The sequence below is a fragment of the Sphingobium wenxiniae genome (assembly GCF_007830065.1).
Taxonomy (GTDB): Bacteria; Pseudomonadota; Alphaproteobacteria; order Sphingomonadales; family Sphingomonadaceae; genus Sphingobium; species Sphingobium wenxiniae.
Genome location: NZ_VLKK01000010.1, coordinates 53,934 through 109,941 on the forward strand (window position 1 = coordinate 53,934; position 56,008 = coordinate 109,941).

General features: G+C 63.5%; 54 protein-coding genes and 3 pseudogenes (1 of these 57 running past the window's edge). 17 read left to right on the top strand and 40 right to left on the bottom strand.

Annotated elements, in window-relative coordinates:
• On the bottom strand, positions 1 to 2,527 hold a 2,527-nt coding region (locus tag IQ35_RS13715), incomplete at its 3' end, for a Tn3 family transposase (protein WP_092960442.1).
• A 139-nt stretch (positions 2,528 to 2,666) separates the two neighbouring features.
• Between IQ35_RS13715 and IQ35_RS13720 the strand changes: the two genes are divergently transcribed.
• Complete coding sequence (locus tag IQ35_RS13720; RefSeq protein WP_013039114.1) at positions 2,667 to 3,260, top strand: recombinase family protein; 594 nt, start codon at positions 2,667 to 2,669, stop codon at positions 3,258 to 3,260.
• A 35-nt stretch (positions 3,261 to 3,295) separates the two neighbouring features.
• Here IQ35_RS13720 and IQ35_RS13725 read toward each other — a convergent pair.
• The 19 genes and pseudogenes from IQ35_RS13725 to IQ35_RS13815 all read right to left on the bottom strand — a co-directional run.
• A pseudogene (locus IQ35_RS13725) lies at positions 3,296 to 3,610 on the bottom strand (conjugal transfer protein TraG N-terminal domain-containing protein); the annotation flags it as partial.
• A gap of 16 nt (positions 3,611 to 3,626) precedes the next feature.
• Positions 3,627 to 5,078: a conjugal transfer protein TraH gene (locus IQ35_RS13730; protein ID WP_092959889.1), complete on the bottom strand. Its 1,452-nt coding sequence runs from the start codon at positions 5,076 to 5,078 to the stop codon at positions 3,627 to 3,629.
• The gene (traF, locus tag IQ35_RS13735) at positions 5,078 to 5,893 is read right to left on the bottom strand and encodes a conjugal transfer protein TraF (RefSeq protein WP_092959887.1); all 816 of its coding nucleotides are present in this window, start codon (positions 5,891 to 5,893) and stop codon (positions 5,078 to 5,080) included. The genes IQ35_RS13730 and traF overlap by 1 nt, the downstream gene beginning before the upstream one ends.
• Before the next feature lie 25 nt (positions 5,894 to 5,918).
• Positions 5,919 to 8,045: a conjugal transfer protein TraN gene (locus IQ35_RS13740; RefSeq protein WP_092959885.1), complete on the bottom strand. Its 2,127-nt coding sequence runs from the start codon at positions 8,043 to 8,045 to the stop codon at positions 5,919 to 5,921.
• 22 nt (positions 8,046 to 8,067) lie between these two features.
• A complete protein-coding gene (gene trbC, locus IQ35_RS13745) occupies positions 8,068 to 8,838 on the bottom strand; it encodes a type-F conjugative transfer system pilin assembly protein TrbC (protein WP_011608029.1) in 771 nt (256 codons plus the stop codon).
• Positions 8,839 to 8,852: 14 nt separating this feature from the next.
• Positions 8,853 to 9,872, bottom strand: a complete 1,020-nt coding sequence (traU, locus tag IQ35_RS13750; protein WP_092959883.1) for a conjugal transfer pilus assembly protein TraU — start codon at positions 9,870 to 9,872, stop codon at positions 8,853 to 8,855.
• Positions 9,869 to 10,135, bottom strand: a complete 267-nt coding sequence (locus IQ35_RS13755) for a hypothetical protein (RefSeq protein WP_092959881.1) — start codon at positions 10,133 to 10,135, stop codon at positions 9,869 to 9,871. Before IQ35_RS13755 ends, traU begins: the two co-directional genes overlap by 4 nt.
• A complete protein-coding gene (traW, locus tag IQ35_RS13760) occupies positions 10,132 to 10,803 on the bottom strand; it encodes a type-F conjugative transfer system protein TraW (RefSeq protein WP_242003354.1) in 672 nt (223 codons plus the stop codon). The genes IQ35_RS13755 and traW overlap by 4 nt, the downstream gene beginning before the upstream one ends.
• The gene (locus IQ35_RS13765) at positions 10,800 to 11,342 is read right to left on the bottom strand and encodes a S26 family signal peptidase (protein WP_092959879.1); all 543 of its coding nucleotides are present in this window, start codon (positions 11,340 to 11,342) and stop codon (positions 10,800 to 10,802) included. Before IQ35_RS13765 ends, traW begins: the two co-directional genes overlap by 4 nt.
• Positions 11,326 to 11,895 (bottom strand): type-F conjugative transfer system protein TrbI, encoded by a 570-nt coding sequence (locus tag IQ35_RS13770; RefSeq protein ID WP_092959877.1) that lies wholly within the window; start codon positions 11,893 to 11,895, stop codon positions 11,326 to 11,328. Before IQ35_RS13770 ends, IQ35_RS13765 begins: the two co-directional genes overlap by 17 nt.
• Positions 11,882 to 12,232, bottom strand: a complete 351-nt coding sequence (locus IQ35_RS13775; protein WP_092959875.1) for a hypothetical protein — start codon at positions 12,230 to 12,232, stop codon at positions 11,882 to 11,884. Before IQ35_RS13775 ends, IQ35_RS13770 begins: the two co-directional genes overlap by 14 nt.
• A complete protein-coding gene (gene traC / locus IQ35_RS13780; RefSeq protein WP_145074177.1) occupies positions 12,229 to 14,835 on the bottom strand; it encodes a type IV secretion system protein TraC in 2,607 nt (868 codons plus the stop codon). Before traC ends, IQ35_RS13775 begins: the two co-directional genes overlap by 4 nt.
• A 4-nt stretch (positions 14,836 to 14,839) precedes the next feature.
• Entirely contained in the window at positions 14,840 to 16,063 is a 1,224-nt protein-coding gene (locus IQ35_RS13785) for a hypothetical protein (protein ID WP_092960364.1), read from the bottom strand.
• Positions 16,060 to 16,962, bottom strand: coding sequence for a DsbC family protein (locus tag IQ35_RS13790; RefSeq protein WP_092960362.1), 903 nt, complete (start codon positions 16,960 to 16,962; stop codon positions 16,060 to 16,062). The genes IQ35_RS13785 and IQ35_RS13790 overlap by 4 nt, the downstream gene beginning before the upstream one ends.
• A 12-nt stretch (positions 16,963 to 16,974) precedes the next feature.
• Complete coding sequence (locus tag IQ35_RS13795) at positions 16,975 to 18,348, bottom strand: TraB/VirB10 family protein (RefSeq protein ID WP_092960360.1); 1,374 nt, start codon at positions 18,346 to 18,348, stop codon at positions 16,975 to 16,977.
• Positions 18,348 to 19,172, bottom strand: coding sequence for a type-F conjugative transfer system secretin TraK (locus tag IQ35_RS13800; RefSeq protein WP_092960359.1), 825 nt, complete (start codon positions 19,170 to 19,172; stop codon positions 18,348 to 18,350). Before IQ35_RS13800 ends, IQ35_RS13795 begins: the two co-directional genes overlap by 1 nt.
• Positions 19,169 to 19,774, bottom strand: a complete 606-nt coding sequence (locus IQ35_RS13805; RefSeq protein WP_092960357.1) for a type IV conjugative transfer system protein TraE — start codon at positions 19,772 to 19,774, stop codon at positions 19,169 to 19,171. Before IQ35_RS13805 ends, IQ35_RS13800 begins: the two co-directional genes overlap by 4 nt.
• A gap of 1 nt (position 19,775) precedes the next feature.
• Positions 19,776 to 20,060, bottom strand: a complete 285-nt coding sequence (traL, locus tag IQ35_RS13810; protein WP_011608017.1) for a type IV conjugative transfer system protein TraL — start codon at positions 20,058 to 20,060, stop codon at positions 19,776 to 19,778.
• A 62-nt stretch (positions 20,061 to 20,122) separates the two neighbouring features.
• Complete coding sequence (locus IQ35_RS13815; protein WP_011608016.1) at positions 20,123 to 20,437, bottom strand: hypothetical protein; 315 nt, start codon at positions 20,435 to 20,437, stop codon at positions 20,123 to 20,125.
• Positions 20,438 to 20,781: 344 nt separating this feature from the next.
• On the opposite strand from IQ35_RS13815, the gene IQ35_RS13820 reads away from it, so the two are divergent.
• From IQ35_RS13820 to IQ35_RS13830, 3 genes are all read left to right on the top strand, one after another.
• Positions 20,782 to 21,141, top strand: a complete 360-nt coding sequence (locus tag IQ35_RS13820; protein WP_092960355.1) for a hypothetical protein — start codon at positions 20,782 to 20,784, stop codon at positions 21,139 to 21,141.
• A gap of 89 nt (positions 21,142 to 21,230) precedes the next feature.
• Positions 21,231 to 21,752, top strand: a complete 522-nt coding sequence (locus tag IQ35_RS13825) for a hypothetical protein (protein ID WP_011608014.1) — start codon at positions 21,231 to 21,233, stop codon at positions 21,750 to 21,752.
• 29 nt (positions 21,753 to 21,781) lie between these two features.
• A complete protein-coding gene (locus IQ35_RS13830) occupies positions 21,782 to 22,057 on the top strand; it encodes a hypothetical protein (RefSeq protein ID WP_011608013.1) in 276 nt (91 codons plus the stop codon).
• On the opposite strand, the gene IQ35_RS13835 is transcribed toward IQ35_RS13830, so the two are convergent.
• The 13 genes from IQ35_RS13835 to IQ35_RS13895 form a co-directional block, all read right to left on the bottom strand.
• On the bottom strand, positions 22,024 to 22,830 hold the full coding sequence (locus IQ35_RS13835; RefSeq protein ID WP_092959659.1) for a lytic transglycosylase domain-containing protein: 807 nt from the start codon (positions 22,828 to 22,830) through the stop codon (positions 22,024 to 22,026). The two genes, IQ35_RS13830 and IQ35_RS13835, sit on opposite strands and share 34 nt — an antisense overlap.
• Before the next feature lie 157 nt (positions 22,831 to 22,987).
• Positions 22,988 to 24,256: an NAD(P)/FAD-dependent oxidoreductase gene (locus tag IQ35_RS13840; RefSeq protein ID WP_092959657.1), complete on the bottom strand. Its 1,269-nt coding sequence runs from the start codon at positions 24,254 to 24,256 to the stop codon at positions 22,988 to 22,990.
• Positions 24,257 to 24,408: 152 nt separating this feature from the next.
• Complete coding sequence (locus tag IQ35_RS13845; RefSeq protein WP_092959655.1) at positions 24,409 to 25,755, bottom strand: pyruvate dehydrogenase complex E1 component subunit beta; 1,347 nt, start codon at positions 25,753 to 25,755, stop codon at positions 24,409 to 24,411.
• Positions 25,755 to 26,777, bottom strand: a complete 1,023-nt coding sequence (gene pdhA / locus IQ35_RS13850; protein ID WP_238828902.1) for a pyruvate dehydrogenase (acetyl-transferring) E1 component subunit alpha — start codon at positions 26,775 to 26,777, stop codon at positions 25,755 to 25,757. Before pdhA ends, IQ35_RS13845 begins: the two co-directional genes overlap by 1 nt.
• A 66-nt stretch (positions 26,778 to 26,843) precedes the next feature.
• Positions 26,844 to 28,256 carry a dihydrolipoyl dehydrogenase gene (gene lpdA, locus IQ35_RS13855; RefSeq protein ID WP_011608008.1) on the bottom strand — a complete coding sequence of 471 codons (1,413 nt, stop codon included), beginning with the start codon at positions 28,254 to 28,256 and terminating at the stop codon, positions 26,844 to 26,846.
• A 1-nt stretch (position 28,257) separates the two neighbouring features.
• Positions 28,258 to 29,514 carry a pyruvate dehydrogenase complex dihydrolipoamide acetyltransferase gene (locus IQ35_RS13860; protein ID WP_011608007.1) on the bottom strand — a complete coding sequence of 419 codons (1,257 nt, stop codon included), beginning with the start codon at positions 29,512 to 29,514 and terminating at the stop codon, positions 28,258 to 28,260.
• A 61-nt stretch (positions 29,515 to 29,575) separates the two neighbouring features.
• Complete coding sequence (locus IQ35_RS13865; RefSeq protein ID WP_221442108.1) at positions 29,576 to 30,592, bottom strand: aldo/keto reductase; 1,017 nt, start codon at positions 30,590 to 30,592, stop codon at positions 29,576 to 29,578.
• Positions 30,583 to 31,653, bottom strand: a complete 1,071-nt coding sequence (locus IQ35_RS13870; RefSeq protein ID WP_255535898.1) for a Gfo/Idh/MocA family oxidoreductase — start codon at positions 31,651 to 31,653, stop codon at positions 30,583 to 30,585. Before IQ35_RS13870 ends, IQ35_RS13865 begins: the two co-directional genes overlap by 10 nt.
• A complete protein-coding gene (locus IQ35_RS13875; RefSeq protein WP_011608004.1) occupies positions 31,562 to 32,269 on the bottom strand; it encodes an alpha/beta fold hydrolase in 708 nt (235 codons plus the stop codon). Before IQ35_RS13875 ends, IQ35_RS13870 begins: the two co-directional genes overlap by 92 nt.
• A 10-nt stretch (positions 32,270 to 32,279) precedes the next feature.
• Entirely contained in the window at positions 32,280 to 33,125 is an 846-nt protein-coding gene (locus tag IQ35_RS13880) for a class III extradiol dioxygenase subunit beta (protein ID WP_011608003.1), read from the bottom strand.
• A gap of 1 nt (position 33,126) precedes the next feature.
• On the bottom strand, positions 33,127 to 33,525 hold the full coding sequence (gene ligA / locus IQ35_RS13885; RefSeq protein ID WP_011608002.1) for a protocatechuate 4,5-dioxygenase subunit alpha: 399 nt from the start codon (positions 33,523 to 33,525) through the stop codon (positions 33,127 to 33,129).
• A complete protein-coding gene (locus tag IQ35_RS13890; RefSeq protein ID WP_011608001.1) occupies positions 33,522 to 34,544 on the bottom strand; it encodes an amidohydrolase family protein in 1,023 nt (340 codons plus the stop codon). The genes ligA and IQ35_RS13890 overlap by 4 nt, the downstream gene beginning before the upstream one ends.
• Complete coding sequence (locus tag IQ35_RS13895; protein WP_338420273.1) at positions 34,541 to 35,386, bottom strand: DUF1932 domain-containing protein; 846 nt, start codon at positions 35,384 to 35,386, stop codon at positions 34,541 to 34,543. The genes IQ35_RS13890 and IQ35_RS13895 overlap by 4 nt, the downstream gene beginning before the upstream one ends.
• Positions 35,387 to 35,537: 151 nt before the next feature.
• Between IQ35_RS13895 and IQ35_RS13900 the strand changes: the two genes are divergently transcribed.
• Positions 35,538 to 35,927 (top strand): protocatechuate 4,5-dioxygenase subunit alpha, encoded by a 390-nt coding sequence (locus tag IQ35_RS13900; RefSeq protein ID WP_011607999.1) that lies wholly within the window; start codon positions 35,538 to 35,540, stop codon positions 35,925 to 35,927.
• A gap of 4 nt (positions 35,928 to 35,931) precedes the next feature.
• On the top strand, positions 35,932 to 36,759 hold the full coding sequence (locus IQ35_RS13905; protein WP_242003355.1) for a class III extradiol dioxygenase family protein: 828 nt from the start codon (positions 35,932 to 35,934) through the stop codon (positions 36,757 to 36,759).
• 2 nt (positions 36,760 to 36,761) lie between these two features.
• Here IQ35_RS13905 and IQ35_RS13910 read toward each other — a convergent pair whose 3' ends face one another.
• Positions 36,762 to 37,907, bottom strand: coding sequence for a LysR family transcriptional regulator (locus IQ35_RS13910; protein WP_092959672.1), 1,146 nt, complete (start codon positions 37,905 to 37,907; stop codon positions 36,762 to 36,764).
• A 108-nt stretch (positions 37,908 to 38,015) separates the two neighbouring features.
• Here IQ35_RS13910 and ligK point away from each other — a divergent pair, with 108 nt between their 5' ends.
• The 5 genes and pseudogenes from ligK to IQ35_RS13935 all read left to right on the top strand — a co-directional run.
• Entirely contained in the window at positions 38,016 to 38,690 is a 675-nt protein-coding gene (gene ligK / locus IQ35_RS13915; protein WP_092959650.1) for a 4-carboxy-4-hydroxy-2-oxoadipate aldolase/oxaloacetate decarboxylase, read from the top strand.
• Positions 38,691 to 38,744: 54 nt separating this feature from the next.
• Positions 38,745 to 39,797 carry a 4-oxalomesaconate tautomerase gene (locus IQ35_RS13920; protein WP_092959648.1) on the top strand — a complete coding sequence of 351 codons (1,053 nt, stop codon included), beginning with the start codon at positions 38,745 to 38,747 and terminating at the stop codon, positions 39,795 to 39,797.
• Positions 39,794 to 40,672: an amidohydrolase family protein gene (locus IQ35_RS13925; protein WP_011607994.1), complete on the top strand. Its 879-nt coding sequence runs from the start codon at positions 39,794 to 39,796 to the stop codon at positions 40,670 to 40,672. The genes IQ35_RS13920 and IQ35_RS13925 overlap by 4 nt, the downstream gene beginning before the upstream one ends.
• Before the next feature lie 152 nt (positions 40,673 to 40,824).
• Positions 40,825 to 41,442: an FMN-dependent NADH-azoreductase gene (locus tag IQ35_RS13930; protein ID WP_011607993.1), complete on the top strand. Its 618-nt coding sequence runs from the start codon at positions 40,825 to 40,827 to the stop codon at positions 41,440 to 41,442.
• Positions 41,443 to 42,087: 645 nt separating this feature from the next.
• Positions 42,088 to 43,139: pseudogene (locus IQ35_RS13935) on the top strand (IS3 family transposase); the annotation flags it as partial.
• A 23-nt stretch (positions 43,140 to 43,162) separates the two neighbouring features.
• Here the strand turns inward: IQ35_RS13935 and IQ35_RS13940 are convergent.
• Complete coding sequence (locus IQ35_RS13940; protein WP_242003356.1) at positions 43,163 to 44,332, bottom strand: recombinase zinc ribbon domain-containing protein; 1,170 nt, start codon at positions 44,330 to 44,332, stop codon at positions 43,163 to 43,165.
• A 152-nt stretch (positions 44,333 to 44,484) separates the two neighbouring features.
• Here IQ35_RS13940 and istA (IQ35_RS13945) point away from each other — a divergent pair, with 152 nt between their 5' ends.
• From istA (IQ35_RS13945) to IQ35_RS13955, 3 genes and pseudogenes are all read left to right on the top strand, one after another.
• Positions 44,485 to 46,011, top strand: coding sequence for an IS21 family transposase (gene istA / locus IQ35_RS13945; protein WP_145074180.1), 1,527 nt, complete (start codon positions 44,485 to 44,487; stop codon positions 46,009 to 46,011).
• The gene (istB, locus tag IQ35_RS13950) at positions 46,001 to 46,780 is read left to right on the top strand and encodes an IS21-like element helper ATPase IstB (RefSeq protein ID WP_145074183.1); all 780 of its coding nucleotides are present in this window, start codon (positions 46,001 to 46,003) and stop codon (positions 46,778 to 46,780) included. The genes istA (IQ35_RS13945) and istB (IQ35_RS13950) overlap by 11 nt, the downstream gene beginning before the upstream one ends.
• 230 nt (positions 46,781 to 47,010) lie before the next feature.
• Positions 47,011 to 47,322: pseudogene (locus IQ35_RS13955) on the top strand (transposase); the annotation flags it as partial.
• A gap of 283 nt (positions 47,323 to 47,605) precedes the next feature.
• On the opposite strand, the gene IQ35_RS13965 reads toward IQ35_RS13955, so the two are convergent.
• The 4 genes from IQ35_RS13965 to IQ35_RS13980 form a co-directional block, all read right to left on the bottom strand.
• The gene (locus tag IQ35_RS13965; RefSeq protein ID WP_158636666.1) at positions 47,606 to 48,967 is read right to left on the bottom strand and encodes an MFS transporter; all 1,362 of its coding nucleotides are present in this window, start codon (positions 48,965 to 48,967) and stop codon (positions 47,606 to 47,608) included.
• A 166-nt stretch (positions 48,968 to 49,133) separates the two neighbouring features.
• Complete coding sequence (locus tag IQ35_RS13970) at positions 49,134 to 50,057, bottom strand: TAXI family TRAP transporter solute-binding subunit (protein WP_242003357.1); 924 nt, start codon at positions 50,055 to 50,057, stop codon at positions 49,134 to 49,136.
• Positions 50,058 to 50,352: 295 nt separating this feature from the next.
• Positions 50,353 to 50,841, bottom strand: coding sequence for a MarR family winged helix-turn-helix transcriptional regulator (locus tag IQ35_RS13975; RefSeq protein WP_199739958.1), 489 nt, complete (start codon positions 50,839 to 50,841; stop codon positions 50,353 to 50,355).
• Between the two features lie 51 nt (positions 50,842 to 50,892).
• Positions 50,893 to 51,846 carry a PDR/VanB family oxidoreductase gene (locus IQ35_RS13980; protein ID WP_092959640.1) on the bottom strand — a complete coding sequence of 318 codons (954 nt, stop codon included), beginning with the start codon at positions 51,844 to 51,846 and terminating at the stop codon, positions 50,893 to 50,895.
• Positions 51,847 to 51,995: 149 nt separating this feature from the next.
• Between IQ35_RS13980 and IQ35_RS13985 the strand changes: the two genes are divergently transcribed.
• Positions 51,996 to 53,264: a Rieske 2Fe-2S domain-containing protein gene (locus tag IQ35_RS13985; protein ID WP_092959638.1), complete on the top strand. Its 1,269-nt coding sequence runs from the start codon at positions 51,996 to 51,998 to the stop codon at positions 53,262 to 53,264.
• Between the two features lie 122 nt (positions 53,265 to 53,386).
• Here the strand turns inward: IQ35_RS13985 and IQ35_RS13990 are convergent, their stop codons facing one another.
• Entirely contained in the window at positions 53,387 to 53,908 is a 522-nt protein-coding gene (locus tag IQ35_RS13990) for a TetR/AcrR family transcriptional regulator C-terminal domain-containing protein (RefSeq protein ID WP_092959636.1), read from the bottom strand.
• A gap of 92 nt (positions 53,909 to 54,000) precedes the next feature.
• On the opposite strand from IQ35_RS13990, the gene istA (IQ35_RS13995) reads away from it, so the two are divergent.
• Together istA (IQ35_RS13995) and istB (IQ35_RS14000) are read left to right on the top strand one after the other, a co-directional pair.
• Positions 54,001 to 55,494, top strand: coding sequence for an IS21 family transposase (istA, locus tag IQ35_RS13995; RefSeq protein ID WP_011950768.1), 1,494 nt, complete (start codon positions 54,001 to 54,003; stop codon positions 55,492 to 55,494).
• Positions 55,491 to 56,008, top strand: partial view of an IS21-like element ISSsp5 family helper ATPase IstB gene (istB, locus tag IQ35_RS14000; RefSeq protein WP_007686288.1) — the 5' portion only. 250 nt of this gene lie beyond the right edge of the window; the window shows 518 of its 768 coding nt (coding positions 1–518); it begins with the start codon at positions 55,491 to 55,493; its stop codon lies beyond the right edge, outside the window. The genes istA (IQ35_RS13995) and istB (IQ35_RS14000) overlap by 4 nt, the downstream gene beginning before the upstream one ends.

Consider the following 56,008-nt stretch of genomic DNA (forward strand, 5'->3'; position numbering starts at 1 on the left):
TCTGTCGCGGATAGGCGGACAGGCGGCGAAGCATCGCCGAAGCGGTGGCGGTGCCGGTGCGTATCGATGTGGCGAACCGCAGCAGTTCATCCCAATGCGCCGCGACATGACCCAATGCGATCGGTTCGGCCGTCATGCCGGCAAGCAAGGGGCCGGCTTCCTGGCCGGGAAGGAGGTGCAAACGACGCTGCTTGATGTCGCGCAGGCGCGGCGCGAAGCGGTAGCCGAAGAAGGGCATAAGGCCGAACACATGGTCCGATGCACCGCCTGTATCGGTGTAGTGCTCCTCGATTGTCAGGCCGGTCTGCTGATACAGCAAGCCATCCAGCACATAGGGAGCTTCGCCGGCGGTCGCCGCGATTACCCGGGTCGCGAAGGGGTCATATCGATCCGAGACATGGGTGTAGAAGGCAACGCCCGGTTCGTTGCCGCTGCGCGCGTTGATGTCGCCGATTGCGGCGCCACGGCCCCCGGCATGGAATTGCTGTCCGTCGCTCGACGAGGTGGTGCCGTCTCCCCACAGCGCGGCGAGCGGCATGGCGCGATGGGCGTCGATCAGCCTTCCCAGCGCTTCACCATAGGCGGCCTCGCTGATGTGCCAGTCGTGGAGATGGGCGAGCTGGCGCAGGCTTGCGCCTCGGCAGGTTTCCGCCATGCGTGTGAGGCCGAGATTGATGCCATCGGCAAGGATGACGGTGAGCAGCGCATTGCGGTCGTCGGCCTCCCGGCCCGAACGCCGATGGATGAAGCATTCGCTGAACCCGGTCCAGGCATCGACCTCAAGCAGGAGATCGGTGATCTTCACGCGCGGCAGTCGGTCATAGGCAGCGCGACGGGCAATCTCGGTGGCGGGTGGCGTTGCCGCTTTCAGCGGCGAGATGATAAGGCCGCTTTCGTCAAGCCTGACCTGGGGCAGCTCGCCCTGTCGGGCGAGGACCGTCACCTGTTCGATCGCCGTGTCGAGCCTGGCGCGCCTTTCCTCGATATGACGATCGAAGTCCGTTTCGATGGCGAGCGGCAACGGCCCCTTCTCGCGAAGCGCGTCGAAGGTGGCCGGCGGGATGAGGTAGCTATCGAAATCGCGGAACTGGCGGCTTCCCGAGACCCATATGTCTCCCGCTCGCAACCGCTCCCGTAGCTGGGACAAGGCGCATAGTTCATAGGCGGCGCGATCGACGATGCCGTCCCGCAGGACGAACGGCCGCCATGCGGAGGGCACAAAGCGCAGCGGCACGCGATCAGGCAAGCGCCGTTTGCCGGTCCGGTATAGCTCCGCGATGATGGTAAGCGCCGACAGGAGTCCCTGCACCGCACCGGCGCCGCGAAATTCGAAGGTGTTGAGAAAGGCACCGGCAAAGAGCTTCACCGTGCGATGCCGCTCGATCAATTCAGCGGTGCGATCGACGGTTTCCGGTCGCCCGAGTACTTCGGCCCGCGCGACCGCCACGGCGAAGCGCTGCCAATCCAGCGCCTCGATCTGCGCCAGAGAGTCCACACCGTTGGTGCGCGCTTCGATGAGAATGCGGCAAGACCCTGTGAGCGTCCGGAGATGGCCTTGCAACTCGCGCACCGTCTTGAGGGCTTTGTCACGGGTCCGGTTCTCGGCGCGACGCGACATGCTGCCCAACAGCTTGTCGAACATCGTCAGGGTGGCATCGGTCAGGCTTTCCTCAAGACGGATGCCCTGCGCCGCCAGCGTCGCATGGCGGCGCAGGGCATTGAGTTCGCCAAGGTGCTGGGGTGTGATCCGGCTGCCTTCGTCCGCCAGCCTGTCAAAAGTCAAAGCCGGGATCATGTCGGCACGGGCGCGATCGAGATCCAGCGCGCGGATATGAGTGAGCCGTTCGATCAGGCGTAGGATGTTGCGCGCTGCCGGCGACTGTGGTGCATTGCGCAGCCAGGATAGCCATGTCGCGGCTTGCCCTGTTCGTCGGGCCAGCAGATCGTCCAGCCCCTGCAGCGTATCGGGCCGCAGGCCGTTCGTGAGCACTTCATAGGTAAGCTGTTCGGCCTGCTGGCGAGCACGCCGGAGTACCGCTTCGAGAACCGATGAAGAAGGCAGGAGGATCTGCCGGCGCCGAAGTTCGTCAACGATGACCCCCGCCATCTGGCCGGGGTGGACGATGGTCTGTGCGATCGGGATCGAGAATGCGACAACTTCGTGGAAAGCCTTGCGGTCGAAAATCCTGAACCCGTGCGATCGTCGGATTTCAACGAGATGTTCGCGACGGGTCTGGTCCCGATGGGCATAGTCCGCGAAGGCTTCGGGCGCGACGCCGAGTTGCTGCGCCACATAGGCGAGCACAGGAGCGGGCGGGACTTCACCCGCTTCCAGCGCACGGCCAGGCCATCTCATATAGAGTAGGAGCATCGCGTAGCCGAGCCGGGTGGCATCGCCGCGACGGCGGCCGACAATTTCCAGGTCGTCACCGGTCAGCGTATAGTGCCGCGCAATCTCGCGCTCATCGAGCGGCGCGCCATAATGCCCTGCCCAGATTTCCGCGCTCACCAGTCGCCGTCTCGCCAAGCACTATCTCCTTCCGCGTCCTTGTCCGTCAGACGGTCCTCTGGCGGCCAGCAGGAATATGTCCGTTAACTCTGGACCTATAACGGCGATTCGGACAAGATCAGATAATGATGGGAAAACGGACAGGATTGGGCTGCATGTGGCGTTGATCGGCTATGCGCGCGTCTCGACGGCAGACCAGAAGCTCTCACTCCAGCTCGACGCGCTGAACGCGGCCGGGTGCGACCGGATATTCGACGATCACGCATCTGGTGCAAAAGCCGATCGGCCCGGCCTGGCCGAGGCGCTCGCCTATCTGCGCAGCGGCGACACGCTGGTGGTTTGGAAACTCGACCGTCTTGGGCGCTCGATGAGCCATCTGATTGAGAAGGTCGGCGAGCTAGCGACGCGAGGTATCGGGTTCCGCTCGCTCACCGAGAACATCGACACCACCACTTCGGGCGGGATGCTGGTGTTCAACATCTTCGGCTCGCTTGCCCAGTTTGAGCGCGATCTGATCCGGGAGCGCACCCATGCAGGCCTCAAGGCCGCTCGCGAGCGAGGTCGCCCCGGTGGGCGGCGGCCAGTGGTCACACCTGACAAGCTCCGCAAGGCGCGCGAACATATCGCTTCCGGCCTCACAGTTCGCGAGGCCGCCGCGCGCCTCAAGATCGGCAAAACCGCCCTCTACAAAGCCCTCGAAGCCACGGAGAAGAACACAAAGTCCCAGCGTTCCCGGTCCGTTCGCTCTTAGCGTGCAGATAAGTCACTTTCGTGCAGTCACCCCAACGAGGCCATGACGCCGAGCCCGATCGGCACATTGGCCACCGTGGCGGGGGCAAGGCCGGGATTGACGCGGTCGGTGACCTTGACGGTGACCGTCGGCACCATGAGCACGAGGTAGATCAGCGTCGACTGGATGAACCAGCGAAACCAGGCGCGCCAGTCGAGATCCATCGCGGTGACGAGGAGCGCGTAGATCAACCCCATCACCATCACGACGCGGATCAGCGACTTGAACCCGCCCGAACCGGTCCAGGCGGCGATGGCGTTGAAGGTATTGACGAGGTACTCGCCGCCCCCGATCGTGAAGACCTCGAGCATCGTGCGGCTCCCGCCCCTACTGGACCTGTTGATTGAGCGTGCGCGAGAAGCGCAGCGCCGCCGACATCTGCGGGGAAAGCTGGCTGCGCAGGGTCTTCTCGAGCATCTGCGTGCGCTGGATCAGCGCGAAGGTTTGGTCGAAGCGCTGTGAGGTGCGCGCCGCGAGCCCCAGGAAGTTGCGCCGGGTCTCGTAAAGTCCCTCGCGCCATTCGCGCAAACTATCGGCGTCCGCCCCGTTGAAGTCCGAGCGCGCGTTCACTGCCATGTCGATGAAGCGCATGGTCATGGTGGTGACGAGGTCGACCGCGACGATTTCGGAAAGGTCGTTGATCTCCTGGGCGGAGATGCCGAACTCGGCCGCCGCGCTCACGGTGATGATCTTGTAGACGGGAACGCTCGCCATGCCGAGCAGCTGGACTTCGGCAGGCGTCAGTGAAGCGCCGGGATCGCGGACCTTCAGCGCCATCGACTCGATCAGCGCGCGGACCTTGGCCTTCAAAGCCACATTGGGTCCGATCACCAGCGAGGTCTCAGTGGGAGCCATGCACTTGGCCGTGTCGCCGCCGCAGGACCAGACCTTGTGCGGCGCGGCCGAAGTCCCGTCGAGCATGGCGCTGATCAAGGCCGAGTCCGCCGGGCCGATGAACTGGACCCTGGGCTTGCCGCCGCTCCCGGCAGGATCGTAGATCACCGTGCCGACCAGCGTCATCAGGAACTCGCGGAACTGGGTGTCGAAGCCGCCGTACTTCTTGCCGAGCGCTTCCCAGGTGTAATTGTTGGGCATCCCGGCCTGTTCCTTCATGTCGGGATCGGAATTCGCGCTCTTCAGGGCCTCGCGCTGCCCGCCATTGTTGCACTGCTGGCGGGCCCGCGCCCAGTCGGCGACCGCGCCCTGGCTGTTGGCGATCGCCTCGCAGATGACCGACGAGGCGGTGTCCGAGGTCGGCCAGAGTCCGCCGACCAGCGCCTGCGCGGTCTCGCAGGACGAGATGTTCATCTGGTTCATCTGTTGCACCTTCTGGGCAAGCTCATCCATCACCTTGCCGATCTCGGGCGAGATCGTGTCGATCGCGAGCTTGAAGGCGAAACCGAGCGCATTGTTGGCCGTGGCTTTGAGCATCGCCACCAGTTCGGCGGTGTTGATGAACGAGAACGAGCCGGCAAACAGGTCGATGCCGCCGCAGCCGGCGCGTGCATGCGGCAGCTGGATGTTGAAGGGCTGGATGTTCTTTTGCGGGAAGCGCGACCACATGGCGCCGCCCGAATAATAGCCCGCCGACTGGCCCTGATAGGCGCTTGGCCCGGTGACATTGGCCTGCGCGCCCATGTCGGACATGAAGTTCTGCATCTCGCCTTCGACGCCCGCGAGCGCAGGCGTGGGGGCAGCCAGCAAAACCGAGGCTGCGAGCACGCAGGTCAGAGCCTTGCGCGAGGCGCCGGCGAGGCGATGCGTGAGCGCGCCGCGCATCAGAAGTCGCTCCCGGGCTGGACCTGGGTCAGCTGGAACACCCGGTCCATGATCTCGTCCTGGCTGAGGATCCCGTAACCGATCGGCATCGGCTGCTTCGTCACGGAGTCGAACAGGACCAGCGCGGGCACCTGGCGATCGGTGCCGAGTCCGAGCCGTTCGTATTGCCCGGCATCGACGACATAGTTCGGGAAAGTCGCGGTCGGGCCGCCGTCCATCGACACCGCGAGAACGGCAAGCCCGTACCTGTCGCTCACGGCTTTGAGGATCGGGGCGAAGATATCGCAGGCGCCGCAGCTCGAGGCGTAGAAGTAGAACACGCCGTAGCGCCCGGAAAGCTTCGCCATGGCAAGGTCGCGGTCGGTCTTGCGCTGGTCGATCCAGGCGCGCTTGCCGAGCGTCGAGACCGGGCGCTGCAGCGTGTAGTCGAGCCCCGGATCCTGCCACAGAGCGCGCTGCCAGACATCGGCGAACAGCGAGGAGCGGTCGAGCTGCTCGCGCTGGAAGCGGACATAGGCGGTGACGTTCTCGGCGCTCGGATCGAGGATGGCGCGCGCCTTCAGCTCCTCGAGATTGGCGGAGATCGCCGCAAGCTGGCTGCGCGCAGAGGCCGCGGGGCTTGCCGCCGCGCGCGGCGCTTCTTTGGGCCGCTCGCAGTAGAACCAGGTCCCGAGCCTGCGCTCCTTGCAGTAGAAATCATCCTCCTGCCTTTCGACTTCGATCCCGCCGGGGCTCTCGGCACGGGCGGACGGAATGGGGGCGGCAGCGGCGGCGAGCAGGCTGGCGGCAAGGTGGAAAGCCTTGGGGTTGATCATGATCACTTCCTGACCTCTTGGGGGCTCATGGCTTGTGCGCGGCGTAGTAGTCCGCAATTTTCTGCTGGATCTGGACAAGGGCGGCGGCCTCATCGGGCAGCTTCGCGGCTTCCATGAAGTCCGCGTAGACCTCGGAAAAATCCATCACCGACAGGTCAAGCTGCTGGAACTCGAAGATCGTAAACCCCTCGCAGGTCTCGGTCTTGGGCTTGCCCCAGGGCTTGCCGATCTGCGGGCGGCCCTGCTCCTGAAGGATGCGGCTGATCTTGGACTGGAAGCAGCAGTAGACGTCCTTCTTGGTGACGCAGATGCCAAGGAAGCTCGACGAGCAGTAGGTCCCGACCTTGTGGCACAGCCCCGCATCGTCCTTCTCGTCGAGGAGCTTCTCGGCCGAGGAGCAGAGCCAGGGGGTGAGGAGCGGCACGCCCTTGCCCGAGCAGCAGTTCGAAAGCCCAAAGACCTTGTGCGAGCAGCTTTCGCGCGTCCCCCTGAACAGCGTGAGCGCGGCCTCGTCGAACTCGGCATTGGCCTGGCCGAGTGCGTTGAGCGCGACCACGGCATCCTTGAATTCGTCGGAGGCTTCGCGTTCCACCGCCTCGCAGTCGCCGTTCACGCAGTAGACGTCGCCGCCGCAGATGTACTGCGCAGGCTCCTCGCTGGTGCCCGGGATCGGACAGGAATAGACCCGCTCGCTGACCGCGCAGGAGCCATCGGCCGAGGGCGGATCGTCAAGGCAGACCTCGCGCGCAAGCGAGCATCCTGCCTGGGCCTCGAGCGCGCCGCAGTCGTTGCCGCCGCCGACCACGCTTTGGCACAGGTACGTCCGCGTGCGTTCCCAGCACGGGCGGGTGACCGCCACGCCGCCGATGACCCTGGTTTCACCCGGCGCAGTGCAGGTTTCCGAGGACAGGCTGCAACTGGCCGGATCGATGCTGCAGGCGCCGTCGGTCCACGCTTGCGTGAACCATTTCGAAACCGCGCTTTCCGGCGTCATTCCGGCCAGATCCGACGAGCAGAGGTAGACCTCCTCGGGCGCGGCGGGCTCGATGCAGGTCAGGTATCCGCCGCCGCCGAAGGGGTCGCCGATGAAGTCCCAGGTCTTGCACAGCGCTCGCTCGGCAAGACCGGCCGCCGCCGCGCTTGTGCGCGTGCAGGTGGGGTCCGAGGCAATCGTCCCGCACTGCTGCAGGCCGGTCACATATTGCAGCGGCATGCCGGTGACGGGATCGAAGGTCAGGGCATCGCTGATGCCTTGGGCATTGCAGCGATAGGCGTTGCTCACGACCGCGAAAGCATCGGCTGGCGGCGGCTTGGGCAGCGTGGCGATCAAATAGGCGTTGGGATCGCTGACAGCGGCGTCGCAGTCGTAATAGTCGACGGTGAGCCCGTATTCCGGAACCGGGAAGCTCGAGGTCATGCGGCATTGGGCATTACCGGCAAGCGAAGTGCAGCCGGCAAAGCTGGGACTGGTGACGCAAATGTACTGGTAGAGAGTATCATTCCATTCCGCGACCGCGAGGCTGCTGGTGCAGGTCCGTGGCTGTTCGACCACCTGCGAGCCGACATGGCAGGTCCATTCCGCGGTGTTGGGCGCGCCCGAGCCGGGCGGGAGCGGCACGCAGTCGCCGGTCGATCCATCGGCGCTCATGCCTTCCAGATAGGCATCGGGATTGGCTTCGATCGCAGTGGCGCGGGCAAGATCGCTGCGTGTCACGTCGACCGTCGGCCGCGTTGTCGAATTGGCCGTTCGGTAAGCCTCGCTGTTCCAGCCCGCCACCGCGCCGTCGGTCTGCAGCGCTTCCGGATTGGTGTAATACTGGGTCTGGCCGGGATAGCTCTCCTGATAGCCCGGGACCTGGCCTGCGGCGCCGGCCTCCTGGGTCAGCCCCTGGTAGGCACCCCGCAGCACGGCGCCGGTGCTCCTCGCCTCGGCCTTGGCTTCCTCAGCGCTCATGGTGCTTGGCGCGGAAGGTGGCGGGGGTGCGGGTGCAGGCAGGACGGGATCGACGTCGAGCGGCAGGACCGGCAGCTCTTCGACGAGGTCATCGGGCGGCGGGATGTAGACCTGCGCCTGGGCCGGGAGGGCAGCGAGCACGAGAAGCAGGCAGGGGAGAGCAAGACGCGCGAACCGGCCCGCCCTGCCCCTTGCCATCCGTGATCCTGCTCCCGTCATGTCAGCTGCCCTTGCGCAGCTCGGCGAGCGCCACCCGGGCGACGCCCGCACCGGGTCCGCGGCTTGTCGCAAAGCGCTCGAGCGCATATTCGACCGTGACATTGCCGGTCATGCGGTCGTGGTCGGGGACCATGCTGGTGCAGTCGAAACCGTCGCAGAGCTCGTAGGCGCGTCCCGTCACCACGAAGGTCGGCGCGGCGGTGACGGCAAAGGCGCGAAACAGCCGCGGGTCGATCGCGATATGGGCTTCCTGCCTCTCGTCGGTGACGACGCGCTTGAGCCCCTCGGCAAAGGCCTTCGTGCTGTTTTGCGGGAAGCCGCGAAAGACGACCACGCCCCCGGCCTGGGTGGTGTCGCGGATCAGGCGGGAAAGCGAAGCCTGCGGCATCGAGAGGCTGGCGAAGACCGTGAACAGCGGCCCCTCGCCCATCGGCGCCTGACTGTTGGCGGCCGCACCGGCCAGGATCTCGTCGAAGTCGACCGGGCCTTTCGGACCCTGCGGCAGGCTCGCGGGATCGAGCGAGGTCGCCGCCGCGAGCCCGGCGTCGCGCAGGTCTTCGGCCTCGGCCTGGTGCGCCTCGCCGCGATGAGCCACGGCATCGACCAGGGCCTGCGCTTCCCTCACCTGCTCGCTCCCCCGCGCCTTGATCGCCGCCAGATCGAGTTCCTCGACCGTCTGCGCTGCACTCTGGGCGAGCGCGGCCGAAACGGCTGCCAGCGCTACAAGGCTGGCGGCAGCACGCGCGCGGGGGCGGGTAAGATGGCGGCGCATGGCGGCTAACCTCCTCACAACATGCAGCAATTGCGTTTCCTCCAGACGAGGTAGCCAAAGTCCTCGCCCTTGACGGGAAACGACTTGCCGGTGTGGGGAATGATCGTCGTCGCGCCGATGGGGGCGCAGGCGTAGCGGCCCTTCACGGTGGAGACGGGATTGGTCATCTGCAGCCGGTATTGCTGCTTCCTCATCACCGGCATCAGGTACTTGTGGCACAGCGCCTTGGAGCCCATCGTCCCCCAGGCGAGCGCCTGGCGGTGGACCTTGTAGAGCATGCGTTCCGCGACAAGCCGCGAAGCCTGGACCGGGCTGACGTGCGCCGAGACATGGCCGTTCAGCGGATACATCGAGCCGTTGCAGCCCGCGCACCAGAACATCTGGTCGATCGGCAGTTTCGCGGTCGATGCGACGCAGTCCGCCGCGCAGGCGGCCGTCGCGAGCGGGTTGGCGAAGAGCGCGACCTCGGGATTGAGGATCGAGGTCAGCGCCGAATCCTGCCAGAGCGGGTCGAGCTCGGTCACATAGGCGACATCGAAGGTCGTCTGCTCGAAGCAGAGGAAGTCGGTGAGGATCTCCATCCAGTAGAGCAGCGGGTAGATGTAGTAGTGGGCCTGCCACTGCGACGAGTTCTGGGTCTTGCCGCCGACCTGGCTGCGCCCCTGGACATGGCCGTTGCCGATATCGAAGCCGGGGTTGAGCCCGATCCCGCCGAGGTTGGGAAAACACCAGGCCTTGTTGGTGACATCGACGAGCCGGACCGGCTCCCAGAAGCCCACGGAGATGCCGATGCGCGGGATCGGCGAGCCGCAGGCGCATAGCGGGAATGTCGGGTTCTTGGGATCGGGGCGCGAGCCCTTCCAGATCGAAAGCCCGCCGATCGACAGCGGAAACAGGCATGACCAGCACACGTCGGTAATCGGATTGACGAACTTGCCGTGGCAGGTCGCGTTCGCCCTGGCGGGCGCGGCGCCAAGCATGGCGAGCGCCAGCACGGCGAGAGCGCCAAGCACCAGGCGGCGCAGCCGCTTCATGGCTCTTCTCCCGGGTTATGACTCTCGTCGGCGCGGGCCTTGGCGCGAAAATAGACGACTCCAGTTATCGGCGCCGCCGCCAGGAGCAGCAGCGCCGGGAGCGCGCCCAGAGGACCGAACAGGGCGACGCTGGCCGTGTTGAGATGAGCTGCAATGGCGAGACACAGGCAGAGCAGCACCCAGCTCCGGCGCAGCCTCTTGAGGCGCGGCGTCTCGGGCGCAGCCATCGGGGTCAGCAGGAATGCGACCAGCGGATGCCTCATGACGCGCGGCCTTTGGAAGCAAGCGGCACTTCGCTGACTTTGAGCGCCTTGACGCCGCTCGAAACTGCGGCGCCGGTGACCACGGCGGGGGTATGGCGGATGCCGAACCTGGCGGTCAGCTGCCCGCCCTGGTCGAACCAGAACCGGCGCTGGTAGGGCTTCATCGCATCGAAGGGCGAACCGGCGACGAAGATGACCTTGGCGCGTGCCGCGCTGTAGGTCCTCACCGCCCAGTCGATCTGGGCGGCATCGGTGCCGTCGACAAAGACCAGGTCCTGGCCAAGCGCCACATGATCGAGCGGGTTCACCCGGGTGCCGCGCGGTGCGATCAAATTGCCCTTGGCGTCGACAATGTCGTCCTCGAGCACCATAGAAGGGTCGTAGAACCATTCGCGCCGCGCCGTCGCGGGCGTGAGACCATCGACTGGCTTGGGGCGGCGCACGCTGGCGACGGCCTGCTCACGCATCTGGTTCTGCAGCCGCTCGATCCCGCCATTGGCTTCGAGGGTCCGAAGCCGCGTCTCGATCGTCGCCAGCAGGTCGGTCTCGATGATCGGGAAAGTCTCGCCCATCTGTCCGTGGTCTGCGGCGCGGACCGCCGAGACGACAGGCCATCCGGCAAGCGCGGCAAGGCCGAGCGCGAGGACAAGGCGGGTCCGCCGCCTCACAGCAGCGCATCCCCGGTGCCGACGATCCGCTCGGCGCAGACGAAGCCGATTGCGGCATAGCGGCTGTCGAACCCGTCGGGATGCGCCGTTCCGAGATAGTAGCAGCGCGCGGGGATCGGCCCCGTCGGACCGGGCACCAGCGTCTCGCCGCGCTTGGTGAGGGGTTTGAGCGTCGCGACCGTCTCGCCGTTGACCTCGACCCGGTCGCCCTCACGCGTCACCACATCGCCCGGCACGCCCAGCGCGCGCTTGGCAAAGGGTGCCGGGTTTTTCCCGAAATGCGCGGTGATGAGCGCGCTCTTCGGCGGGTTGAACACGACAAAATCGCCGCGCTGGGGCAGCCGTCCCTTGTCGATGAAGAAAGCCCAGTTGGGGAGCGACTCGGTGGTGTTGATGAGCACCGCGTGCTCGTCGCGCCATTGCGAAAGCGCCGAGCTGGCGGCAAGACCGGCGCCGAGCACGCCGATCGCGAGCCAGCGCGCGCGCTGGCCGAGCTTCGCGGGCGCGGCCGGAGCGGAAGGCTCAGTTGCCGGGGGCATGGAGCGGGTTTCCGGTGGGAACATTGGCGGCGGTCGGGGGCATGGCCATCGCCGCGCGCATCGCCCCCATGACATCGCCGGCATTGGCCGCGGCCGCCTGCGGCATCTTGACCCGCGCATAGACCTCGCGGCGCAGCTCGGCGGTGATGTCGGGAACTTCGCCTGCGAGCACCGCCTCGCCCACCAGCACGATCTGTCCCGCTTGCCCGCGCGCGGCAAGGTTGCGCTGAATCTCGGCCATGAAGGCCCTGGTCTCGGCGGTGACCTGCTCGGGCGGGGTTGCCGAACGCGCCTGGGCCTGGACATATTCGCCGACCAGCCCGGCGAGCTGGACCTTGGCCATCGGCGGCAGGTCTCCAGCAGCGAGCACGTTCTTGGTCACCCAGGCGCCCCAAAGCCCTGCGGCAACGAGCCCGCCGACAAGCGCGACCGGCATCCATCCAAGCTTGCGCGTGTTCGCCGGGCGCGGGGCGACTGGCGGGTTCTCGCCCGGCCGCTCGCCCGCTTCCTCGAACAGCGGCCCATCGCCGCTTGGCGCCTTAGACCTGGCCATCGGCAGTCTCCTTGCTGTGGGGGAAGAGATCGCGAAGCGCGTGACGGCGCAGCACACCGGCCACGAGGAAAAGCACGGCGCTGGCGATCCAGAATTGCGCTTCGAATGCCGCGCGGCGCTCAAGGTCCGCCGCGACATAGCGCGCCGCGAAATTATCGAGGTGGAGGACGGCGCCGGCAAAGGTGAATTTGCCCAGCATCACGAAGAACAGCACCCAGAGCGCGGCGACGATGGCCACTGAGGTCGCAAGCCAGCCTGCAAGCCGCAGCGCGGCATAGCAGGCGTCCGCCCAGCGCGAGGTAGGCGCCGGACTGGCCAAAGGGGCCGCAGCGGTCATTCGGCTGCCTCCCCGAATTCATCGGCATGGAAGTCGGGCGCGCCGGGCTCGGGGGGCACGAAGTCGGGAAATGCTACGCGCTCGATGGCATCGGGTAGTGCTAGCCCTTCGCGCACCCGCTCCTCGATCTCGGAGAAGACTCTCGGGCTCGAGGAATAGAGTGTCGCCGAATAGGGATCGAGCACGAGGCGGCCGACGCAGAGCGTTTCGGGGCCCTTGATCAGGACATCGGAATACTCGGTGCCATTGCGTTTCAGCGAGCGCAGCAGCGTCTCGGTATAGCGATCCATCTCGAAGCGCTGGTGCTTGGCGAGATCGTTGATCGTCTCCTCCTTCTGCTGGAGCACGACCGACCAGTCCGAGTTCTCGAGCGCGGCCAGGGACCCTTCGGACTTGTAGAAGTCATTCAGGGACTGCGTTGCGGTGATGAGCGAGCCGCCGTACTTGCGGCAGGTGCGCGCATAGGTCTCGATCGCCTGGCCCATCTGCCCGCCGCCGAGCAATTGCCAGGCCTCGTCGATCATGGTGAGCTTGGGCACCGAACGGTCGAGGTCGCGCATGACCCTGAGGGTCAGGAACATGAGCGCGGTCAGCGCGACCGAGCGCAGCTCTGGCTTCGACGAAAGGTCCGAGAGCTCGAACACGGTGAGCCCCGCCGAAAGATCGATCGAGCAGGCGCCGGCAAAGAACCGGCCATAGGTGCCGCCGGTGAGGAACGGCGCCATGGCGTCGGCGAGATCGCCGGCGAAGGGCGATGGCGCCGAGCGCAGCGCTGCCGCGACATCATCGATTGTGCCGGCGCGCTGCTTCTCGCGCCAGACCGCGCTCACGGCCGAATCAATGAGCCCGCGCTCGGTGTCGGAGAGGCGGTCCTGCTGGCGCGCCATCTGGCCGATGATCGCTTTGAGCATCGCGAGGCATTCGACCTCGTAGTCCTCGCCGTCCTCGTCGCTGGTCAATGCGGCGGCATCGATCATGTCGAAGGGGTTCAAGGAAAACCCCGAGGAGAGTTTGAACTCGACGAAGGCCCCGCCGAAGGCCTTGGCCATGTGCTCGAACGAGCGGCCATCGTCGATGACGATAACCTTGGCGCCAGCCCCCGACATCGCGGCGCAGACGTCCTGAAGGAAGACCGATTTGCCCGAGCCCGACTTGCCGAAGACCGCGACATTGTGGTTGCCCGCCTGGTTCTGGAACGGCGACCAGAAGAAGGGCTGCCCGCGCCGGCCGATGAGGAGCACGTGCGGGATCGGCCCGCCCATGTGTTCGCCCTGCAAGGGTGCAATCGAGGCGGCGGTCGTCGTCAGCATGGTCTTGAAGCGCTTCATGCGCCTGAGATCCGCCGTCAGACCGTTCGGCAGCGACAGCGGCATGGCCGCCAGGAGCCCCATGACCTGCAAGTAGCGCTCGTCGATGAGGTCCCAGCCTGCCGCCTTGTAGACCGATTTGACGAGCCGCTCGTTGACGTCGCCCTTGCCCAAGGGCGAGAGCGCGCCGACCCCGTAATAGACCTGGGCGAGCTTGCGGCCCTGGCGGATCTGGCCCTGGACGTACTGCCACTCGTCGCGCTGTTCGGAAAGCTGGGGGAGAAAGCGGGCCGAGCGGCTGTCGGCAAGGCTGGTGGTGCGCATGACCTTGAGGCCGGTGCGCGAGGCGACGGCCTCGTCGTCCTGGAAGACGAGGCCCATGACGGTCATGACGTTGCAGCCGAAGCGCAGCTTGTCGTTGACCATGTCGCCGATGATCTTCTGGACGTCCCACGGCGCCCATTGCTTGGGCAGGTGCCGCACCGCGAAGAAGCGCCAGTCGAAGGCGTCGGGGACGACCTCGCCGATCACCGGCGCGCCGTCGACATTTTCTCCGGTGGGACGGAAGCGCTCGGTCCTCAGCACGATTCGGTCGGGCGTGACCTGGGTCTCGAGATCGCGCCTGATGCACTGGACGTTGATCGGGTCGAGCTCGGAATAGTGTTCGGGCCGGTCGGCATTGTCGACAGAGGGGCAGAGAAAATCGTCGAGGAAGGCGATGAGCTCGACCGGCCCCATTTCGCGCGCCGGGATCGAAAGCGCCTGGCAGGTGCCCTTGAGGCTCTCGCGCACGCTCGACAGCACGTCGGCACCGATGGACCCGCTGAGCCTGGCGCCGACCGAGAGGATGAGGCGGGTGCTGCGCACGAAGAACGGTGCGTCGCGCGAGATCGACATCCAGGCTCCGCGCCTCAGCCAGCGCGCGCGGTGCGCGGCGGCGCGGCCATAGACGCCCTTGGCGACAACGCGCGGCATGACCCAATCGGCGATGCGGGTTCCGACCGACGGGCTCTGCCAGTGGATCAACTGGATCTCACAGCCAGAGGGCACCGCATCCGACAGGAATTGCGTGAGGATTTCGCCGCTGCGCTCGTCCGCTCCCATCATCGGGGCGAGTTCGAGGATGAACCCCATGGACTCGGTGTTGATGAACAGACCCGACTTCGCGTCGTAGCTGCGGTAGGGCAGCCAGTTTGCCAGCATCGGCGCGCCCAGCAGCGGCCGGTCGGCCTCGGGCCGCGCGCTCTCGCCGAAGAGGAGATCGAGGAAGCTGTCCCAGAAGCCGCGCCGCGCCATGGTTCTACTCCTCGACCTTGCCGGAGAAGGACGCGGGAGGATTGGCGGCCGTGGGTGTCGGGAAAGGAGCTTGTGCCGCGCCCTGTGTCGCGCCCTGTGCCGCAGCAGGTTCCGCGTCTCCCGGTTTGGCGGCGGTGCCGCCTTGGACGGGTGATGGCGCGGATGGTTGGCCAGCCTTGGTGGCGCCCCCAAGCCGTGCTTCGACCTCGGCCCTGATCGCATCGACCGGCGAGCCTGCCGACCTCGCAGCGCCCTTGGCCCGTGCTTCGGCCACCACCCTGGGATCGGGCAGGGCTCCCGATGGCACGGCACCTGGGCCGGGCAGTCCGGCTTGCTCGTCAGGCTTGTGGCTAACGGCAGACTGTGGATCGCCGGGCGGATTGGCCTGCTGCGCAGCGAGGGGCGCAGCGGCATCAGCGTCAGCTTGGGCCTGCGCCGCACCCTGCTCGCCCGAGCTGGCGCCGGACAGCTGCATCCAGCCACCCGCATCGGCGACGGTGTGCACTACCCGCGGCTCGTGAAAATTGCCGGAGCCATCGACATAGGAGGGGAACACCACCTTGAGCACGCGGCGCTCGCGGTGGGCGACACCTGGCCCGGCTGCGGCGATCCTGCCGCTGCCGGTCGGCATCAACCGGGCGCTCTGACCTGAGGTCCGTGACTGGGGCCGGAAATAGGGCCCTGAGGCCGGCACCATCGGGCGCGCATTCTGGATGACGGCAAGCGCCTGGTCGTCGATCACGGTCGAAGGCGCGCAGGTGCCGCCGGGCGCGCTGCAGGCAAAGTTGCCCTTGATGTTGCCGCCCCAGAGGCTCGTGCAGGCCGCCATCTGCGTCGCGGCCAGCCCGAGCGCGGCCACCTTCGCCGCGCGTGCAAGGCCCGGCCGCGCTGCATATCCGTGCGACTGCCGCGCAAGAAGCATCTCGATCTGCCCCGCGAGATTCCAGAGCGCCAGCCCGGCCTCGAGCGTCACGCTGTCCTGCGACAGCGCGATATGCCCCGCCGAGCGCTGCCAGGCACGCTGGCGCAGCAGCATGAGTTCGCGGGGGGTGAGCGCCCTGCCCCTGCCTTTGCCACTGTCGCTTGCGAAGGCTGCGACAAGATTGTGCCAGAGGGCGATTGCCTCCGATTGACCAAGATTCAGGGCCGGAAGCCGCACCTGTCCCCGCGAGCGGCGCTGCACCGCGCGCTGGAACACTGACTGTTGCCGGGGCGTGAGAAGCGTCATGAGCGCACGGCCTTGAGCCAGGTTTCGAGAACCGCGCGCGGGCGGTAGCCTTCGATCACAGCGCCGTCCGAGCGCACGATCACCGGGGTTCCGGCAATCCCGGCCTCGCGGGCGAAGCGCTCGTTGGCATCGAGCGCCGAGGTGTCGCAGGGCTTGCTGTCGGCGATGGCTGCGCCGGCGTAGGCCGCCTTGACCGCGCGGGAGCGGTTGCGCGCGCAGAACACCTGGTTGGCAAGGTCGCGGCTGCCGAGCACCGAGATCGGCCGCTCGATCACCCGCACGTTCATCGCCTCGAGCTCGGCCGAGAGCGCCCGGCAATAGCCGCAGCGAAAATCGCTGAACACCGTAACGGTCTTGCCGGCGGGGTTGCCCCAGACGATGCCGCCAGCCTCGGGCAGTTCGGCGAGCGACATCGTCCGGGGGGACCCCTGCGCGCCTGTCTCACGCGCAGCGGAAGTATTGAGCCCGCGGGCCGAAGCCTGCGTGGTTTCGGCTTCGCGGCGGCTGCCTGCCGCCCCGCCGACGAGGAGGTCAGGGTTGACCTCGAGCAGGCGCACGGCGGTCAGGTCCTGGCGGGTCTGCATGTCGTAGACCCGCCCGATCATCAGGTAGCGCGCGGTCCGGTCGACGTAGAATAGCTGCGAGCCGGCGGTCACTTCGCAGACCCCGTCCACCACCTGGCAATTGACGCGGGAGACCGCGGTGCGGGGCAGGCGCTCCTTGAGCAGGCTCGCCACCGCCACATCGGCTTGCGAAGGGCGGCGCTCGCCGCCCTCGGCACTGGCCCAGACCAGCGAGGCGCCGCTGCCGAGCGCCATGGCCGCAAGCGGCCAGGCCAGACGCTTGACGGCGCGTTTCGTGGGCTTGAGCCGTTTCAGATCAGCAAAGTGGAACGTCATCGCCTTCACTCCTCATCCGTTGATGAACACGCCCTCGAGGAAGACGATCTCGACATCGATCCCGGTCGGCATCTCGATCACGGGCTGGTACTGCTCGGCCCGCTCGATCAGGTATTTGGAGACCATGTCGGCCGAGGTCGCGACGCCTTCGCCCAATCCGCCTTCGAGGATTTCACCCGTGCCGAGCTTCTGGCGCTGGCCATTCACATTGACGTTGGCGCCCTGGAGGACCGAGCTGGTGTTGGCCGAGAACCCGCGCCCGAACCCGCCGGCGAGCCCGGCTAGGAAAGCCTGGCCGACGAGTGCGCCTTCGCGGCTGACCACCCGGCCCCTCACCCCGGTCTTGCCGCCAAAGGCGATGAAGCCCTTGACGTCCGAGACCGCGTAGCGGCCGCCCGGCTGCGGGCAGGTCATGCGCTGGAGCTTCACATAGACCTTCTCCGAGGAGAGGTCGGCGCGCGCCGCGCCGTTGACGAGGCAGCCGGCGATGTTGGTCGTGAGCAGCCGCCCCTTGTCGTAGACCGAGCGCGCCGGCCCCGTGATGCGCAGCACGACGGGGAGCGGATCGGTCTGGCTCTGGACCCCGGCATTGGCATCGACGCCGACGATCACCTTGGCGACTGCAATTGAATTGGGCGGCAGGTAATTGGCGCTGTCGGTATAGACCGTGTTGCCCCTCGGCACCGGGGTTCCAGTGCCGCTCGTCGCGCCTTCACCGAAAGAGACGAGACTGACCTCGCCGCCGCGCGCGATAGGAAGCCCGGCGGCAGAAGCTGCAGCCTGCCCCGCAGGCGTGTTTGGCATTCCCGCGAGGCGTGGGGCGCCCGCCACCTGGTAGCTTGGCGGACTGGTTCGCCCGTAAAGTGCATTGGGCCCGGAATTGATACCCGCACTGGAACCCACCGGCGACTGGCGCGCGGCGGCGAGCGCGGCGCGCAGCTGCTCGTTCTCGCTCTGGTAGGCGGAGAGCACGCGCTCGGTCTCGGGCGGCATGCCGGCGCCCGACTGCTGGGCGAGCTGGGCTTCGAGCTGGTCGGCACGTTCGGCGCGCGCCGCGAGTGCGCGCATGTTGGTGTCCATCGCCGAGATCTGCGCTTCGGACTGGGCGCGCCATTCCTTCTCGGCCATGTTCTTGTTGACCATCTCGTCGACCGAGACGCCCTCGACTTCCTCCTCGAGCGCCTTGCCGCTTTTGCCCGGCTTGTCGTCGAAGATGTAGAACGAGCCGGCGACAAGCGCGGCCGCGCCCGCGCCGCCAAGCAGCAGCATCTGCTTGCGCTTCACCGCCTCGTTGGTCGCCATGGCATCGCCGAGCGGCGAACCGTCCGCGCCCTCGCCGGCATCGAGCGCCTTGGGCTTCTTCTGGAATAACTTGGCCAAGTCCATCACCGCGCCCCTGTCAAAGTGTTGGCACTGGACTGGATGAGGTAGACGGCGGCTTCCTGGCCGGAGGCGAGTTCGCTCACCGGCGCCATGAAGGCGAGCGCGCCGCGTGCGGCGAGCATGTTCTCATCAAGACTTTGCGCCTGCCGCCCGGTGTTGCGCACGCGCAGGACCAGCCCCTTCATCTCCGCGCCGCGATACTCGCCGACCTGCTGGACCTGGAGGCGTCCGACCATGACCGGTTCGAGAACCGTCGAGCGCATGTCGAAGCCGTCGATCGCTTCGCCGCGGTACATCGCCTGGGCAAGCCGCACTGCGGCATCCTCGGGCGAGCTCTGCACCTCCCAGTCGCGGGCGCGATCGCTGGTAATCGCGGCATTGGCGATGAACACCTGCTCGGCCTCGGTGCCGCGTACCTGGCAGACGAACTTGTAGACGAAGCCCTTGCGGGTCGTGCCGAAGAACGAGAGCGACGCCTTCGGGAAGCCGTCGGGCACCGAGATATAGATGTCGCCGCGCACTGGCTCGTTGACGATCTTGAAATCTTCGGCCGGGTTGCCGGTAGTGATTTTCGAGACCGAGGCGAACTGGTCGCCCGCAAGGCTGATCCGGGTGAGGTCCCTGGCCGAGGCGACGCACTGGACCGTGCCGTTGTCGGCCGCCATGACATTCTGATCGGCCAAAGCTGGCGATGCGAGGCCGAGCGCTCCCAGGGCGATCAGCGCGGCGCCGATGGGTCTGCCAAGGGTGGCGAAAGGTCGTCCGGCGAGCATGGCGCCCGCGCCCATCGCGCAGGCCGGCAGGCTCAGGGCGAGAGCTATCGTCATGCGTCTTCCCTCCCTGTGGTGTTCTGGCGATCCGCGTCCTTGCCATTCGCGCCTTTGCCAGTGACCTGGCCAAACCCGGCGAGCTTCAGGCTCACGCCCGAGTAGGACCACACGAAGCGGAAGGTCCGCGCCTCGGCGGTCACTTCCTTCGATCCGACGACGGTATGGAGGATGCCGTTGACCTCGCTGGTCAGCCCTTCCGGATCGACGGTGAGTTTTTCGATGGTGAAGTATTGCGAGACGTTCGAGCCGTTCTGTTCGCTGAACACCTTCATCAGCTCGGCCTTCATGCGGCCGTGGGTCCTGGGGTCGGTGATCTCGAGGATCGAATCCATCCAGTACTGGAGGTTCGACGGCGAGCGGTTGAGCGTGAGCAGCGCCGCATCGCGGGTAACGAGCTCGAGATAGTCCTTGTCGATGTGCGAGGAGGAAAGCGTCAGCGGCCTTGCCAGCACCGGCTGCAGCACCACCTCGCGATCGCGGCTTGCCGCGGTCAGCGTAAGGAGCACCGAAACCCCGAACAGCGTGGCGCAGCCGATCGCCAGCAGGTTGCGCTGTTTCAAGAGTCGCTGCGCCTGGGCATGCGAAATCGAGAGATCCATGTCAGCCCGCCATCACGCGAAGGTGGGAGGGCGGCGTCGCCTTGAGGCCCATGAACGAGCCCGGCAGATACCAGTAGGCCGTGTGGATGATCCACGAGACCGCGCGTCCCGCCTTCAACTTGCGCAATCCCCACCAGGCCAGCACGCTTGTTAAGAGCCCAATCAGAATATGTTGAGACAGGACGCCCCAGGCGAAGGGCACGATCATCGCGATGAACTCATCGAGCGTCCAAAAGCCGATCAGTTCAGGATCATCGAGATGCGCCGGGACCGTGTATCGCTGCATGGCAGACACCACCCTCCAAGGATCCGGTCAGACGCCGAGGCCTGCGCCGGACAAACGAATGGTCAGATGGTCGCAGTGACCGCGGCGGTGACGATGGGAACGCCGGTGCCGGCCCCCACCCCGACCCCGACGGGGATCGCGACCTGGGCCAGGCTGAAGCGGCCCGAGGCGAGACCGACGATGCCGCCCGCGAGGCTGAGAACGGTGATGATCTTGCCGCCCGAGCCTTCGAGAAAGCCGGTGAACGCGGTGAGCGCGGTATTGAACGTGGTGTCGGCGCCGGCCATCGCCACCTCGCTGCCGAAGGCCAGACCCAGCGCCGCCACCGCCGCGCCCTGGGCGATACCTGCGCCCTTCCCCTTGAACCAATTTTTCATCGCAATGCTTCCTTCTTTGAAACCGCCCACGTCATCCCCGGGCAGGTTCAAAGAACAGGGGCGAGCATCTGGTCGCAATTAAGGAAGGGTTTCTTCCGATGCGCGAATCGTCATCATTCCTCTAGATGGATTCGGGACGGCTATTGGTTTTCCATTTGGGAAATCGAGAGGTTCCATTTCGGAATACCGAAGTTCCACTTGCGTGCAGCTGTCACCTGGGCAGGCAACCGCCATTGCCTGGATCGAAACTAGCCCGCGCGAATCGGCCAGTCACCTCGCGATTCGGAAAATTAACGATTCTGGGTCATGATCGCGCAGATCATGGAACACCCGGCGCAAACTCGATGGCTAGCGGAACACGCAATATCCGGATGCTCATAAGCCAGAATTGCTTCGCACTTCTGGCCGACGCCATGTGTGACTTTTCCAAGAAAACCGCTAAATTCCAGAGCTTGCGTGCAACTGTCCAGCACGCCTGCTCGCGCGCCAGTTCGATGGAGATCGCGCGCGAAGACCTGGACGGATTCCTCGCTCAGCATCCAATCGACGGGCAAATCAAGGTTTGGCTTGAAGTGGGTCCCGAGTGGCTTGACGATTATAACGCCGTGCGCCGAAGAATCGCGCAGATCAGCGGCAAGCCAGTGAAGGACAAGGCTGTCATTCCCTTTATTGTGCACCTGACAAAGCCCGGACACTTGATCTGAAAACGCTATGGGAATTGCCTTAATCGGCAATGCAAACACTTGACACTCTATGGTATCCCATAGAGCGATTGTCCCGAAAGGGGCGAGCCATGCCGCACAGCACTGTCACACCCGAGACCGTTTTCTGCCCGAAGCCAGCATCCTTGGGCGACTCGGTATTCTGCTTTGGACAGGCTGCGCCGCGCCTCTCCGAGCAGGAGCAATACAAGCGTCTGATCGATGCCGAAGCGGGCAAGCAGGGCTTGCCTCTTGCTCATCTGGCCGATCGCCTCGAGATCGCTCGCCCGCGTCTTCACAAGGTGATCCGCAAGAAGGTGGCGCTCAAAGATGACCTGCGCGACCGCCTGTTCGAGGCTCTCGATATCGATTGCGTGCGCGCCAAGTTTTGCGTGACCTTTTTGCACGATCACACCGCCTATGACGACCCCGAGGTCTTCCTCATCTGCGAGGCGATGAAAGGGTTCTACTGCGAAATCCTGACGCGCCGGCGCGGCGAAATCCAGGTGACCCTGCGCCCACCCATCATCCATGAAGCGCTGGGCCGGGCCTATGACATGCTCCTCTCCCACCAAGAGCGGGTGATGGAGCACGACCGGACGTTGCAGGCGTGATGTGAGGAGGGCTCGCGCAGCAGAGTGTCATGCGCCCTGAAGCGCTCGCGGCCTGGACCCAGCTCTATGCCGCCGTTGGCCTGCTCGCCGGAATCTGCGCGACCTGTGCGCTCCTGCGCACAATTATCGAGCTTCAATCAGGCGCGATCGGCCTGCCGACCGACACATGGAAGCAGAAAGCGATCTGGTTCCCGCGCCTCTGGCTGCGGTTCCAGCTGAATTACCTCAGCGGGTTTCCGTGCATCATGGGGATAGCCTTGCTCTACGCACACTACATTGGGTTCGATGCGTTCAACCCGTCGTAGCGAATGAGTTCGACGTCGCGGTAGCCCGAGGCGCGGACGGCGATCATCGCGAGTTCGCCTCGGTCGGGTTCGCGCATGTTGGCCTGATCCAGCTCGATCAGGCGGCCCCAGTTGGTGAGGATCGTGCGCACGTAGTGCTGGGTTTCTGGGATCGCGGGGATGCGGCCATAGCGCAGCGCACGGCGTTCCGGGCCAGCATTGTAAGCTGCAAGGGCCAGGTCGATACGCCCGAAACGGTCGAGTTGCTCACGAAGATAGCGAGCACCCGCCACCATGTTCGCAACTGGCTCCCACGGATTCGACAACCCCAGCTGACGTGCAGTACCCGGCATGATCTGCATCATACCCATCGCTCCGGCACGGCTCAAGGCAAGGAAGTCATAACTTGACTCCTGAGCTATGACGGCGTCGAGCAAGCGGGTGGGCAGGCCGTGATTACATGCGATGCGCGCTACCGTCTCGAAGTGCGCTGCGCGGCGCACTTCGGCCTCGGGCGAGAGCCACCATGCACGAGTATATCCATCATGCATACATGGTTCCAAATTGAATGCTGGCGATCTTGAAGCTGTTAGTGGAGGCAAAGAAATATCCTGAACAATAGGTATGCGGCCATTGGGCACCACCTCAAGGCTCTGAAACTCGATTCCGCTCGCGACCGTGGTCGCACCTATGCTTGTCGCTCGCTCAAAGCGCGTCAACTCAGCCTCACGGGCTTGTGCTTGCGTCATAGTCGCTAGCGCTACCAACGCGAGTACTCGAAAAAAAACCAGCATCACTTTTCGCCTCCTAGAGGCGGGCCGGCAGTCGGGAAAGCGCGCAATCAATCAATCAAAGATATCGGGCGGCGTCAACTCATGTTGCCGCGAACGCGACCGGTTAGTTCATGCCGTCTCACGGTTACCTGCTGCGGAAGAAACCCACCGGGCAACATCAAACAGCGGCTCCGCCGTTCCGCAAGTGTGTGTCGCCTTGGATGGGTAAAAGCTCCTTGAGCGCTACGCTCACGTCGCCCAGGCGTTGCTGGTTTGGCGAAACACCTGCTTCCACCAGCTTCCTGCCCTGAACATAGTCCTTGACCATATTGACGCAGTCGAGCGCGATCACTTTCCCGCCCTTAAGATAAACTACCGAAAACGCCCGCGCGTCCGGGGACCCACGCACCACGGTCTGGTCATAGCCGACCGAGAGGCCGGCGGTTTGCAGGCGCAGGTCGTACTGGTTGGACCAGAACCACGGGAAGGCATGATAGGGCTTCTCGTCGCCACAGATGGCCTTGGCAACGCAGGTTGCCTGATCGTTGGCATTCTGCACCGATTCGACGCGCATCACTTTTCCGTCGGCAAAATCACAGGCGAAGGCGGCACAATCACCGATGGCATAGATATCGGGGAGCGAGGTACGGCAGTACTCATCGACGTCCACGCCATTGCAACCTGCTGCTCCGGCTGCGATCAGCGGTGCGACGGCAGGCACGATGCCGATGCCGACGATTACTGCATCGGCGGGAAGCACCGAGCCGTCACCCAGCCTGACTCCGGTAACGCGCCCTTCACCCTCAAGCGCTTCAACGGTTGCGCCGGTCCGCAGGTCAACACCGTGGTCGCGGTGTTCTTTTTCGTAGAAGGCCGACAGCTCCGGCCCGGCAACGCGCGCAAGCACACGGGGGAGAGCCTCGAGCAAAGTGACCTTGCACCCCATTTTGGTGAGCACGGCTGCTGCCTCAAGCCCGATGTAGCCGCCGCCGATCACGCAGATGTTTTTCGCTCCTCCGTCGATCTCGCCCATCAGCGTGTCGCAGTCTTCGCGGGTGCGCACGCCGTGGACACCGGAAAGGCTCCCGCCGGGAACGGGCAGCTTGCGCGGATCGCCGCCGGTCGCCCAGACGAGCTTGCCATAGCCGAAGCTGGAGCCGTCCGAGAGGGTAAGCTGCTTCGACGCCGGATCGATCGCCGTCACTTCGATGCCGAGCATCAGGCAAACGCCTTTCTCCTCCCAGAACTGCGGCGGGCGGATGTAGAGCCGGTCGAAGGTCTTCTCGCGGGCGAAGTATTCCTTGGAGAGCGGTGGGCGTTCGTAGGGCGGTTCGCACTCGCGGCCGACAATCGTCACAGTGCCTTCGAACCCGGCCTGCCGCAGCGCGATGGCGCACTGCGCCCCACCATGCCCGGCTCCGACAATAACGATATCAGCCACTATCAGGAGTCTCCAGCATTTCGCATCGGTCTAAATAATAATTTTATTATATTAGTTATCTATCACGTATACTTAATAGCCCTTGAGTAAGGCCATCTAATTTTTTGTCTTTGCCAGGAAATATTGAAAACATCTTCACAAAAATATTCATTTTGAGCTTAACGGTGACAGACCCGCTTCACTGCCACGACGATCCGCGCCGCGTCGATCACCGCCGCCTTCTCAAGGTTCGCTGCATAGGGCAGTGGCACGTCCTCGTTGCAGACTCGCAACACCGGCGCGTCGAGGTGATCGAAGCCGTCCTCCATGCAGATGGCCGTGATCTCCGAAGCGATCGAACATTGCGGCCAGCCTTCCTCGGCCACGACCAGCCGGTTAGTCTTGGCGAGCGAAGCCAGGATGGTCTCCTTGTCGAGCGGACGCAGCGTGCGCAGGTCGATCACCTCGGCCTCGATCCCCTCGGCGGCCAGCGCATCCGCCGCCTCGAGCGCGAGCCCGACGCCGATCGAGTAGGACACGATCGTAACGTCGCTGCCTTCGCGCATGATCCGCGCCTTGCCGATCGGCAGCACGTGGTCGTCCAGCTCGGGCAGTTCGAAGCTGCGGCCATAGACCAGCTCATTCTCGAGGAAGACCACCGGGTCGTCGCTGCGGATCGCGGCCTTGAGCAGGCCCTTGGCGTCAGACGCGTCGTAGGGCGCGATCACCACCAGCCCGGGGACATTGGCATACCACGGACCGTAGTTCTGGCTGTGCTGCGCGCCGACCCGGCTCGCCGCGCCGTTGGGGCCGCGGAACACCACCGGGCAGCGCATCTGCCCGCCCGACATGTAGTTGGTCTTGGCGGCCGAATTGATGATGTGGTCGATCGCCTGCATGGCGAAGTTGAAGGTCATGAACTCGACCACGGGCCTCAGCCCGCCCATCGCCGCGCCCGCGCCGATCCCGGCAAAGCCGTATTCGGTGATCGGGGTATCGATCACCCGCTTCGGCCCGAATTCCTCAAGCAGGCCCTGGGTGACCTTGTAGGCCCCCTGATAGTCGGCGACTTCCTCGCCCATCACGAACACGCGGCCGTCGCGGCGCATTTCCTCGGCCATGGCATCGCGCAAGGCTTCGCGCACGGTCGACATCTTCATGTTGGTGCCAGCGGGCACTGCCGGATCGGCGGCGCGCGGTGCAGCCACCGGGCGCTCGATCGCGATTGCGGGCGGTGCAGCCTGGACTTCGGTCAGCACCGGAGCCGAACTCGGTGTGACTTCCCCGTCCCCGCCGATTACCGCGATCACGGTTCCGACCTTGACCCCTTCGGTGCCCTCGGCAACCAGGATCTTGCCTACGATCCCTTCATCGACGGCTTCGAATTCCATCGTCGCCTTGTCGGTCTCGATCTCGGCAAGGATGTCGCCCGATTTGACCTCGTCGCCTTCCTTGACCAGCCACTTGGCCAGCGTCCCCTCTTCCATGGTCGGGGACAGCGCGGGCATTCTGAGTTCGATGCCCATCAGTAGGTCTCCACCAGTACGTCGGTGTAGAGTTCGGGCAGCTCCGGTTCCGGCGAATTTTCTGCAAAGTCAGCAGCTTCGGCCACTTTGCTGCGAATCTGCTTGTCGATATCCTTCATCCGTTCCTCGGACACCCCGCGCTTGACCAGCTCGGCCTTGGCGGCCTCGATCGGGTCGTGGTTCTCGCGCATGTCCTGCACTTCTTCGCGGCTGCGGTATTTGGCGGGGTCCGACATCGAATGGCCGCGATAGCGATAGGTGTGCAGTTCCATCAGCACCGGCCCGGCACCGCTGCGGACATGCGCCAGCGCCACTTCGGCGGCGGCGCGAACCTCGAGCACGTCCATGCCGTTGACGTTCATCCCGGGGATGCGGAACGCGGTGCCGCGGCGGTAGAAATCGGTTTCGGCCGAACCGCGCTTGACCGCCGTGCCCATCGCGTAGCCGTTGTTCTCGACCACGAACACGATCGGCAGGCTCCACAGCGCCGCCATGTTGAAGGCTTCGTAGACCTGGCCCTGGTTCGCCGCGCCATCGCCGAAATAGGCCATGCAGACGCCGCCGTCCTCGTTGTACTTGTGCGAGAAGGCGAGACCTGCCCCAAGCGGCACCTGCGCGCCGACGATGCCATGGCCGCCATAGAATTTGTGGTCGACGCTGAACATGTGCATCGACCCGCCCTTGCCGCGCGAGATGCCCGCGGCGCGGCCGGTGAGCTCGGCCATGATAACCTTGGGGTCGATTCCATAGGCCAGCATGTGGCCGTGATCGCGGTAGCCGGTGATGACGCTGTCCTTGCCCGGCGTCAGCGCCGATTGCAGCCCCACCGCGACGGCTTCCTGGCCGATGTAGAGGTGGCAGAACCCGCCGATCAGACCCAGGCCATAGAGCTGCCCGGCGCGCTCCTCGAAGCGGCGGATCAGCAGCATCTGTTCGTAGAATTTCAGCAGTTCTTCATCTGAGGCCTTGTGCCGCAGGTTCGCCGCGTGTGTTTCCTGTAGGCTACGTAAAGCGGATTTGATTTCACTTTGAGGCCTTTGCCGTCCGTCTCTATTTGATCGTCTGTTTTGCACAGGATCTCCAATTCCTTAAATGTGTAGCGCCCGCTCAAAGGCGGCCAGCACGCTTTCATGCATCATCTCGCTCAGCGTCGGATGCGGAAAGACCGTGGCCATCAGTTCGGCCTCGGTGGTCTCGAGCGTCTTGCCCACGACATAGCCCTGAATCAGCTCGGTTACTTCGGTACCGACCATGTGCGCACCCAGCAATTCGCCGGTCTTGGCGTCGAACACCGTCTTGATGAAGCCTTCGGGCTCGCCCAGTGCGATCGCCTTGCCGTTGCCGATGAACGGGAAAGTGCCTGCTTTCACGGTGTAACCGGCCTCTTTGGCCTTGGCCTCGGTCAGCCCGACGCTGGCGACCTGCGGGCGGCAATAGGTGCAGCCCGGGATGTTGCGCTTGTCCATCGCGTGGGGGTGGACAACCTTGTTGCCGAGTGCATGGGCGATCGCCTCGGCGGCAATCACGCCCTCGTGGCTGGCCTTGTGGGCGAGCCAGGGTCCGGGGGTAACATCGCCGATCGCCCAGATGCCGGGCACGTTGGTGCGGCCCAGGCCGTCGATCTGGATGAAGCCTCTTTCCGATTTGATACCGAGTGCTTCAATGCCGATATTCTCAGTATTTGGCATGATCCCGACCGCTACGATCACGTGGCTGAACTCGCTCTCGCTGACCTTGCCGTCCTTGTCCTTGATCCTGGCCTTGACCCCATTGGGGCCGGAGGCGAGGCTTTCCACCCCCGCCCCGGTCAGGATCGTCATGCCCTGCTTCTTGAGTGCCTTTTCAAGGAAGGCCGAGACATCGGCATCCTCGACCGGGACGATCCGGTCCATCATCTCAACGACCGTAACTTCGCTTCCCATATCGTTGTAGAAGCTGGCGAATTCGATCCCGATCGCGCCCGATCCGATGACCAGCAGCTTGCCTGGCATCTCGCTGGGGGTCATGGCATGGCGATAGGTCCAGATCCGCTTGCCGTCGGCCGGGGCGAAAGGCAGATCGCGAGCGCGCGCGCCGGTGGCAATGATGATGTGCTTGGCGGAGAGGGTTTCGGTGCCCTTGTCGCCCCTCACCTCCAGCTTGCCGCCTCCCTTGAGAACCCCCTCTCCCATGTGCACGGCGATCTTGTTCTTCTTCATCAGGTGGGTGACGCCTTGGTTGAGCTGCTTCGCCACTCCACGGCTGCGCTTGACCACCGCGTCCAGATCGGCGCGGATGTTGTCCGCCGCCAGCCCATATGCGGCGGCATGGCGCATGTTGTGCAGCACTTCGGCCGAACGCAGCAGCGCCTTGGTTGGGATGCACCCCCAATTAAGGCAGATCCCGCCCAGGTTCTCGCGCTCGACAATCGCGGTCTTGAGTCCCAACTGCGCCGCGCGGATCGCCGCAACATAGCCGCCAGGGCCGGAACCGAGGACGATGAGATCATACTGCTCAGCCATCTTACGCCACCAGCCCCAGCGGGTTCTCAACCAGATCCTTGAAAGCCTGCATCAGCTGCGCTCCATCGGCGCCGTCGATCGCGCGGTGGTCGAAGCTGCCGGTGGCGCTCATCACCGTCGCAATGGCGAGTGCGCCATCGACCACGTATGGGCGCTGTTCGCCCGCGCCGATCGCCATGATCATGCCCTGCGGCGGGTTGATCACCGCCTCGAACTGCTTGATCCCGAACATGCCCAGGTTTGAAAGGCTTGCCGTTCCGCCCTGGTATTCGTGCGGCTGCAGCTTACCCTCGCGCGCCTTGTCGGCGAGCGCCTTCATCTCGGTCGAGATCTGCGCCACCCCCTTGGTCGCGGCATCGACTACGATCGGCGTGATCAGCCCCGAAGGCGCGGCCACGGCCACCGAGATATCAGCGCGGGTGAACTTGCGCAATTCGTCGGCGGCGAAGCTGACATTGCACTTGGGTACGCGGATCAGTGCCTTGGCCAAGGCCTTGATCAAAAGATCGTTGACCGAGAGTTTGACGCCATCGGGCTCAAGCGCTTTGTTAAGCTCGCCGCGCAGCCTGAGCAGTCCGTCGAGCCGGGCATCGACCGTCAGGTAGATGTGCGGGATGGTCTGCTTGGCCTCCGTCAGACGGCGGGCGATGGTCTTGCGCACATTGTTGAGTTTTTCAGCTTCGTAAGGAATGCTGAAATCAGGTACGGCGTCGACCGCGGCTTGCGGCGCGGGAGCCCGTTGCGTTTCAGAGGGCGTGCTGTCTTGCGCCCCCTCGACGTCAGACTTGACGATTCTGCCACTTGGTCCGCTGCCTCTGATCTCACCAAGATCAACGCCGCGCTGTGCGGCAATTCGTTTGGCCAGCGGAGAAGCGACCACCCGACCACTCTTGGACACGGGGGCTGCAGTCGGCTGAGGTGTTGAAACGGAAACCGTGGACGGCTCAGCTGACTTCGCGGGTTCCGCCGTAGCCTTGACCTCAGCTTTCGGCATGGTGACGGCGCTATCCTCTTCGTCCTCGCAGGTGAGCGTGGCGATCACCGTGCCGACCTTCACCCCTTCCGTTCCCGCGGGCACGGCAATGTCGGCGATAACCCCTTCATCGACCGCTTCGAATTCCATCGTGGCCTTGTCGGTCTCGATCTCGGCCATGATATCGCCTGAAGAAACCGTATCGCCTACCTTGATCAGCCATTTGGCGAGAGTGCCTTCTTCCATCGTGGGCGACAGTGCAGGCATCTTTATCTCAATCGGCATGAAATAATTCCAATAGGTGCGTATAGTGGTCTAATTAGGCCTAAGTGCCAGAAAGACAAAATCAATGCGGGTTCGAATTATTAATAAATTCTTCTGTATCTATCGTTCTTTGCATCGGTTCAGGATAACGATCACCAGAAACTGTGTTTTGATTGATCAGCGCATCACAGCTATCAAGCAGATATTTACCTGGTTGCCATGTAGAGCTGGAGAAGTTTTCCTCCAGGTGGTCGTGCCGGGTGGTGCCGGGGATTGCGTGGACGAAGGGTGCGCGCGACAGCACCCAGGCAAGCGCCAGTTGAGCCGGGGTCACGCCCGCGCCTGCTGCCAGCGCATTGAAGGAATCGACCAGCGCGAGGTTCTTCTGCCAGTTTTCCGGCCGGAAACGTGGGTGAGAGTAGCGAATGTCATCCTGCCGCAAGGTGTCCGGATCGCGCAGGCCGTTGGCGAGCGCCCCGCGTGCCACCGGCGAGAAGGCGACCAAGGCGATGGCAAGCTCGCGGCAGGCATCGAGCACGGCGATCTCGACGTTGCGCGTCCACAGCGAGTATTCGGTTTGCACCGCGGCCATGGGGTGCGCGGCGTGCGCTTCGCGAATGTGCTCGGCGGACCATTCCGACACGCCGTAGGCGCCGATCTTCCCGGCCTCGATTGCGCGTACCAGCGCTCCGACCGAATCGGCAATCGGCACCTCGGGGTCGAAACGGTGAAGATAAAACAGGTCGATGTGGTCGGTCCGCAGCCGCGCCAAGCTCTGGTCGAGCGAACGCAGAATGGAATCCGGGTGGCAATCGGTACCGCGCTTCGGCCCGTCGAACAGGATGCCGGTCTTCGAGGCGAGGAAGAATTCCTTGCGCCGGTGCGCCAGCGTCTCGCCGATCAGCGTCTCGTTGCGGCCGGCGCCATAGATGTTGGCCGTGTCGAAGTGATCGTAGCCCAGGTCGAGCGCGGCTTGCAGCACGCGCCCGGCCTCGTCCGGCTGGGGCGGGGTGCCGTAGCCATGGCTCAGCCCCATGCAGCCGAGGCCGATCGGGTTGACCAGCCGTCCGGCAATCGCCCGCGCGGTGCTCACGACCAGCCGTCCTGCGCTTCGAGGCTGACGGCCAGCTCGCCGATCACGCGGTAGCAATCGAGCACCTGCGCAATGCTCGAATTGGGCTCGCGCCCTTCGCGGATCGCAGCCACGAATTCGCGGTCCTGCAGTTCGATGCCGTTCATCGACACGTCCACCTTCGAAACGTCGACCGGCTCTTCCTTGCCGTTCACCAGATCGTCGTAGCGGGCGATGTAGGTGGCGCTGTCACCGATGTAGCGGAAGAAGGTGCCCAGCGGCCCGTCGTTGTTGAACGACAGCGATAGCGTGCAGATCGCGCCGCTCTCGCTCTTCAGCTGGATCGACATGTCCATGGCGATGCCCAGTTCCGGGTGCTTTGGCCCCTGGATGGCATTGGCCTTGACGATGCGGCCCGCCTGATAGGCGAACAGGTCGATCGTGTGGGCGGCGTGGTGCCAGAGCAAGTGATCGGTCCAGCTGCGCGGCTCGCCCTTGGCGTTCATGTTCTTGCGACGGAAGAAATAGGTCTGCACGTCCATCTGCTGGACGGTAAACTCGCCTGCGGTGATGCGATTGTGCACGTACTGATGCGAGGGATTGAAGCGGCGGGTGTGGCCGACCATACAGGTCAGCCCGGTTTCCTTCGCCTTGGCCAACACGGCCTCGGCATCGGCCCAGCTATCGCACAGCGGGATTTCCACCTGCACGTGCTTGCCCGCGTTCATGCAGGCGATGGCCTGCGCCGCATGCATCTGGGTGGGGGTGCACAGGATCACCGCGTCGATGTCGTCGCGGGCGAGGGCGTCGTCCAACTCGGTCGAAGAATGCTTCGCGCCGTATTTCTCGGCGACGGCAGCAGCCTGTTCGCCGGTACGGCTGATGATGGATACGATCTGCACCCCGTCGATATTCTTCAGGCCGTCAAGGTGCTTTTCACCGAATGCGCCGGCGCCGACGAGTGCGATTCTCATTGTTGGTTTCCTTTCAAACCGTTCACGATGTGGTGTTGAGCAAGGCGTTCGCGAGTTGTGCCGGCGCGGACAAAAAGGGTGAATGACCGGTTTCCAGACTCTGGATCGAGACACATGTGTTTGCCGCCGCCATCTTGCGCTGCGCTTCAATAGGGATTGCCCGATCTCGGATACATTCAACATAGTGACGCGGCACGGAACCAAAGCGCTCGGGTGTCGTCTCCACAGGAGTTCCTAACGGCGCCAAAGCCTGTGGGCGGAGTTTGGCGACGGCGGACTTGCAGATATCCAGATGGACATCCGCAAAAAGCGTGTCACTCGCCGATTGCGGAGGAATAATAGCGGTCAGGCCATCCGCCGAGTATTCCAGCGATAGAGGCGCGCCTTGATCTGCCAGCTGCTTGAGGCTCTGCCCGTTGTCCGGCAAGAATGCCGCGACATACACGAGCGCGGCCACGCGTTCCGGGATCAGTTCGGCAACCTGGGTGATGACAAGGCCGCCCATGCTGTGCCCCACAAGAACCACGGGTTCGCCCTGAGAGCAGACGGTATGCACCACTGCATCACAATAAGCAGCGAGGCTCACGTCCCCGGGCGGTGTCGGATCGTCTCCCGATCCCGGCAGGTCGATCGCCACGACCTTGTGCTTCCCCGCTTCCAGCAGCGGGATCAGTTCATCCCAGCACCAACGTCCGTGCCAGGCGCCATGGATCAGGATAAAGGTGCTCATGTTTTTGCGGTCACTCGGACAAGGGTTCCAGCACGATGTGGCCGATCGCCGTGTTGCTGCAGGGAATGTGATAGTGGCGGTGCAAACGCTTCACCTTCTTGCCTAACGCGCCGCGCATGATCAGCCACATCACCATCTCGATCCCCTCGCTGCCGGTTTCGCGCAGGTATTCGATGTGCGGGATGTGGCGAACATCGTCATTGTCGGCTTCCAGCATGTCGAGGAACCTATTGTCCCACTCGCGGTTGAGCAGCCCGGCGCGCGGGCCTTGCAGCTGATGGCTCATGCCGCCGGTGCCCCAGATCTGCACGTTGAGGTCTTCGGGGAAGCTCTCCGCCGCGCGGGCGATTGCCTCGCCCAGAGCCCAGCAGCGGTTGCCCGAGGGGACCGGATAGGTGACGACGTTGACAGCCAGCGGCACCACCTTGCACGGCCACTTTTCGGGCTGGCCGAACATCATGGACAGGGGCACGGTCAGGCCGTGATCGACATCCATCTCGTTGATGATGGTCATGTCGAACTCGTCGAGGATCAGGCACTGAGCGATGTGCCAGGCAAAGTCCGCATGGCCTTCCACGTCTGGCACCGGCCGCGGACCCCAGCCTTCGTCAGCGGGCTTATAGCGCTCGCCGCAACCGATCGCGAAGGTCGGAATGATGTTGGCGTCGAAGGCGGATGCGTGGTCATTGTAAACGAGGATCACCACGTCGGGCTTCTCCTCTTCTTCCCACTTCTTCGTCCAGTCATAGCCCGCGAAGATCGGTCCGAAGTACTCGTCGCGGGTCTTGCCCTGGTCGACGGCGACGCCGAGCAGCGGCACGTGGCTCGATCCCACTCCAGCGGTGATACGCGCCATTTCAATAGCCTCCCTTTATGCTGCGATTGCCATCGGGCGAACGGCCGCCATCCAGCATCATCTGCCGGTATTCCGGGAAGGTCATGTCGGTCATGGTCGAGCAGGCTTCGGCAAAGGGGATGCCGTCGGTCGAGAAAATCTTCGAGAGGAAATAGATGTTCCCGCCAAGCTCAAGCATGCGATTATAGTCGCGCGCCAGCACGGCCAGCTTCTGGTCCTCGGTCAGCGGCCATTCGTCCAGATAAGCACGTTCGCCGGCCTTCCAGCGCTCGCGATTCTCGGCCTTCATCAGGCTCATCGCGAATTGGTTGAGGTGATAGCCCTTGCGTGCCCGCGCCGCCGTGTACACGCGCGTGCCGGGGATATCCTCGAATTCCTCGAGATATTCATGAATGTTCACAGTCCGCGTTCCTTGAGCTGCGCGTCAAGGCGCGGGAACACCCGGCGAGCGTTGCCCTCGAAGATGGCGTGGCGTTCGGCCTCGGAGATGTCGAGCGCATCGACATAGCGCTTGGTATCGTCGAAATAGAAGCCGGTGGTCGGGTCGATCCCGCGCACGGCGCCGACCATTTCGCTTCCGAACAGGATGTTCTTGTTGTCGATCACATCGGCCAGCAGGTTGATGCCGGGCTGGTGGTAGACGCAGGTATCAAAGAACACATTGTTCATCAGGTGGCCCGACAGGTCCGGCTTCTTGAGCATGTCGGCGAGGCCGCGATAGCGCCCCCAGTGATAGGGCACCGCGCCGCCGCCGTGCGGTATGATGAAGCGCAGATTCGGGAAGCGGCCAAACAGGTCGCCTTCGAGCAGCTGCATGAAGGCGATAGTGTCAGCCGCGATGTAATAGGCGCCGGTCGCATGCATCGCCGGGTTGCATGAGCCCGAGACGTGGATCATTGCCGGCACGTCGAGCTCGCACATCGCTTCGTAGAACGGGAACCAGTACTCATCGGTGAGCGGTGGATGCCTGAAGTGGCCGCCGCCGGGATCCGGGTTAAGATTGCAGCCGATGAAGCCCATGTCGACGCAGCGTTCGAGCTCGGCGATCGAACTCGACATGTCGGCCTCGGGGCTTTGCGGCAGCATGCAGACCGGGGCGAACACTTCGGGATAGAGCCCCGCGACCCGGCCGATCAGGTCGTTGCAGACCTGCGCCCACTTCACCGCGACCGACTGGTCGCCGACATGGGGGGCCATCGCGCTGGCGCGCGGACTGAAAATCGTCATGTCCGCGCCGCGCTCCTTTATCAGGCGAAGCTGGTTGGACTCGATCGTCTCGCGGATTTCGTCGTCGGAGATGGCCGGATATTCGGGGGCCGGCTGGCCCGCCTTGAACGCCGCCTTCTGCATCTCGCGCCAGTCATCGTGCGCCTTGGGCAACACGGTGTAGTGGCCGTGGCAATCAATGATCATGGTCATGCCTCGCTTCCCTTTTCCGCAGCCTGTCGCTGCCGATAGATTGTGCCTCGCGTCATTACCGGGGCGACGCCGAGCGAAAGCAGTGTCTTCGCGCTTTCTTCCATCTCCGCCGCGCGACGGACGCCGTGCGTGTGCATCCGTTCCAGGTTGTAGGCGGCTTTTTGCGCCCAGGGGATCGCCTTCTCGCTGGCATCGAGCGAGGCGAGCACTTCGTCGGCCACCCCGGCGGCCTCGGCTGCCGCGATCATCTCGGCCGTCAGTGCCTCGATTCCCTTGACCATGACCGAGCGGATCATCTTGATCGAGCTGGCTTGGCCGACCTCGTCGCCGACGACGCGCACGTTGGTGAAGCCCAGCGCACGCAGGCCTTTCTCGGCATCGAATGCGGCGGGCCCAGCGAGCAGCAGCGGCACGGCAAGCTGCGCGGGGTTGACTGGGGCGAGGATCGCCATGTCGACATAGCGCCCTCCGGCCGCTTCGACCGCTCTCGCGGCGGCTGCTTTGGTCTCGGGCGCGACGGAGTTGCCGTCGCACCACATAGCCCCGGCGGAAAGCACGGTAGCATAGCCCTGCGCGGCGGAAAGCGCGGCATCGGCAGTGACAAGCGAGAGCACCAGTGGTGCGCCCTTCAGCGCATCGGCGGCGCTGGCTGCAGCGTCGATGCCGTCCCTTGCCATGGCATCGCAGCGGGCTGGAAGGAGGTCCCAGCCGCTAGCGCGCCCGCCCCACCCGCCTGCGCGTGCAAAGATCGATCCGGCCTCGCCGTAGCCAATAAGGGCGATTGCATGTGCCATGGCTCGGGGATGCACCGCGGCCGCGGACCGGGCAAATCGAAACTGCATTTTCGCGATAAGCTTGTGCTAATTGACCTTCGAACTGAGTCTCGCGCGTCCGTGTGGACGGTCATCCTTGATCGAGATCAAGACTGTCCACCAGTAAGCATTCGTAGGATGGTCAGACGCAGGCACATGCCTGCATGAATGGAGGACGCCGATGACGACGGAGGCCCAATTAATTCCCGGCACGACGCTGTTCGACGGCGGTGCGGCCCGCAAGGGGTATGCGCTAAACGCCATGTGCTTCTCGTTCAACGAGAAGGTCAATCGCGACGCCTTTCTCGCCGATGAGGCCAGCTATATGGACCGCTATGGTCTTACGCCCGAACAGCGCGAGTCGGTGGTCGGTCGCGATATCCTCGGCATGATCGCGGCCGGCGGGAACATCTATTACCTTGCCAAGCTGGCGGGAATCTTCGGACTGAACGTTCAGGATGTCGGCTCGATGCAGACCGGCGTCAGCGTCGAAAAATTCAAGGAAATGTTGCTCGCACAGGGCCGCGGCGAATCGTACGATTCGGCTCATAAGGATATGATCAATGGCTGAAATCGTGGGCGCCTATTTCACCAGCCATGTCCCTGGGATCGGCGGAGCAATCCATCGCGGTGACCAGCAGACCCCCTATTGGAAACCCTTCTTCGACGGCTTTCCGAGGGTTCAGGAATGGCTTTGCGAAGTAAAGCCTGATGTCGCGGTGGTCTTTTCAAACGATCACGGGCTCAACTTCTTCCTGGACAAGATGCCGACCTTCGCGGTCGGAGCGGCCGCTTCGTATGCGAATGCCGATGAAGGCTGGGGCCTGCCGCTCTACAAGAGCTTCAAAGGTCATCCCGAACTGAGCTGGCACATCATCGAGCAAATGGTGGGCGACGAGTTCGATCCCGTCACCTGCCAGGAAATGCTGGTCGACCATGCCATCTCGATCCCGTTCGAACTGGCCTATCCAGGTGCCGGGGAGTGGCCGGTGAAGCTGGTTCCAATCGGCATCAACACAGTGCAGCATCCCCTGCCCTCGGCCAAGCGGTGCCTTGCGCTGGGGCGCTCGGTGCACAAGGCGCTGGCATCGTGGCAGGGCGACGAGCGGATCGTGGTGATCGGCACCGGCGGCCTCTCGCACCAGCTCGACGGCGCGCGCGCCGGGTTCATGAACAAGGAATACGACCTGTTCTGCCTCGACAATATCGCCCGGGATCCCGACGCGCTGACCCAACATTCCATCGCCGACATCGTCCGGCTGGCCGGCACCCAGGGCGTGGAAATTCTCAACTGGATCGCGGCGCGCGGTGCGCTCGGGCCCCAGGGCCACGAAATTCATCGCAACTACCATGCGCCAATCTCGAACACGGCCGCGGCGACTTTGCTCCTCGAGCCGGGCTGATACTAGGTCACCGAAACGGCCTCCAGATCGGCAAGGAATTCCGACTGCACCCGCGTCGGGTTCCAGGAATTGCGAGTGGTCACGCCGATAATGCGATCGAGATCCTCGGGCAGGTCCGCGATCCTGGCCAGCCAGCCGGCCTCGAGTTCAACCAAAACCTGGTCGGGCGACAGCAAGGTAAGGAAATCGCTATCCATCAGCAGTTGGCGGATAGTCATCACTGATCCGGATTCCACGGGCACCGGTGGCAGTGCAAGCCCTTCGCGCACAAACATCTGCTCCCAAAGGTGCCTGAGCGGCGTACCGACGCTAGAGATCACCCAGGGGTAAGTAGCCAATTCTGCTGCCGATGGGCTCAAGCCTGAAAGCGGGTGCTTGGCCCGTCCAATCGCTACGATCCGATCGCGGAACAGGACCTTTTGATGTAGATCAGGCTCGGCCAGCGGTTCCCGTACTGCGCCAATCATCAGGTCGATAGATCCATTTCGCAGCGGATCGACCAGTTCGGACCGCGAGCCCTCGACGATAGAGATGTGTACATGCGGGTTACGCCGCAGGAATTTTGTCACTGCCGCAGGCATGACACGTGCGCGTGACAATGGCATGGCGCCGATTGCGATACGGCGCGTTTCATGCCCCTTCAGCGCATCGATCTCAGACAGACCGGCTTCGAGTTCGACCCGTGCAAGCCGGAAGGATCGGGCCATCACTTCGCCAGCTCCGGTCAGGATGACGATCTTGCCACGCCGTTCTGCCAGCGACTTGCGCGAGGACAGCGCCAGATCGCTGACTGCCCGGTGGAGCGACGGAAGCGATAGGCCGGTAAGCATGCTCGCCCCAGTGTAGCTGCCAGTGTCAGCCAGCGCTATCAAAGCCCGCATCCGGCTCATCGTCACATGCGGGCTCGCGATGTGATCGAGCGCTGCCTTGGCGCGTGGCACGAAAATATCGGCCGCCGCCGTTGATATCATGCCGTCATGACGCCGTTCAAACAGCGGCAGCGCGATCATGGACTCGATACGTGACAACGCCTGGGTTATCGCCGGTTGGGTGAGATTGACGGCCTGGGCAGCCGCATTCATGGTTCCTAGTTCCGCGATTTTCGTGATCGCACGCAGATGGCGCAGGTTGAGATCCCAGATTTCCATGCGCAGCATCTTAGCGAAATCTAATCGCCGCGCCAGATATTCGACTTTCGCTCACGAATCTATGAGATCAAATAAATCGCTGGCCATCGTATCGTGAGGAGTGGAAATGTGAGCGGAATCGTCGTCCAGAACATCGAGCGGGCCGGGCCTGCGGTCATCGACGGCCTTGCCAAGTGCGGCGTCGCCACGGTCCACGAGGCGCAAGGGCGCACCGGCCTGCTCGCCAGTTACATGCGTCCAATCTACGCGGGCGCGCGGATCGCGGGCAGCGCGGTGACGATCAGCGCGCCTCCGGGCGACAACTGGATGGTTCACGTCGCCATCGAACAATTGAACGAAGGCGACGTCCTGCTGCTCGCCCCGACTTCGCCTTGCGAGGACGGCTATTTCGGCGACCTGCTCGCCACTTCGGCGCAGGCGCGCGGCTGCCGGGGGTTGATCATCGATGCCGGCGTGCGCGACGTGCGCGATCTCACCGAGATGAATTTCCCGGTCTGGTCGAAGGCGGTCTATGCGCAGGGCACTGTCAAGAACACGCTGGGCTCGGTCAACGTGCCGGTGGTCTGCGCCAATGCGCTGGTCAACCCGGGCGACGTGATCGTCGCCGACGACGACGGCGTCTGCGTCGTCCCGCGCGAGAAGGCCGCCGAAGTCCTCGCCGCGGCGCAAGCACGCGAAGCCAACGAGGGCGAAAAGCGCGCCAAGCTGGCCGCCGGCGAGCTCGGCCTCGACATGTACAAGATGCGCGAGCGGCTCGAGAAGGAAGGGCTCAAGTACCTATGAATGGCTCCTTCAGCAAAAGCGGGAACCGGTTTTGTGCCCAGAAGAGACCGCAACATGGATAGCGCTCCCTGCATGTGGATGCGCGGCGGTACGTCGAAGGGCGGCTATTTCCTCAGGGCTGACCTGCCAGCCGATACGGCCGCGCGCGATGCCTTCTTGCTGGCAGTTATGGGCAGTCCCGACCCGCGCCAGATCGACGGCATGGGCGGCGCTGATCCTCTGACCAGCAAGGTCGCGGTTGTGTCGAAGTCCGAAAGGCCGGGGATTGACGTCGATTACCTGTTCCTACAGGTCTTCGTCGATCAAGCTATAGTCACTGACGCGCAGAACTGCGGCAATATCCTCGCAGGCGTCGGCCCCTTCGCGATCGAACGCGGACTGGTAGCGGCGAGCGGCGATGAAACCCGCGTGGCGATCTTCATGGAGAACACCGGTCAGGTCGCCGTCGCCACGGTGCGGACGCCCGGCGGGTCGGTGACCTACGCCGGCGATGCCGCGATCGACGGGGTGCCTGGCACCCACGCGCCAATCCCAACCGAGTTCCGCGATACCGCCGGTTCCTCTTGCGGTGCGCTGCTGCCCAGCGGCAACGCGGTGGATGTCGTCAACGGCTTGCCCGTCACGCTGATCGACAACGGCATGCCCTGTGTAGTCATGAAGGCTGCCGATGTCGGCATCACCGGCTACGAGGATCGCGACAGCCTCGATGCCAACGCCGAGCTCAAGGCGAAGATCGAAGCCATCCGGCTGGCTGTGGGCGAGCTGATGAACCTCGGCGATGTAACGGAAAAGTCCGTCCCCAAGATGATGCTCGTCGCCCCGCCTCGCGACGGCGGCGCCGTCTGCGTGCGCAGCTTCATCCCGCACCGGGCGCATGCCACCATCGGCGTGCTCGGCGCGGTGAGCGTGGCAACCGCCTGCCTGATCCCCGGCTCGCCTGCGGCAGAGGTAGCTGTGGTGCCGGAAGGCGCGCGAAAGACGCTGTCGATCGAGCATCCGACCGGCGAGATGTCCTGCGTGCTGGAAGTCGACGATGCCGGTAACGTGGTCAGCGCGGCGCTGCTACGCACTGCACGCAAGCTGATGGATGGAGTGGTTTTCGTATGAGCAACGGACGCATCGTCAGCTGGCACACCAGCCCGTCCAAGCCAATCTATGTGCCACCCGATGGCGCAATCGACGCGCATTGCCATGTGTTCGGTCCGATGGCCCGGTTTCCCTTCAGCTCCAAGGCCAAGTATCTTCCTGAAGACGCCGGGCCTGACATGCTGTTCGCCCTGCGCGATCACCTGGGTTTCGATCGCAACGTCATCGTCCAGGCCAGCTGCCACGGGACCGACAACGCCGCCACGCTCGATGCCATCGCCAAGTCGAACGGCAAGGCCCGCGGCGTGGCCGTGGTTGATCCCGCGATCGATGACGCGGAATTGCAGATGCTGCACGACGGCGGGATTCGGGGAATCCGCTTCAACTTCCTCAAGCGACTGGTCGACGATGCGCCCAAGGACAGGTTCCTGGAGGTCGCCCGCCGCCTGCCGCAGGGCTGGCACGTGGTGATCTATTTCGAGGCCGACATTCTGGAGGAACTGCGCCCGTTCATGGACGCGATCCCCGTGCCGCTGGTGATCGACCACATGGGCCGCCCCGACGTGACGCAGGGGTCTGACGGGCCAGACATGAAGGCTTTCCGGCGCCTGCTCGACAGCCGCGATGACATCTGGTTCAAGGCCACATGCCCGGACCGGCTGGACCCCAACGGCGACCCCTGGGACATGTTCGCGGAGTCAGTCGCGCCGCTAGTGGCTGACTATCCCACCCGCTGCCTGTGGGGCACTGACTGGCCGCATCCCAACATGCAGGACGCCGTGCCCGACGACGGGCACCTGGTTGACATGATCCCGCGCATCGCACCCACCCAGGAATTGCAGCGCCTCCTGCTCGTCACCAACCCCAAAGCACTCTATTGGTCTGAAGAAAGATGAAATGACCGATTTCGATGTAGCAATCATTAATTCCGGTCCAATGACCCGTTTCGTTCTTGTTACGATGAAGACATCGATCGGATGTCTCGCCAAGTATTAAATCTGGTCGCGGCACGGCGTCAGATCTTGCCAAATTCAAAAGGAAACTCGCAGTGAAGATTCTTCATCTCGACAGCAGCATTCTGGGCGAACTTTCCATCAGCCGTTCGATCTCGGCGCAGGTGGTCGAAAAGCTGAAGGCCACGCATGGCGACGCGCAGGTCACCTATCGCGACCTGGTGGCCGATCCCTTGCCGCACATCACTGGCGAATTGGCGGCTGCGATGAGAGGTCTTATTCCCGAGCCTCGCCCCGAAGTGCAGGAGCAACTGGTGCTTGCTGACACGCTGGTCGACGAATTTCTGAGCGCGGATATCGCCGTAATCGGGGCAGCGCTCTATAATCTGACTGTTTCCACCCACCTGAAAGCCTGGATGGACCGTGTCCTGCGCGCCGGCAAGACCTTCAGGTATAACGAGAGTGGCGAACCTGTCGGGCTGGCTGGAGATGCACGGGTCATTCTGTGCATTTCGCGTGGCGGTGTTTACGCGCCGGGAACGCCGGGCGCGGCGATCGAACATTGCGAAAGCTATTTGCGTGATGTCCTGAATTTCATGGGCGTGAAACGGCTCGACGTGATTGCCGCAGACGGCTCGGCGATCGGTCCGGAATTCGCAGAGCGAGCCAAGGTGCATGTGGCGAAGGCCATTTCCTTGCTGGATCTGGCATAAAAGGCCCATGGTTGCTGCTCAGGAACCCCCTTTGCACCGCTGGAGAACGGTGATCAGGTGGGTTGCGCAAGACTGGTTGCGATGGCCCAGGCTCGACACGTTTCTCACCCTGATCGTCGCGCGACAACACGTTCGCGGCGATCTACCTTGCAGCCCCGCACCCAATGACAGAAGTTGTCCAGTTAAGAATGGGGTTAAACTTTGCAATTGATTGCCGTTCTTAACCACGAATAACGCGAAATACCACGTTCCACACCCGCGCGGGTCCGTGGCTAAGATTTCTACAGGCGAGGAAAAACTACCAATGATTCAAGCCCAAGAGGTGTCCGTGACGGACAATAGTGTTCGTGCGACGGCGGGGGCGCGTGCTGCGAACGATTGCAAAATCTCCCAAAATCTCATGACGTCAAAGCTTGATCAAGACCACAGGTCGCCCTCGCTGCTTGGTGCCCGGCCCTTTACACTGGCGAGCGCAGTTCGTTTCGTGTCCGTAATAATGTCTGGGGTCGCGATGGCCGCACTAAGCACCGCCGCCCATGCCGAGGAAACTAAGACCCCCCCTCAGACGGCCTGGGAAGCCTGAGATGGTGCCGGTTTTTCGGACAGGGTGTTAAGCTACTCCCGACCTGAAGGAATGGTACGGGAATGAAGACGACGAGAAAGCGCTACAGCGCGGATTTCAAGGCGAAGGTGGCGCTGGAGGCGATCCGGGGTGACCTGACGCTGGCGGAGCTGGCAGCCAAGCATGGCGTGCACCACACGATGATCGCGGCGTGGAAGCGGCAGGCCATCGATGGGATGGCAGGCACGTTCTCTGGGGGGGGCGATGCGGCCAAGGCTGTCAGCGAGAGCGAGGTGGAGAAGCTGCACGCCAAGATCGGGCAACTGGTGGTGGAGCGGGATTTTTTAGCGAAAGCCTTCGGTCGATGAGCGTGGACCGGAGGCGGGCGATGGTTGAAGCTGCTCACCACCGCCTGTCGATCTCGGCGCAATGCCGTCTGCTGCGGATCAGCCGCTCGTCCTATTACTACGCGCCGGTGCCGGAAACGGACGAGACGCTGGCACTGATGACGGTGATCGACGAGACCTTCATGGAGTGCCCGTGGTACGGCAGCCGGCAGATGGCGCGGCACCTGCGGCGCGCTGGTTATGAGGTCGGTCGCCGCCGGGCTCGGCGGCTGATGGCAAAGATGGGCCTGACGCCGATCTACCAGCGGCCGCGCACGAGCGATCCGCATCCGCAGCACCGGGTCTATCCGTACCTGCTGCGCAAACTGGCGATCGAGCGGCCAAACCACGTGTGGTGCGCCGACGTGACCTATCTGCCCATGCGTCGCGGGTTCCTTTACCTGGTGGCGATCATGGACTGGGCAACGCGCAAGGTGCTGGCCTGGCGACTGTCGAACACGATGGATGCCGGCTTCTGCGTCGCGGCGCTGGAGGAGGCACTGGCCCGCTACGGCAGGCCGGAAATCTTCAACACCGACCAGGGTAGCCAGTTTACCAGCTTCGCGTTCACCAGCGTGCTGCGCGACGCTGAAATCCGCATCAGCATGGATGGTCGGGGGCGATGGATGGACAACGTCTTCATCGAGCGCCTCTGGCGATCTTTGAAGTATGAGTGCGTCTACCTCCACGCCTTCGAGACCGGATCGGAGCTGAAGGCTGGTCTTGGCCGATGGATCACCTATTACAATCCTGCTTCATAACACCCATCTGTCTATGTGGTTGAAGAAAATAGGGTTTGTTGATCGGGATGCGATCCCGTGGGGTATTTTGGATTTTGCCGCGCTCGTTTTGCAAGGTGATGGGCGGCTGATCCGTCGAGTTCGGTGCGACAGAATATCCATGGGCCTTCCGGCAGAGGGTGGATGCCTTTGATCTCGCCGGCTTCGGCGGCGATCCGGAGAGTTTTGGATGCCACGCCGATGTGGCGGGCAGCCTGGCTCAGGTTGAGCCACGGCGCGGGACCGTCAGCGACCGTGCGGAAGACGGGAATCCGGTGATGTGATCGAAGCGCGGTGACCCGCTCGCGAGTCCAGCGGTTGCCGTGCCCCGTCACCAGCCCGTTGCGGTTTAGGATGCCGGCGATCAGATCGTCATTGGCGATGAGAACCAGTTCGCGCACGGCGGCAATGATGTCGGCGGAGGTGCTGTTGCGCTGTCCTTTGCGGCGCCTCGGCAGCCGCAAATCGGTGTGAACACCGCCGACCCAGTGGATCAGCAGCACGATCTCGGATGCGTCGTGATCAATGTCGGCGACCACCTCCTGGATGAGAGTGCGCACGATGCGCTTCTTCAGCCGCGCATCGGACTGCGGGGCGTTCCACACTGCTTCGAGATCGCTGGCAAGACCATCAATATCCTTGAGCGACGGTAAGGCCGGATGTGCTGTCGAGGCATCGTGCGCGACAATCCTGGCTTCCACCTCGCCGGCACGCGTGAGGGCGCGGTTCCATCGCGTTTCCAGTTCGGCTGCCACCAATCGGTTCTGCGGATCGGCGGCATCATATTGCCGGAAAGCCCGGTCGGCTGCGTAGCGTGCCGCCTCGAGATCACGCATCAACACATCACGGACTTGATCGCGGCGATCGGCCGCTTGTGCTTCGGCCTCAACCGAGGCGGCGATCGCTCCGGGTTCAAGAACCTGCAATAGAGCCCGCTCGATCGCATCGTCGACCCGCAATCCGCCGAACGCGATGCAGCGCGGCTCGCCGTTATCGAGCAGGCCCCGCCAACAGGAATAACGTGGGATATCATGCTTGGCGCCGGTGTAGCGCACCGTCAGCTTGCGTCCGCAGCGTCGGCAACGGATGAGCCCAGCAAGCAATGCGTCGCCGTGCTTGGGCGCTCCATGATGCTGACTGGTGGGAACATTATCGCTCACCATCTTCCGGATATCCTCCGAGCGCTCCCAGCTGACGTAGCTGTTGATTGCCACTGAGATCTGACCCGGGAGGGGCATAAATTTCCACTGAGAAGTGACCCATGTTCTGACCTTTCCCCCTGGCTTTGGTGTCGGGGGAACGAGGAGTGATCGACATGGCGTTACTGAGTGTAATCCGACGCTGGCATTTCCGGCAGCACATCCCGATCCGAGAGATTGAACGGCGCACGGGATTGTCGCGCAACACGATCCGCAAGTACCTGCGGGCGGATACGGTCGAGCCGAAGTTCAAGGTTCCAGCACGGCCGAGCAAGCTGGACCCGTTTGCGGAGAAGCTATCGGCCTGGCTGCGGATCGACGCCGGCAAGTCGCGCAAGCAGCGGCGCACGGCCAAGCAGATGCACGCGGATCTCGTGGTTTTGGGCTACGATGGTTCCTACAACCGAGTGGCGGCGTTCGTGCGGGCTTGGAAGGCCGACCGTCAACGCGACGCCCAGACCAGCGGGCGCGGGACTTTCGTGCCGCTGGTGTTCCAGCCAGGCGAGGCATTCCAGTTCGACTGGAGCGAGGACTGGGCCATAATCGCCGGCAAGCAGACCAAGCTGCAGGCCGCACACACCAAGCTGGCGCACAGCAAGGCCTTCATCGTGCGGGCCTATCCGCTCCAGACCCATGAGATGCTGTTCGACGCCATGACCCAGGCCTTCCGGGTTCTGGGCGGCGTGCCGCAGCGCGGGATATTCGACAACATGAAGACCGCAGTCGACAAGATCGGCACTGGCAAGGCCCGCCAGGTCAACGCCCGCTTTGCCGCCATGGCGAGCCACTATCTGTTCGAGCCCGAGTTCTGCAACCCGGCCTCGGGATGGGAGAAGGGTCAGGTCGAGAAGAACGTTCAGGATGCACGGCGGCGACTGTGGCAGGTGATGCCTGCCTTCCCGGATATCGATGCGCTCAATGCCTGGCTCGAGGCGCATTGCATCGCGCAGTGGAGCCAGATCCAGCATGGTGTTCTGCCCGGGACCATTGCCGATGTGCATGCCGCCGAGGTTGCCAGCCTGATGCCGCTGGGGCGGCCCTTCGACGGCTTCGTTGAGCATGCCAAGCGGGTATCCCCGACCTGCCTGATATCGTTCGAGCGCAACCGGTACAGCGTGCCCGCCTCCTTCGCCAACCGGCCGGTGAGCGTGCGGATCTACCCCGAACGCATTGTCGTAGCGGCCGAAGGACAGATCCTGTGCGAACATGGACGGGTCATCCAGCGATCCCACGATCAACCGGGACGGACGATCTATGACTGGCGGCATTACCTGGCGGTGATCCAGCGCAAGCCTGGCGCCCTGCGCAACGGCGCGCCCTTTGCCGAGATGCCCGAGGCCTTCCGGCAGTTGCAGGGCTTCCTGCTCAAGCGCCCCGGCGGTGACCGGGAGATGGTGGAGATCCTCGCGCTGGTCCTGCAACATGATGAGCAGGCGGTGCTCTGTTCCGTCGAACTGGCGCTGGAAGCTGGCGTGCCGACCAAGACCCATATCCTTAACATCCTGCACCGCCTGATCGACGGCAAGGACGCTACTCCGCCAAGGATCGATGCCCCGCAGGCTCTGATCCTGCGGCGCGAACCCAAGGCCAACGTTGCGCGCTACGACACGCTGCGGAACAAGGATCTGCGTCATGCGTCATGATCCCGCCAGTGCCGCCGTCGTGGTCATGCTGCGCGCACTCAAGATGTACGGCATGGCCCAGGCGGTCAGTGACCTGACCGAGCAAGGGGCGCCCGCATTCGCTGCAGCCGTCCCCATCCTCTCGCAGTTGCTCAAGGCCGAACTTGCCGAACGAGAGGTCAGGTCCATCGCCTACCAGATCAAGGCAGCCAGGTTCCCCGCCTATAAGGATCTGGCCGGGTTCGACTTCGCTTCCAGCGAGATCAATGAGGCCATGGTTCGCCAACTCTACCGCGGCGAGTTCATCGATGGCGCCGACAACGTGGTGCTCATCGGTGGGCCCGGCACCGGCAAGACGCACATTGCCACCGCGCTCGGCGTGCAGGCCGTCGAGCATCATCGCAAAAAGGTCCGCTTCTTCGCCACCGTCGATCTGGTCAATGCGCTGGAACAGGAAAAGGCCATGAACAAGGCCGGTCAGCTTGCCGAGCGCCTGCTGCGTCTCGACCTCGTCATCCTGGATGAGTTGGGATACCTGCCGTTCAGCCCATCAGGCGGCGCGCTTCTCTTCCATCTGCTCAGCAAGCTCTACGAACGCACCAGCGTCGTCATCACGACCAACCTCAGCTTCAGCGAATGGTCCGGCGTGTTCGGCGATGCCAAGATGACAACCGCGCTGCTCGATCGGCTCACTCACCACTGCCACATCCTCGAGACCGGCAATGACAGCTTCCGGTTCAGGGACAGCTCGGCAGCACCCAAAACCAGAAAGGAAAAATCACCCGCTTGACCCACCGCCCGCATCGCGGGACATAACCATCACCCGGGTCACTTCTCGATGAAAATCCCGGGTCAGATCTCAGTGGCAATCAACAGCCTTCGCGCTGCTGGCGCCTCCGGTCGGGCTACGCCCTCCCTACGCCGCCAGCAGCGCGAAACCTGCGCCCAGCATCAACCGATCCTCGCAGCACAAAGGGGGTCCCTTTTGCGCGCCGATAGGGGGTCCCGATTGGACGCCGATTGACAGAAATCGCCTTCCACGTCGAGCCCGGGGCGCATGCGGTCCTTCTGCTCGATCAGGCCGGATGGCACGGATCGGCCGAACTGGTCGTGCCTCCCAACATCACGCTGATGCCGCTGCCGCCGAGGTGTCCGGAGCTCAACCCGGTCGAGAACGTGTGGCAGTTCATGCGCGACAACTGGTTGTCGAACCGCATCTTCAAATCCTACGACGACATCGTCGACCACTGCTGCTTCGCCTGGAACAGGCTCGTCGATCAGCCCTGGCGCATCATGTCCATCGGAATGCGCCAATGGGCACATGGGTACTGATCAATGCACCTTGGTATCAGGCAAATGTCGACCAAGGCCCGAACGAGGCACCGCCAGCTTCGGACAAGGAGAGCGCCGCGCTTCTTGGGGAGCGCGTTGCGGAGCTGGCCACGATCTTCAGAATTGGCCGGAACGCGTTGGAACCCGCTGGCGACTGATGTTTCGCAATACCCGAAACGGCGCCACACAAAAGGATGCCGAAACATTCTTCACCGCTACATCCGGCGTCGGCGCGCCAACCTTGCTGGTGGATGACCCGGAGGCCGGGTCAAACCGATCGAGCCTATGGCACTGCGTCGGGCCGGATCCTGCCAAACTCCCTTCTGGCGAACTCGTACAGCAGCACTGCCAGCAAGAGGGACACGACGACGAAGATCGCCAGGCTTGTCCCGATGGTATTGCTCGCCGCGAACAGGTTTTCGTTGATCAATGCCACCGATGTCGGGCCAACCAGAGATGCTAGCCCGCCGCTCAGGACCCAGATCGACGCCGCCTTGCCTCTGAGGTTGCTTGAAACCGACAGTTGCAGGGCCGCCGTTGTGGCGGCAGCGCTGCCGGCGATCAGCGCAAGCCCCAATGTCAAGAGCACGATCGCCGCGCCGCCGCTGGATGCAAGGTAGCCGGCACATAGCGGCAATACGCCGATCGGCAGCATGACATACTGATAACGCAGGTGAACGTCACGTACACCGCGCCTAAACAGGTGGTCACATACCCATCCGTGCAACGGGAGCGAAATGAGCGGCCCTGCAACGAGGGCCACCCCGAGCTTAAATCCGACATCCGATGCCGACCAGCCGAAGACTCGTGTAAAATAGGCCGGACTCCAGGCGAGGATCGCAACATAGACGCTCTGCGCCATGATGAACCCAAGGTGGTGACCGAAATAGAACCGCCAATGACGCTTCAGATGCGGAAAGTACTGCTTGTAGCCCACCTGCCGGGCTTGATCAGTTCCAGTGGCTCGCGGGGGCTCCGCGAATGCAAAGATGAGCAGCGCGAAAAATACGCCGGGCGCCGCGATGACAAATAATATGATTTGCCAGCCCTTGAACTGAAGGCCCTCCACGACCTCGAACATCTGCTGGGGTGCGAAAAGGGTGGCGAGGAATCCGCCCGCGATCAGCGCAATGGCTGCACCCGCCTTCTGTCCCATGGAATAGAAGGCAAATGGCAAGGTCCGCTTTTCGGGCGGGAAGGAGTCGGAGATGATCGCGTGCGCGCTCGGTGCCAGGACAGCCTCCCCCGCGCCCACGGCAGCGCGCGCGGCCAGCATCGATCGGAAACCCGTCGCCAACCCGCATGCCATCGTCGCCAGACTCCAGGTGATCACACCGGCGAACATCACCTTGCGCCGCGACATCCGGTCGACGGCCCAACCGGCGGGCAAGCCCACGAGCGAGAAGGTGATCGCGAATGCCCCGCCATAAATGATGCTGGCTTCGACTTCACTCATCGCCAGATCGGTTCGAATCTGGTCAAGGAACAATGCGATTATGTTGCGATCCATGACCGACAGGATCGTCAGCATGGCGATGAAGATTGCCATGAGCCAGGAGCGAGCGGGTGATGGCGAAACCTCATCGCCGAGCCGACCCGCAACCGGACGGCTCACCTGGATTGGGATGTCCTGCCGCGATGTCACTCTCGATGCCCTCCCAGGCGATGGCGCGCTTTCTTTGGGGACCGCCAACTGCAAGCAAACCGGTGAGAATGAAAAGACTGGAGCGTTACCGGCCCCGGCCTTCGCGCCAGACTGCTTGCGAAATCCGGCACGGGGCGGCGTACGCCGCCCCGTGCACCAATGCCTGCTACTTCATGTAGCCGTGTTCGCGATAATACCGTTCCGCGCCCGGGTGAAGCGGCGCGCCAAGGCCTTGCCACATTGCGTAGGGGTCGATCGGATAGGTCATGGCGGCATGTTCCGGCGGATGGTGACGATAACGCGCCTCCAGTTCGGCCCGCTGTTCGACCATGATCGAAGTGACCAGATAGGCCTGCTCTTCCGACATGTCCTCGCGGACCAGGATCGCCCAGTTCGACCAGTCGATGCACGCGATGTCTTCCGGAGCCTTGAGATAGCCCTTGGGCATGATGCTCGGCACCAGGCCGTATTTGCTGGAAAGCGCCTTCAGCGCGTCTTCCTCGTAGGAAAGGAAACGCATCGGCACCTTTTCGACCAATTCACGCCACTGCGGCACCACGATTGCTTCGTTGATGACCGAGTTGGCAAGGCCGTTCGTGACGAATGGCACGCAGATGCGGGGGAAGTCGTGCTCCAGCCATTCACCGCCCCAGGGCTCGATCTCGATGCCGTGTTCCTCCAGCACCCTGTCGATAGCCCACATCATGATGTTGTCTTCCGTGCGGAAGCCGCTCGCGAGCTTGAGCGGAAACTTCCGATCGCGGATATCCTTGAACGAAGTGATACCCGTGTCCTCGCGGATCGCGAACACCAGCTTGTCGGTCTGGGGCAGCCAGCCAAGCGAGCGGATGAAGGGGGCAGGCTCCTTGCCGGCGAAGTAGTTGCTCCCTTCCCGGGCCCACTTCGGGACCACATCGTAAGGCGTGGTGATGGTCAGATCGACTTCGCCGCTCACAAGCGAGGCGATGTTATCGCCGTAACCCGTACCGGTCTTGATCCAGAAGCTCGATCCCCGTTCGGACTGCCAACGCAGATGGGCCATGATCCATCCGGCAATCGCGTGAAAGTTCGCGTTGCCCCAATCGCCCATGATCTTGAAATCGACCCTTGGCCCATGGGTCTTGGGCACTCCTGCCGGTCCTGTCATCGTCCGCTCCTCTCTTGGTCTGTGTCGATAGTCATAGCCGCCGAATCGGCGGTCGGCACTGACCGCCGATTCCTCGAAGGAATTTCACCGTATGTATTTCCGGTGAAAATTGCTAGAGTTCTTTTTGCCAAAGCCAAGCGAGGCCGATGCTCGATCCTGCACGGCATCTAATGCCTTGTATTGCATGATTTTTGGACTTCAGAGGTGAACTAGCACCGAAAGCCCGACACGATACGGACTACGCATCGGCAACGCCGGAGACGTTCTCGGCAATCTTCTTCAGCACACCGGACAGAACCCGCAGTTCCTCGGGGCTGATGCCGCGTGTCGCGTGTGCGTTGACGCCCATGGCCTTGGGCAGGAGGACTTCCTTGAGGGCGCGTCCCTTGCGGGTGAGGTATACGTTGAGCTTGCGGTTGTCGTGCCGGTTGCGCCTTCGCTCGACCAGTCCGCTGGCGATCATGGCCTTGATTGCGGCCAAAGTCGTCGGCTCCATGGTCCCGACCTTGCGGGACAGCTCGCTCTGGGTCAGCCCGTCTTCAAACCACAGCGCCCGCAGGAAGTACCACATGCCGAGCGACAGCCCATGCGGTTCGATCTGGCTTTGCAGATAGCGCTGCATCAGCCGATGGGCATCCCGGATCTGGAAGCCGACGCTGTCCTCCATCGCCAAATCCTGTTCCGGATCACCAGCGTCACTATCATCCTCGGTGCCCGGATCGCGCATTGACCTATCCTGCCGCCTTGCTTCGCATGAACTCCTGTGGCCAATGCGGCGCTAGAGGTCCAGCACCAGTTCGCCCTCTCTCGCCCGCGATACGCAGGTCATGATGAAGTCTTTCTTCTCGTCGTCGCGGAGAACCAGATCGCGGTGATCGACCGCGCCGGAGATCAGCCTCGTCTTGCAAGTGCCGCAGGTGCCGCTCTCGCACGAACTGACCGTCGCGATCCCGTTCTCGCGCATCGCCTCGATGATCGACCGGTCGGCCGGCACGGTGAAGCGCACATTCGACTTCGCGAGATGGACGTCGAAGGCCACATCGTCGGCCCTCACCACCTCAACTGGCTTGAAATCCTCGAACCGCACTTTCCCTTCCGGCCAGTGCCCCGAGACATCGCGGATCTCCTCGATCAGCGTCTTGGGGCCGCAGCAATAGACGCGCTCGCTTCGCGGCTGGACGAACTCATCCCAGAAATCGTAGCGCTTCGCGGAATCGCCCCCGGTGAAGTGCGGTTGCAACCGCTCGCCGAACTCCTCCTTCATTTCTTCCAGATAGGGAGCGGTGTCCGGCGAGCGCGCCAGATAGATGATGCGGTAGTCCGCACCCTGGGCGTCGGCATGCCGGGCCATCGAGTAGATGGGAGTGACCCCGATCCCGGCGGCGATGAAGAGATAACGGCTGTCGGCTTCCATCTCGAAATCGTTCTTCGGTTCGGAAACAGTCAGCCGGGCTCCTTCCAGGGCATTCCCGATCATTGACGATGATCCGCCGCGCGATGCCGGTTCAAGCTTGATCGCGATGCGATATTCCCTGGGCGCGTCCCCATCGCCGACGAGCGAGTACTGCCGCACGGCGCCCGACGGCGTCTGGACCGCGATGTGCGCCCCCGGCGTGAACGGAGGCAACAGGCCGCCATCTTCGCGAACCAGGGTGAACTCAACCACCTCCGGCGTCAGATTGCGCCGCTTGCCGACCTGCAAATTCAATTCGGCGCTGTCCGCGCCAAACATTCCCGAGGGTTCACCCATCCCGAACGTCCCGACCTGTCATTGGAGAGTCCCAAGACTTCACTTAGGCTACGAACTATTTTCCGTCAAGCTCTGGACATAGCGATCCAGAATGGACTATGGTTAGGTTCCTAAGTGAAATGGAGGGACATATGCTCACGCCTGAAGAGAACGATCTGCTGACCCGCGTCGAGGGCGATGCGCCAATGGGCAAACTGATGCGCCAGCACTGGACGCCGGTGTGCCTGCTCGAGGAAGTCAGGGAACCCGGCGGCGCGCCGTTGCTGGTCGAGGTGCTCGGCGGCAAGTACGTCGCCTTCCGCAGTCCGGACGGCAAGATCGGCCTGCTGGACGAGTTGTGCCCGCACCGGTTCGCTTCGCTCGTCTATGCCCGCAACGAGGATTGCGGCCTGCGCTGCCTCTACCACGGCTGGGCGTTCGACACTGCGGGAAATACCGTTTCGATGCCTTCGGAGCCCGAAGGCAGCCCGCTGATGTCGAAGGTCAAGCAGCCGTCGTACCCGGTCAAGGAGTGGGGCGGGTACCTGTGGGCCTGGTTCGGCGACAAGAACGCCGTTCCCGAGTTCGATCCGCCGGCCTTCGCCCCGACCGAAGACACCTACGTTGCGATCGCGAAGATCCGCCTCAACTGCAATTGGGCGCAGATACTCGAGGGGCAGATCGACAGCGCGCACTCGTCGAACCTGCATTCCTCCGACATGGTGCCGGCCCGGGTTGACCGCGCCGCCGCCGATTCCAAGGGATGGTACCGTCCCACCACCGACAAGGCGCCGCGCCTCGAGGCGGAACGGACATCCTACGGGTTCCACTATGCCGCGCTGCGCCGGCCCGCCAAGAACGCGACCGAGAACCAGTATGTCCGGCGCACCGAATATGTCGCGCCCTATTATGCCTGCATTCCCCCGAACGCGTCCTACAACGTGACCGCGCTGATCGTGCCGATCGACGACGAGAACAGCTGGTTCCACTTCATGGCCTGGGGGCCGAACGCGCCCGACACCGAAACCTGGCGCAAGTTCCTGGGCGCGCAGCCAGGCGTTCACCTCGATCAGGAATGGGTCTCGTTCCGCAATCACGCCAATCGTTACCACCAGGACCGCAAGAAGATGGATCTCGGCGACTTCACCGGTATCGCGGGCATCCCGCATCAGGATATCGCGATGTGGGTCAGCATGGGACCGATCGCCAATCGCACCGATGATGTGCTGGGCGCTTCGGACGTCGCCATCATCGAGTTCAGGCGCACGATGGTCGATGCCGCGAAGGCGGTTCAAGGTGGAGAGCCCGCAATCGGCACCGGGTCGGGCAGAATCCCTCAGGCATCCATCGGATCACGTGAAGGCGTGTTCCCGAAGAGCATCGACTGGAGGGACATCACCGCCGACACGCCGCGCATCTGACACACTGCCAGAGCATGGGACCCTGGGCGCACGGCAGCGCTCAGGGTCCTATCCTGCCACCATTGATAGGCTGAGACGATTTCTACCGTCGGATCATATAAGTGTTTACATCGGATGCAGGCTCAAGAACATTCTAACGGTTTCTTGATAGCCCAGGCCCGCATAAAAGTCCCGACGGCGAGCTTCACATCCTCATTGATCATCGCAGGCGTTACGCGTTCAATCACGCCGACAAGCAGCAACGTGTGACAGCCTGACAGGCACATTCCCGCCAGCAGGCGAGCGGCCGATGCCGGATCCCCCGAACGCAGTGCGCCTCGTTCCATCGCTCCATGCAAATATTCTTCCAACACCTCTCGCGTGCGCCCGGGTCCAATTTCATAGAAAATCTGCCCCATTGCGGGGAAGCGGTTCGCTTCGCTGACCGCCAGACGGTGAAGCGCGATCCCCTCCGGACTGGTCAGTTTGCCGAGAAAATGCCCGCAGAATCTCGACAGGGCATCTTCCACCTGATCGTTCGGATTGAGCATCAACAAGAGTTCGTGCTGGAAATCCCGAATCGCGCGGTCCAGTACCGCGGCGAAAAGCTGCTCCTTGCAGTCGAAATAACTCCATATGAGAACGGCGGAGCAATATTCGACCACGGTAGCGGCGGGATAGTCCTGCTGCGGGCGGCGTAAAAGTCGTCCACCTTGAAGCCTTTCTGCCGAGTCAGGGAGGTGTGGGGATCTACAGCGTGGAACTTTATCTTCAGGTCCGTCTGGCTTGCGCGGATGGCATGAGCCAACGGGCGGCGGCGAAGCGTTTCAATGTGTCGCGCGAAACGGTACGCAAGATGCTGTCGTTTTCATCGCCGCCGGGTTACCGGCGCCAGTCCGTACCGCAGCGCCCGAAGCTGGACGGGTTTGTGGCGATCATTGATGGATGGCTTGAGGGTGACCGCAGTGTCCCGCGCAAGCAACGCCATACGGCGAAGCGGGTATTCGACCGTTTGCGCACCGAGCATGGTTTCACCGGCGGCTATACGATCATCAAGGATTACATCCGGGAGCGCGAACAGCGCAGCCGGGAGATGTTCGTGCCGCTGGCGCACCCTGCGGGAGATGCGCAGGCCGATTTCGGGGAAGCGCTGGTGGAGATCGGCGGGGTGGAGCAGAAGGCCTACTTCTTCGCGCTCGATCTGCCGCACAGTGATGCCTGCTATGTGCGGGCCTATCCGGCGGCGGTGGCGGAGGCCTGGGTGGACGGACACGTGCATGCCTTCGCGTTTTTCGGCGCGGTACCGCGCTCGATCGTCTATGACAACGATCGCTGCCTTGTGACGAAGATCCTGCCCGACGGCACGCGGCAGCGTGCCACGCTGTTCAGCGCTTTCCTGTCACATTACGTGATCCGCGACCGCTATGCTCGCCCGGGCAAGGGGAACGAGAAAGGCAATGTGGAGGGGCTGGTAGGCTATTGCCGGCGCAACTTCATGGTGCCGATCCCGAAGTTCCCGACCTGGGAGGCGTTCAACCTGTGGCTGGAGGAGCAATGCCGCAAGCGCCAGCAGGACAAGGTGCGCGGGCAGAGCGAGACGATCGGTGAGCGGCTGCAGCGCGATCTCGCGGCCATGCAGCCTCTGCCCGCTACACCCTTCGAGGCCTGCGATCAGAAAGGCGGGAGGGTCTCCTCGCAATCCCTGGTGCGCTACAGGACCAACGATTATTCGGTTCCGGTGGCCTGGGGCCATCAGGAGGTCTGGATCAGGGCCTATGTCGATGAGGTGGTGATCGGCTGCCGCAGCGAAGTCATCGCCCGTCATCCTCGTTGCTATGCCCGCGAGGAGGTTGTCTTCGACCCGCTCCATTATCTCCCGCTGATCGAGCAGAAGATCAACGCATTCGACCAGGCTGCGCCTTTGCAGGGCTGGGACCTGCCCGAAGCGTTCACGACACTGCAGCGGTTGATGGAAGGGCGCATGCACAAACATGGCAGGCGCGAATATGTGCAGGTACTGCGCCTGCTGGAAACGTTCACCCTCGCCGATCTCCAGGCGGCGGTCGAACAGGCCATCGATCTTGGCGCCATCGGCTTCGATGCCGTCAAGCACCTCGTCCTGTGCCGGATCGAACGCGTACCGCCCAGGCTGGACCTGGACGTCTATCCCTTCCTGCCACGCACCACGGTCGAGAAGACCTTTGCCAGAGCCTATCTGAGCCTGCTCTCCGACCGGCAGGAGGCCGCATGAGCGATCAGGCCCCGGAGATCCTTCTCGCTCACCATCTCAAGGCGCTCAAGCTGCCTACGTGCCTGCGTGAGCATCACAAGCTCGCGCGGCAATGTGCCGCTGAAGGCGTCGATCATATCCGCTTCCTCGCCCGCCTCGTCGAGATGGAAATGATCGACAGGGAGCGTCGCATGGTCGAGCGGCGCATCAAGGCCGCGCGCTTCCCCGCCGTCAAAAGCCTCGACAGCTTCGACTTCGCCGCCATCCCCAGGCTCAACAAGATGCAGGTGCTCGAGATGGCGCGCTGCGAGTGGATCGAGCGGCGTGAGAACGCCATCGCTCTGGGGCCATCAGGCACCGGAAAGACGCACGTAGCGTTGGGGCTCGGACTGGCAGCATGCCAGAAAGGACTGTCGGTGGGCTTCACCACCGCGGCAGCGCTGGTCAGCGAAATGATGGAGGCCCGCGACGAGCGCCGTCTTCTGCGCTTCCAGAAGCAGATGGCCGGATACAAGCTGCTCATCATCGACGAACT

Excerpts from the sequence above, each read along its gene's own strand:
- IQ35_RS13730 (WP_092959889.1), bottom strand. The coding sequence starts at position 5,078 with ATGCGCGGCGCGCTCACGCATCGCCTCGCCGGCGCCTCGCGCAAGGCT.
- traC (WP_145074177.1), bottom strand. The coding sequence starts at position 14,835 with ATGGCGCGGCGCGGCTTCTGGGACAGCTTCCTCGATCTCCTCTTCGGC.
- IQ35_RS13795 (WP_092960360.1), bottom strand. The coding sequence starts at position 18,348 with ATGGACTTGGCCAAGTTATTCCAGAAGAAGCCCAAGGCGCTCGATGCC.
- IQ35_RS13895 (WP_338420273.1), bottom strand. The coding sequence starts at position 35,386 with ATGCAGTTTCGATTTGCCCGGTCCGCGGCCGCGGTGCATCCCCGAGCC.
- istB (WP_145074183.1), top strand. The coding sequence starts at position 46,001 with ATGCGTCATGATCCCGCCAGTGCCGCCGTCGTGGTCATGCTGCGCGCA.
- istA (WP_145074180.1), top strand. The coding sequence starts at position 44,485 with ATGGCGTTACTGAGTGTAATCCGACGCTGGCATTTCCGGCAGCACATC.
- IQ35_RS13860 (WP_011608007.1), bottom strand. The coding sequence starts at position 29,514 with ATGCCGATTGAGATAAAGATGCCTGCACTGTCGCCCACGATGGAAGAA.
- trbC (WP_011608029.1), bottom strand. The coding sequence starts at position 8,838 with ATGCGCCGCCATCTTACCCGCCCCCGCGCGCGTGCTGCCGCCAGCCTT.
- IQ35_RS13790 (WP_092960362.1), bottom strand. The coding sequence starts at position 16,962 with ATGACGTTCCACTTTGCTGATCTGAAACGGCTCAAGCCCACGAAACGC.
- IQ35_RS13770 (WP_092959877.1), bottom strand. The coding sequence starts at position 11,895 with ATGGCCAGGTCTAAGGCGCCAAGCGGCGATGGGCCGCTGTTCGAGGAA.
- IQ35_RS13910 (WP_092959672.1), bottom strand. The coding sequence starts at position 37,907 with ATGGAAATCTGGGATCTCAACCTGCGCCATCTGCGTGCGATCACGAAA.
- IQ35_RS13980 (WP_092959640.1), bottom strand. The coding sequence starts at position 51,846 with ATGTTTGGCGCGGACAGCGCCGAATTGAATTTGCAGGTCGGCAAGCGG.
- IQ35_RS13970 (WP_242003357.1), bottom strand. The coding sequence starts at position 50,057 with ATGGGCGATTGGGGCAACGCGAACTTTCACGCGATTGCCGGATGGATC.
- IQ35_RS13820 (WP_092960355.1), top strand. The coding sequence starts at position 20,782 with ATGGCTAGCGGAACACGCAATATCCGGATGCTCATAAGCCAGAATTGC.
- IQ35_RS13890 (WP_011608001.1), bottom strand. The coding sequence starts at position 34,544 with ATGACCATGATCATTGATTGCCACGGCCACTACACCGTGTTGCCCAAG.
- IQ35_RS13920 (WP_092959648.1), top strand. The coding sequence starts at position 38,745 with ATGGATAGCGCTCCCTGCATGTGGATGCGCGGCGGTACGTCGAAGGGC.
- IQ35_RS13805 (WP_092960357.1), bottom strand. The coding sequence starts at position 19,774 with ATGGATCTCTCGATTTCGCATGCCCAGGCGCAGCGACTCTTGAAACAG.
- traU (WP_092959883.1), bottom strand. The coding sequence starts at position 9,872 with ATGAAGCGGCTGCGCCGCCTGGTGCTTGGCGCTCTCGCCGTGCTGGCG.
- traL (WP_011608017.1), bottom strand. The coding sequence starts at position 20,060 with ATGCAGCGATACACGGTCCCGGCGCATCTCGATGATCCTGAACTGATC.
- IQ35_RS13880 (WP_011608003.1), bottom strand. The coding sequence starts at position 33,125 with ATGGCGCGTATCACCGCTGGAGTGGGATCGAGCCACGTGCCGCTGCTC.
- IQ35_RS13755 (WP_092959881.1), bottom strand. The coding sequence starts at position 10,135 with ATGAGGCATCCGCTGGTCGCATTCCTGCTGACCCCGATGGCTGCGCCC.
- IQ35_RS13900 (WP_011607999.1), top strand. The coding sequence starts at position 35,538 with ATGACGACGGAGGCCCAATTAATTCCCGGCACGACGCTGTTCGACGGC.
- IQ35_RS13940 (WP_242003356.1), bottom strand. The coding sequence starts at position 44,332 with ATGGTGAGCGATAATGTTCCCACCAGTCAGCATCATGGAGCGCCCAAG.
- IQ35_RS13845 (WP_092959655.1), bottom strand. The coding sequence starts at position 25,755 with ATGGGCATCGAACTCAGAATGCCCGCGCTGTCCCCGACCATGGAAGAG.
- IQ35_RS13765 (WP_092959879.1), bottom strand. The coding sequence starts at position 11,342 with ATGCCCCCGGCAACTGAGCCTTCCGCTCCGGCCGCGCCCGCGAAGCTC.
- IQ35_RS13785 (WP_092960364.1), bottom strand. The coding sequence starts at position 16,063 with ATGACGCTTCTCACGCCCCGGCAACAGTCAGTGTTCCAGCGCGCGGTG.
- IQ35_RS13800 (WP_092960359.1), bottom strand. The coding sequence starts at position 19,172 with ATGACGATAGCTCTCGCCCTGAGCCTGCCGGCCTGCGCGATGGGCGCG.
- IQ35_RS13775 (WP_092959875.1), bottom strand. The coding sequence starts at position 12,232 with ATGACCGCTGCGGCCCCTTTGGCCAGTCCGGCGCCTACCTCGCGCTGG.
- IQ35_RS13925 (WP_011607994.1), top strand. The coding sequence starts at position 39,794 with ATGAGCAACGGACGCATCGTCAGCTGGCACACCAGCCCGTCCAAGCCA.
- IQ35_RS13830 (WP_011608013.1), top strand. The coding sequence starts at position 21,782 with ATGCGCCCTGAAGCGCTCGCGGCCTGGACCCAGCTCTATGCCGCCGTT.
- IQ35_RS13815 (WP_011608016.1), bottom strand. The coding sequence starts at position 20,437 with ATGAAAAATTGGTTCAAGGGGAAGGGCGCAGGTATCGCCCAGGGCGCG.
- lpdA (WP_011608008.1), bottom strand. The coding sequence starts at position 28,256 with ATGGCTGAGCAGTATGATCTCATCGTCCTCGGTTCCGGCCCTGGCGGC.
- IQ35_RS13875 (WP_011608004.1), bottom strand. The coding sequence starts at position 32,269 with ATGAGCACCTTTATCCTGATCCATGGCGCCTGGCACGGACGTTGGTGC.
- IQ35_RS13985 (WP_092959638.1), top strand. The coding sequence starts at position 51,996 with ATGCTCACGCCTGAAGAGAACGATCTGCTGACCCGCGTCGAGGGCGAT.
- IQ35_RS13835 (WP_092959659.1), bottom strand. The coding sequence starts at position 22,830 with ATGCTGGTTTTTTTTCGAGTACTCGCGTTGGTAGCGCTAGCGACTATG.
- IQ35_RS13825 (WP_011608014.1), top strand. The coding sequence starts at position 21,231 with ATGCCGCACAGCACTGTCACACCCGAGACCGTTTTCTGCCCGAAGCCA.
- traF (WP_092959887.1), bottom strand. The coding sequence starts at position 5,893 with ATGATCAACCCCAAGGCTTTCCACCTTGCCGCCAGCCTGCTCGCCGCC.
- IQ35_RS13740 (WP_092959885.1), bottom strand. The coding sequence starts at position 8,045 with ATGGCAAGGGGCAGGGCGGGCCGGTTCGCGCGTCTTGCTCTCCCCTGC.
- IQ35_RS13975 (WP_199739958.1), bottom strand. The coding sequence starts at position 50,841 with ATGCGCGATCCGGGCACCGAGGATGATAGTGACGCTGGTGATCCGGAA.